This is a genomic window from Agrobacterium sp. D14, assembly GCF_001526505.1.
Taxonomy (GTDB): Bacteria; Pseudomonadota; Alphaproteobacteria; order Rhizobiales; family Rhizobiaceae; genus Agrobacterium; species Agrobacterium leguminum.
On sequence record NZ_ASXX01000007.1, the window covers coordinates 115,344 to 173,014 of the forward strand.

The 57,671-nt window shown below is 57.8% G+C and carries 52 protein-coding genes and 2 pseudogenes (1 of these 54 only partly in view); 28 read left to right on the forward strand and 26 right to left on the reverse strand.

What is annotated here, in order from left to right; all coding sequences use genetic code 11:
• Positions 1–56: 56 nt before the first annotated feature.
• Positions 57–809, reverse strand: a complete 753-nt coding sequence (locus L901_RS05840; RefSeq protein ID WP_059754367.1) for an SDR family oxidoreductase — start codon at positions 807–809, stop codon at positions 57–59.
• A 107-nt stretch (positions 810–916) separates the two neighbouring features.
• On the opposite strand from L901_RS05840, the gene L901_RS05845 reads away from it, so the two are divergent.
• The gene (locus tag L901_RS05845; RefSeq protein WP_059754369.1) at positions 917–1,846 is read left to right on the forward strand and encodes a LysR family transcriptional regulator; all 930 of its coding nucleotides are present in this window, start codon (positions 917–919) and stop codon (positions 1,844–1,846) included.
• A 145-nt stretch (positions 1,847–1,991) separates the two neighbouring features.
• Here the strand turns inward: L901_RS05845 and L901_RS05850 are convergent, their stop codons facing one another.
• Positions 1,992–3,356, reverse strand: a complete 1,365-nt coding sequence (locus L901_RS05850; RefSeq protein ID WP_059754372.1) for a hypothetical protein — start codon at positions 3,354–3,356, stop codon at positions 1,992–1,994.
• A gap of 100 nt (positions 3,357–3,456) precedes the next feature.
• Between L901_RS05850 and L901_RS05855 the strand changes: the two genes are divergently transcribed.
• Positions 3,457–6,069, forward strand: a complete 2,613-nt coding sequence (locus tag L901_RS05855; protein WP_059754375.1) for a hypothetical protein — start codon at positions 3,457–3,459, stop codon at positions 6,067–6,069.
• Positions 6,070–6,107: 38 nt separating this feature from the next.
• Here the strand turns inward: L901_RS05855 and L901_RS05860 are convergent, their stop codons facing one another.
• The 3 genes from L901_RS05860 to L901_RS05870 form a co-directional block, all read right to left on the reverse strand.
• A complete protein-coding gene (locus tag L901_RS05860; protein ID WP_059754378.1) occupies positions 6,108–6,677 on the reverse strand; it encodes a site-specific integrase in 570 nt (189 codons plus the stop codon).
• 314 nt (positions 6,678–6,991) lie between these two features.
• The gene (locus L901_RS05865; protein ID WP_147401572.1) at positions 6,992–7,501 is read right to left on the reverse strand and encodes a hypothetical protein; all 510 of its coding nucleotides are present in this window, start codon (positions 7,499–7,501) and stop codon (positions 6,992–6,994) included.
• Between the two features lie 40 nt (positions 7,502–7,541).
• Positions 7,542–8,363 (reverse strand): ABC transporter permease, encoded by an 822-nt coding sequence (locus L901_RS05870; protein WP_245289587.1) that lies wholly within the window; start codon positions 8,361–8,363, stop codon positions 7,542–7,544.
• A 238-nt stretch (positions 8,364–8,601) separates the two neighbouring features.
• Here L901_RS05870 and L901_RS26015 point away from each other — a divergent pair, with 238 nt between their 5' ends.
• The 6 genes from L901_RS26015 (at position 8,602) to L901_RS27895 (ending at position 15,905) form a co-directional block, all read left to right on the forward strand.
• Positions 8,602–9,012 (forward strand): very short patch repair endonuclease, encoded by a 411-nt coding sequence (locus tag L901_RS26015; protein WP_256381341.1) that lies wholly within the window; start codon positions 8,602–8,604, stop codon positions 9,010–9,012.
• A 105-nt stretch (positions 9,013–9,117) separates the two neighbouring features.
• Positions 9,118–10,254, forward strand: coding sequence for a DNA cytosine methyltransferase (locus L901_RS05875; protein ID WP_059754387.1), 1,137 nt, complete (start codon positions 9,118–9,120; stop codon positions 10,252–10,254).
• A complete protein-coding gene (locus L901_RS05880; protein ID WP_059754391.1) occupies positions 10,251–13,220 on the forward strand; it encodes an ATP-binding protein in 2,970 nt (989 codons plus the stop codon). Before L901_RS05875 ends, L901_RS05880 begins: the two co-directional genes overlap by 4 nt.
• Positions 13,210–15,003, forward strand: a complete 1,794-nt coding sequence (locus L901_RS05885; RefSeq protein WP_059754393.1) for a response regulator receiver domain — start codon at positions 13,210–13,212, stop codon at positions 15,001–15,003. The genes L901_RS05880 and L901_RS05885 overlap by 11 nt, the downstream gene beginning before the upstream one ends.
• 96 nt (positions 15,004–15,099) lie before the next feature.
• On the forward strand, positions 15,100–15,708 hold the full coding sequence (locus L901_RS05890) for a hypothetical protein (protein ID WP_197419692.1): 609 nt from the start codon (positions 15,100–15,102) through the stop codon (positions 15,706–15,708).
• Positions 15,690–15,905 carry an HNH endonuclease gene (locus L901_RS27895; RefSeq protein ID WP_197419693.1) on the forward strand — a complete coding sequence of 72 codons (216 nt, stop codon included), beginning with the start codon at positions 15,690–15,692 and terminating at the stop codon, positions 15,903–15,905. The genes L901_RS05890 and L901_RS27895 overlap by 19 nt, the downstream gene beginning before the upstream one ends.
• Positions 15,906–15,942: 37 nt before the next feature.
• On the opposite strand, the gene L901_RS05895 is transcribed toward L901_RS27895, so the two are convergent.
• Together L901_RS05895 and uppW are read right to left on the reverse strand one after the other, a co-directional pair.
• Complete coding sequence (locus L901_RS05895) at positions 15,943–16,701, reverse strand: restriction endonuclease (RefSeq protein ID WP_059754396.1); 759 nt, start codon at positions 16,699–16,701, stop codon at positions 15,943–15,945.
• A 642-nt stretch (positions 16,702–17,343) separates the two neighbouring features.
• Positions 17,344–18,666 (reverse strand): Wzy-type polysaccharide biosynthesis protein UppW, encoded by a 1,323-nt coding sequence (gene uppW / locus L901_RS05900; RefSeq protein WP_059754397.1) that lies wholly within the window; start codon positions 18,664–18,666, stop codon positions 17,344–17,346.
• Between the two features lie 564 nt (positions 18,667–19,230).
• On the opposite strand from uppW, the gene L901_RS05905 reads away from it, so the two are divergent.
• Both L901_RS05905 and uppZ read left to right on the forward strand, forming a co-directional pair.
• Entirely contained in the window at positions 19,231–20,781 is a 1,551-nt protein-coding gene (locus L901_RS05905) for a family 16 glycosylhydrolase (RefSeq protein ID WP_183044125.1), read from the forward strand.
• A gap of 223 nt (positions 20,782–21,004) precedes the next feature.
• On the forward strand, positions 21,005–21,988 hold the full coding sequence (gene uppZ, locus L901_RS05910; RefSeq protein WP_059754404.1) for a polysaccharide biosynthesis acyltransferase UppZ: 984 nt from the start codon (positions 21,005–21,007) through the stop codon (positions 21,986–21,988).
• Here the strand turns inward: uppZ and L901_RS26905 are convergent.
• The 3 genes from L901_RS26905 to L901_RS05920 form a co-directional block, all read right to left on the reverse strand.
• Complete coding sequence (locus L901_RS26905) at positions 21,930–22,109, reverse strand: hypothetical protein (RefSeq protein WP_147401573.1); 180 nt, start codon at positions 22,107–22,109, stop codon at positions 21,930–21,932. The genes uppZ and L901_RS26905 overlap by 59 nt on opposite strands.
• Positions 22,106–23,053, reverse strand: a complete 948-nt coding sequence (locus tag L901_RS05915) for an alpha/beta hydrolase (RefSeq protein WP_059754407.1) — start codon at positions 23,051–23,053, stop codon at positions 22,106–22,108. The genes L901_RS26905 and L901_RS05915 overlap by 4 nt, the downstream gene beginning before the upstream one ends.
• A gap of 64 nt (positions 23,054–23,117) precedes the next feature.
• Positions 23,118–24,065 (reverse strand): alpha/beta hydrolase, encoded by a 948-nt coding sequence (locus L901_RS05920; protein ID WP_059754411.1) that lies wholly within the window; start codon positions 24,063–24,065, stop codon positions 23,118–23,120.
• A 138-nt stretch (positions 24,066–24,203) separates the two neighbouring features.
• Between L901_RS05920 and L901_RS05925 the strand changes: the two genes are divergently transcribed.
• Both L901_RS05925 and L901_RS26910 read left to right on the forward strand, forming a co-directional pair.
• The gene (locus L901_RS05925; RefSeq protein ID WP_020808871.1) at positions 24,204–25,097 is read left to right on the forward strand and encodes a LysR family transcriptional regulator; all 894 of its coding nucleotides are present in this window, start codon (positions 24,204–24,206) and stop codon (positions 25,095–25,097) included.
• Positions 25,098–25,244: 147 nt separating this feature from the next.
• A complete protein-coding gene (locus L901_RS26910; RefSeq protein ID WP_020808870.1) occupies positions 25,245–25,385 on the forward strand; it encodes a hypothetical protein in 141 nt (46 codons plus the stop codon).
• A 244-nt stretch (positions 25,386–25,629) separates the two neighbouring features.
• On the opposite strand, the gene L901_RS05930 is transcribed toward L901_RS26910, so the two are convergent.
• The 8 genes from L901_RS05930 to L901_RS05965 all read right to left on the reverse strand — a co-directional run bounded on the left by L901_RS05930 (position 25,630) and on the right by L901_RS05965 (position 33,837).
• Positions 25,630–27,579 (reverse strand): methyl-accepting chemotaxis protein, encoded by a 1,950-nt coding sequence (locus L901_RS05930; RefSeq protein WP_059754614.1) that lies wholly within the window; start codon positions 27,577–27,579, stop codon positions 25,630–25,632.
• Positions 27,580–27,960: 381 nt separating this feature from the next.
• Positions 27,961–29,163, reverse strand: a complete 1,203-nt coding sequence (locus L901_RS05935) for an MFS transporter (protein WP_059754414.1) — start codon at positions 29,161–29,163, stop codon at positions 27,961–27,963.
• Between the two features lies 1 nt (position 29,164).
• The gene (locus L901_RS05940; protein WP_059754417.1) at positions 29,165–29,737 is read right to left on the reverse strand and encodes an NADPH-dependent FMN reductase; all 573 of its coding nucleotides are present in this window, start codon (positions 29,735–29,737) and stop codon (positions 29,165–29,167) included.
• A 131-nt stretch (positions 29,738–29,868) separates the two neighbouring features.
• Entirely contained in the window at positions 29,869–30,780 is a 912-nt protein-coding gene (locus L901_RS05945) for a homocysteine S-methyltransferase family protein (protein WP_059754420.1), read from the reverse strand.
• A gap of 19 nt (positions 30,781–30,799) precedes the next feature.
• On the reverse strand, positions 30,800–31,489 hold the full coding sequence (locus tag L901_RS05950; RefSeq protein ID WP_059754423.1) for an ABC transporter permease: 690 nt from the start codon (positions 31,487–31,489) through the stop codon (positions 30,800–30,802).
• A gap of 12 nt (positions 31,490–31,501) precedes the next feature.
• Positions 31,502–32,224: an ABC transporter permease gene (locus L901_RS05955; RefSeq protein ID WP_059754426.1), complete on the reverse strand. Its 723-nt coding sequence runs from the start codon at positions 32,222–32,224 to the stop codon at positions 31,502–31,504.
• Positions 32,225–32,246: 22 nt separating this feature from the next.
• Positions 32,247–33,017: a transporter substrate-binding domain-containing protein gene (locus tag L901_RS05960; RefSeq protein WP_020808862.1), complete on the reverse strand. Its 771-nt coding sequence runs from the start codon at positions 33,015–33,017 to the stop codon at positions 32,247–32,249.
• Between the two features lie 40 nt (positions 33,018–33,057).
• The gene (locus L901_RS05965; protein WP_003520563.1) at positions 33,058–33,837 is read right to left on the reverse strand and encodes an ABC transporter ATP-binding protein; all 780 of its coding nucleotides are present in this window, start codon (positions 33,835–33,837) and stop codon (positions 33,058–33,060) included.
• 738 nt (positions 33,838–34,575) lie between these two features.
• Between L901_RS05965 and L901_RS05970 the strand changes: the two genes are divergently transcribed.
• The gene (locus tag L901_RS05970; protein ID WP_059754429.1) at positions 34,576–35,646 is read left to right on the forward strand and encodes a hypothetical protein; all 1,071 of its coding nucleotides are present in this window, start codon (positions 34,576–34,578) and stop codon (positions 35,644–35,646) included.
• Between the two features lie 40 nt (positions 35,647–35,686).
• Here L901_RS05970 and uppG read toward each other — a convergent pair whose 3' ends face one another.
• Positions 35,687–36,766 (reverse strand): polysaccharide biosynthesis glycosyltransferase UppG, encoded by a 1,080-nt coding sequence (gene uppG, locus L901_RS05975; protein WP_059754431.1) that lies wholly within the window; start codon positions 36,764–36,766, stop codon positions 35,687–35,689.
• Positions 36,767–36,768: 2 nt separating this feature from the next.
• Positions 36,769–37,839: a polysaccharide biosynthesis UDP-hexose transferase UppI gene (gene uppI / locus L901_RS05980; RefSeq protein ID WP_059754434.1), complete on the reverse strand. Its 1,071-nt coding sequence runs from the start codon at positions 37,837–37,839 to the stop codon at positions 36,769–36,771.
• Positions 37,840–38,016: 177 nt separating this feature from the next.
• On the opposite strand from uppI, the gene uppH reads away from it, so the two are divergent.
• On the forward strand, positions 38,017–38,928 hold the full coding sequence (gene uppH / locus L901_RS05985; RefSeq protein ID WP_233283546.1) for a polysaccharide biosynthesis endo-1,4-beta-xylanase UppH: 912 nt from the start codon (positions 38,017–38,019) through the stop codon (positions 38,926–38,928).
• A gap of 8 nt (positions 38,929–38,936) precedes the next feature.
• Positions 38,937–39,881 (forward strand): polysaccharide biosynthesis UDP-hexose transferase UppJ, encoded by a 945-nt coding sequence (gene uppJ / locus L901_RS05990; RefSeq protein WP_059754436.1) that lies wholly within the window; start codon positions 38,937–38,939, stop codon positions 39,879–39,881.
• A 17-nt stretch (positions 39,882–39,898) separates the two neighbouring features.
• Here the strand turns inward: uppJ and L901_RS05995 are convergent, their stop codons facing one another.
• Together L901_RS05995 and uppL are read right to left on the reverse strand one after the other, a co-directional pair.
• On the reverse strand, positions 39,899–40,147 hold the full coding sequence (locus L901_RS05995) for a hypothetical protein (RefSeq protein ID WP_003520570.1): 249 nt from the start codon (positions 40,145–40,147) through the stop codon (positions 39,899–39,901).
• Between the two features lie 190 nt (positions 40,148–40,337).
• Positions 40,338–41,138 (reverse strand): polysaccharide biosynthesis UDP-hexose transferase UppL, encoded by an 801-nt coding sequence (uppL, locus tag L901_RS06000; protein ID WP_059754439.1) that lies wholly within the window; start codon positions 41,136–41,138, stop codon positions 40,338–40,340.
• A gap of 245 nt (positions 41,139–41,383) precedes the next feature.
• On the opposite strand from uppL, the gene L901_RS27335 reads away from it, so the two are divergent.
• Positions 41,384–41,593, forward strand: a complete 210-nt coding sequence (locus tag L901_RS27335) for a hypothetical protein (RefSeq protein ID WP_003509414.1) — start codon at positions 41,384–41,386, stop codon at positions 41,591–41,593.
• A gap of 22 nt (positions 41,594–41,615) precedes the next feature.
• Here the strand turns inward: L901_RS27335 and uppM are convergent, their stop codons facing one another.
• On the reverse strand, positions 41,616–43,238 hold the full coding sequence (uppM, locus tag L901_RS06010) for a polysaccharide biosynthesis protein UppM (RefSeq protein ID WP_059754617.1): 1,623 nt from the start codon (positions 43,236–43,238) through the stop codon (positions 41,616–41,618).
• Positions 43,239–43,495: 257 nt separating this feature from the next.
• On the opposite strand from uppM, the gene uppO reads away from it, so the two are divergent.
• The 3 genes from uppO to L901_RS06025 all read left to right on the forward strand — a co-directional run bounded on the left by uppO (position 43,496) and on the right by L901_RS06025 (position 45,838).
• Positions 43,496–44,911, forward strand: coding sequence for a polysaccharide biosynthesis phosphomannomutase UppO (uppO, locus tag L901_RS06015; protein WP_059754440.1), 1,416 nt, complete (start codon positions 43,496–43,498; stop codon positions 44,909–44,911).
• A gap of 133 nt (positions 44,912–45,044) precedes the next feature.
• A complete protein-coding gene (locus L901_RS06020) occupies positions 45,045–45,446 on the forward strand; it encodes a group II truncated hemoglobin (RefSeq protein ID WP_059754443.1) in 402 nt (133 codons plus the stop codon).
• Positions 45,443–45,838 (forward strand): DUF423 domain-containing protein, encoded by a 396-nt coding sequence (locus L901_RS06025; RefSeq protein WP_059754444.1) that lies wholly within the window; start codon positions 45,443–45,445, stop codon positions 45,836–45,838. Before L901_RS06020 ends, L901_RS06025 begins: the two co-directional genes overlap by 4 nt.
• Positions 45,839–45,943: 105 nt before the next feature.
• Here the strand turns inward: L901_RS06025 and L901_RS06030 are convergent, their stop codons facing one another.
• The 3 genes and pseudogenes from L901_RS06030 to rutR all read right to left on the reverse strand — a co-directional run bounded on the left by L901_RS06030 (position 45,944) and on the right by rutR (position 47,537).
• Positions 45,944–46,237 carry a hypothetical protein gene (locus L901_RS06030; protein ID WP_059754447.1) on the reverse strand — a complete coding sequence of 98 codons (294 nt, stop codon included), beginning with the start codon at positions 46,235–46,237 and terminating at the stop codon, positions 45,944–45,946.
• Positions 46,218–46,541: pseudogene (locus tag L901_RS06035) on the reverse strand (DUF2325 domain-containing protein); the annotation flags it as partial. The gene L901_RS06030 and the pseudogene L901_RS06035, both read right to left, overlap by 20 nt.
• Before the next feature lie 354 nt (positions 46,542–46,895).
• Positions 46,896–47,537, reverse strand: a complete 642-nt coding sequence (gene rutR, locus L901_RS06040; RefSeq protein WP_003520582.1) for an HTH-type transcriptional regulator RutR — start codon at positions 47,535–47,537, stop codon at positions 46,896–46,898.
• A 260-nt stretch (positions 47,538–47,797) separates the two neighbouring features.
• Between rutR and L901_RS06045 the strand changes: the two are divergent.
• From L901_RS06045 to L901_RS06085, 9 genes and pseudogenes are all read left to right on the forward strand, one after another.
• Positions 47,798–49,044, forward strand: a pseudogene (locus L901_RS06045) (Zn-dependent hydrolase).
• Positions 49,041–50,498, forward strand: coding sequence for a dihydropyrimidinase (gene hydA, locus L901_RS06050; RefSeq protein ID WP_059754448.1), 1,458 nt, complete (start codon positions 49,041–49,043; stop codon positions 50,496–50,498). The pseudogene L901_RS06045 and the gene hydA overlap by 4 nt, the downstream one beginning before the upstream one ends.
• Positions 50,495–50,938 carry an NUDIX domain-containing protein gene (locus L901_RS06055; RefSeq protein ID WP_059754451.1) on the forward strand — a complete coding sequence of 148 codons (444 nt, stop codon included), beginning with the start codon at positions 50,495–50,497 and terminating at the stop codon, positions 50,936–50,938. Before hydA ends, L901_RS06055 begins: the two co-directional genes overlap by 4 nt.
• A complete protein-coding gene (locus L901_RS06060) occupies positions 50,935–51,729 on the forward strand; it encodes an ABC transporter ATP-binding protein (RefSeq protein WP_003520586.1) in 795 nt (264 codons plus the stop codon). Before L901_RS06055 ends, L901_RS06060 begins: the two co-directional genes overlap by 4 nt.
• Positions 51,730–51,954: 225 nt before the next feature.
• Positions 51,955–52,830, forward strand: a complete 876-nt coding sequence (locus L901_RS06065; RefSeq protein ID WP_059754454.1) for an ABC transporter permease — start codon at positions 51,955–51,957, stop codon at positions 52,828–52,830.
• The gene (locus L901_RS06070; RefSeq protein WP_059754457.1) at positions 52,827–53,699 is read left to right on the forward strand and encodes an ABC transporter permease; all 873 of its coding nucleotides are present in this window, start codon (positions 52,827–52,829) and stop codon (positions 53,697–53,699) included. The genes L901_RS06065 and L901_RS06070 overlap by 4 nt, the downstream gene beginning before the upstream one ends.
• Before the next feature lie 20 nt (positions 53,700–53,719).
• Complete coding sequence (locus tag L901_RS06075) at positions 53,720–54,712, forward strand: ABC transporter substrate-binding protein (RefSeq protein WP_059754460.1); 993 nt, start codon at positions 53,720–53,722, stop codon at positions 54,710–54,712.
• A 586-nt stretch (positions 54,713–55,298) separates the two neighbouring features.
• On the forward strand, positions 55,299–56,492 hold the full coding sequence (locus tag L901_RS06080; RefSeq protein WP_003520590.1) for an efflux RND transporter periplasmic adaptor subunit: 1,194 nt from the start codon (positions 55,299–55,301) through the stop codon (positions 56,490–56,492).
• A 13-nt stretch (positions 56,493–56,505) separates the two neighbouring features.
• Positions 56,506–57,671 carry the start of an efflux RND transporter permease subunit gene (locus tag L901_RS06085; protein WP_059754464.1) on the forward strand. 2,155 nt of this gene lie beyond the right edge of the window, so 1,166 of the gene's 3,321 nt are visible here — the first part of the coding sequence; the start codon lies at positions 56,506–56,508; the stop codon falls past the right edge of the window.

Consider the following 57,671-nt stretch of genomic DNA (forward strand, 5'->3'; position numbering starts at 1 on the left):
GTTCTCCTTTGAAGTAGGGGGAAATGGCGCTCCGACATCGGAGCGCCGGAGGCAGATCAGGCGGTGAAGCCACCGTCGGCGAGGATGTCAGCGCCGGTTACGAAGGCGGCTTCGGGGCTGACGAGATAAGCGACGACGCTGGCGATCTCGTAGTCCTTGCCATAGCGGCCGATTGCCATGCCGGGACCGACGATCTTGGAGACCGGACCGCCATCGGGGTTCATGTCGGTATCGGTCGGACCGGGATGGACGGTGTTGACGGTGATGCCCTTCGGCCCGAGGTCACGCACCAAGCTGCGGTTGAAGCCGGCAACAGCGCCCTTGGTCAGCGTATAGAGCGAGGCCGTCGGGAAGGCGGCATAGCGGGTCATGGAAGAGCCGATATGGACGATGCGCCCGCCCGGCTTCATGCGACGTGCTGCTTCCTGCGTGGCAACGAAGACACCGGTGACGTTGACGGCGATCATCCGCTCGTAGTCCTCGAACTTGATCTCGTCGATCGGCCCGCCAAGCGCGATACCGGCATTGTTGACGAGGATGTCAATCGAGCCGAAGGTTTCTTCGGCTTTTGCGACTGCGGCGCGGACGGCGGCCGGATCGCCGGCATCGGCCTGAATGGCAATGGCGCGGCCACCGGCTGCTTCGATTTCGGCGACCACAGCGGCCGCCTTGTCCGGCGAGGCGCTATAGGTGATGGCGACAGCCGCGCCATCGGCGGCGAGACGCTTGGCAATTGCCGCGCCGATGGAGCGCGACCCGCCGGTTACGAGGGCAGTCTTGCCGGTCAGGCGATGGGTAATACTGGTCATTGTCTTCACTCCGTTTGTGGTTTCGATGGAGCAAAGATGGTCGGTTTATTTCGTTTTGATTAGCTGGTAATGTCTTGTTCTTGTTTCAAGCAATCGTTGAAGGACATATGGAGACACTGGCCAATCTCGAAAGCTTCGTCAAAAGCGCCGAGACTTCTAGTTTTTCGGAGGCCGCGCGGCGCATGGCGCTGACGCCGGCTGCCGTTAGCCGCAACGTGGCGATGCTGGAAAGAAACCTCGGCGTGAGATTGTTCCAGCGATCGACCCGCAAACTTGTATTGACCGAAGCCGGCGAACGTTTCTTCCAGTCAATCCGAGGGAATCTCGACGCCCTGCAAACGGCGATCATTGACGCTTCATCCGGTGTGTCCGAGCCGGCCGGCGTGCTGAAAGTTAGCCTTAGCCCTACTTTCGGCGTCACGCATATTCTACCGCTGCTACCGGAGTTGCTACAACGATACCCGCTCATCAGACCGGAATGGCATTTTGAGAACCGCCCGGTTGATCTAGTTGCAGAAGGCTATGACGTGGCAATCGGCGGGGGCTTTGATCTTGCACCCGGCATCGTTGCCCGAACGCTGGCACCCGCCCACATAATTGCCGTAGCGTCCCCAGCCTATATGGCTAAGCGCACACCGCCAGCCGATCCCGCCCAGCTCTCACAATTCGAGGGGATCGTCATGCGTTCGCTCCGGACTGGCCGCATCCGACATTGGGCAATGCGGAACGCCGCGGGTGCCGAAATGATCGCGACGTTACCCGAAACGATCATCGTCAACGACCCGGCCGCAATGCGCGAAGCGGCAAAGCTCGGCCTCGGTGTGGCAATGCTTGCGATGCCCGACGTTTTACCGGAGCTTGAGAGCGGCAATCTCGTTCGCCTTCTGTCGCATTGGTATTCCGATGCTGGGGCGATTTCGCTGTATTATGCCTCGCGTACGCACTTGCCGGCCAAAACGCGGGCATTTGTAGACCTTGTTGCAGATGCGTTCAAACGGGACCGGCTAGCCGAACGATTTGCCGGAAGCCTAGGATAAGCCTCTTTTGCAAACCGGCCTGTCGCAAACATTTCACGTTTTAAACAGGTTGTGCGTGCGATATTCGCGACGATTGCAGAATCGGCATTTTCACGACTATCGCAGCGCACACGGCATAGAAGGCAGGCCAGTTGTGCACCAATGGTTAGTTCCTTGCCTCCGCAAACACGTCTAACAGAGTGGTGCATTCCCGCAGCAAATCCCTTGCGGCAGTCGCACCTTTCAAAACCCGTTCCTCGAAAATCTTCTCGATTGCGACCTTAGCAGCGCGGACATGCACCGGCATATCATCGTCTAGCGGGTTCTCATCGAAGCTGCGATTGAGTGTTTCGAAGGCTTTCTTGAAAACCTCGACGTTGTGGTTCATCAAAATCCAAACACCATCCGTTGTGACACGCAGCTTACCATCCCGAATCTCGCAGATTTCGGCGACGGTCACCTTTGAGCCGATGGCCGTCGCGACAGGGAGTGGCGTGAAACTAAACTCGGGCATACCGGCACGTCTTATTGTGACCTCTCTCGCGAGGTCGCGCGCCATCTCATTGATTGTCCGATTATCATCGGTGCGTGCATGTTCAGCGAACGCCAGCGGCGTTAGAGCGCAGCCATATTTGTCGAAGCGGAACGACACGTACATGTTGAAGTTGGCCGCTGAAAGAAATGGGCTCGATGTGTCGAACGAGATACCGATGTCCGGATTAAACCGACGCAGACAGCGGAGGATCGTTGTGAACAAGTAGGCCGGCTCAAGGGTGGAAATGCCGAGAAAGTGTATCCACCGGGCATTCTGCAACAGACCGTCATCATACATGTCGAGCAAACGGGCCACCGCCATCGAGAACGCGCTCTGATGCGCACCCGCGAATGCCCAGCCTTCCAGCCCGTAGCCCTTAACTGCATCGTACCAGACCTTGCTTTCGCGCTCAGTGCGCCCTTGGATGACATTCAGGATATTCGTCGCTCCGGGCGTGCGATGCTGGACGAAATAATCGAGATTGAGCAGCGACTGCATCAGGCAAGCGTTGAAATCCATTGACAGGCCGCTTGCGGCACTCTGCGCTTGGAGAGGGTGTCCGGCGGCGATGAGCCGAGCCACGTGTGGGGCAACATTTCCGGGCGAGATGCCCCCGGTCGGGAAGTCAAGCGACATGGAAAAGTCGGCGTGCCGCTCAAGCCAGCGCAGCATGCGTTCGCACGTTTCGTCGCCGGCAAATTCGATGGTCCCCTGCTGAATCTGAAAACCGCCGCTGTCCCCAATGATTGTCGTCTTGCTTTTATCACGAACGCTGACCGAGCTTGTGTGCTTCGCTGCGCTGTCATTCTTGGCGGCTTGTCCTGCGCTGTAGAGCGCATAGGGATAGTGGAACAACCTGCTATGCGGGTCGAGAAAGTTCAGGTCTCGCTCGTGGAATGCATAGGTTCGCTTCAGGTGCTGTGAATGCCCGATCTTGGCGAATTCGGCGGTGATGGATGGCGTATAGACGGCATGCGTAGATTTCGTGGAAAGCATTGAATAACCTTAAGAACCTTGTTCTACTGATCCGCTGCAATTTTTTAAGACCTGCACGGCTTCATTGCGGGGAAATTGAAAAAATCATTGCGAGCATCCAATGGGCAAAGCCGTTAAGAAAGAACCAATCGTTTCCCTTCTCGATCAGCACAAGAACCAGTTTCGGATTGTAATCGACGCTGCCGACGCTTTTGAGAATCATGACAGCGAAGGCCAGAAATTGCTGTACGTGGCCCTAGAGAGGCTTTTTGAGTTTGGCGAAGAAATCCGCCGCGACACGTCGGCGTTCGAGGAGTTTCTCGATGAGTGTGGCAAGACGCTGAACAAGGTCACCACCGACAACCCCTATAATGCCCTGACCGACCTGGCCTTCGCAAAACGCAGCAAAAGCTGGCGTAGTGAGATCAGCAATGTGCTGCGACTTGCTTCAAAAATCAAAGGCAAGGTTCCGTTGAGCCAATGGCTGGCAGAAGGCGGCGGCGTATCCGGGCGTTACAGCGAGGCTGTAGATTATTTCGCACGCCCTGCGGCCAAGAAGGCACAAAGCCTTCGGTCTTCCCGGCTCGACATGATCACCAGTGAATTAGAGCAATCGCGTATAGTCACGGAAGCACTTCCGGGCGTGGCTCTTGCCGATGGCTTCCATCGCTCCCTGCTGTTTTCCCAAGGCGGCCAAACCTTCCTTGTGCATGTCCGCGACGAGGACGACCAGAAGATCATCGACAAATATCTGCTCGAAATCGCGGGCAACAGGAAGCCTGACGATCATCCGCTTGCCGGTCGTCCGCTCTATCACCTGTTTCGGGCGCTCGATCTGATTGTCGGCACCTGCAAGTCATCTAACACCGGCAAATTGCAGTTGATCGCGATCTGGAACGAAGCGACGGACGGGGTTTCGCGTACAAAACTCCGTTTCCTGTCGGATGCCTACAGTTTCACGAATGCCACCGTTACTCTTGCTAACGCCCTCCCGGAACTGGAAGGCCGAGGGCAGCTTACCCTTGAACTTTCCGATGCTGAAACCTTCAGGCAGTTGTTCCAACACGATTGCCAATGGCGCTTATTGGTTGATGATGAGCACATTTCAGTCGTTGATGATGCAAAGTCACAAACGCGGTTCACACTTCGCCCCATCGCGGACTATACCGATGCAGGGCTGCGACAAGGCGCTAAGCTGGGGCAGAGAACGCGTCATTTTCAAGCGACATGCGCGGGGATGAAGGCTTCGGCCAGCAACCTCGATATGGCTAAGGCCTTGTTCAAGAGGGCCAACGGAGCGCAGCTTGCCGCCGATCCGACGCCAAAACGCCTCCAGTGGCTGTCGAACGGAACGACGCTGGAAGCCGGCTTCACCAGTGCGCAAGGTTACTCTGGGCTATCCTATCCGTTTTTGGATTTCGCCGCGCCGGCAAATGCGCTTGATGCACAAATGGAGCTCTCGCTCGCCGACATGGCCGCACTCTGGAAAACCACATCTGCCTACGGCGAAGACTTGGCCGGCTATATCGCCGACAGCGACGTGGCCGACGCAGCTTTTTGCATCGACCACACGTTTGAGGGTGGCGACCATTTCGAATACGTTTCCCCGATGGTCCTCGGCGTTTCCATGGCCCGAACTCAAGTATGCGAAGATTTCATCGCTACCCCGGTTCCCCCGCCGCCTTCTCCCATGCGGCCATCCGGCCCGAAAGGGGGAAGCCGATCGAAATCACCTGTATCTGGCAAGACAGCAGCTTCCAGCACATTAGTCGCATCGTCATCCACCCCCCGGCTCAGAAACTTCAAGCTGATCGATAAGAACAGACGCGCGAAGACGTCATTTCCGGCCGCACCGTCCTCCAGCGGACGCGCATTCGGCGCCTTCATAACGAGTTGCTTGCCTGACGATGCCGAACACCGGGCCGACAGGAAGTTCGACTTTGAATGGCAACTCGAATGGTGGCGACGCATGACCGATATTCCGGTTCACGTTATTGCGTCCAACTGGACCGATAAAGAAGTTGCCGCCAGCAAAGAACTGACGTTGCTTTCCGAGCATGGCGGGGACATCACGCGCGTCGGCCCCCGCATTCTGATCGAAAACCGCATCGACTGCCTCAAGCGGCTATATGCCAGCGACTTCGATTGGGGCATCATCATGGATGATGATGCCGTGCTGATGCAGGCCGAAAGCCATAACAGCAGCTACCGTCTGTTTGCGGAAATGGCCGCGAACGGGAAAGATGCCTACGATGGCGTTGATGTTTTTGCCCCGATCTACGGGCGGAAGGTTCCTTTCAGCAAGGAGCTTAATGCCCCCGGAAGTCCGTACGCGAACCATCACGTCTTCAAGAAGAGCACGGACCTGAAAGGCAGCATGATCGTTGTCCGTAACTTTGAGAAAGAGGGTCGGAAACCGCTGCTCCCTGATCCAAGCTTCCGCACACATGGCGAAGACACATATCTCGTGCTGCAAGCCGTCTCACTCGGCTACTCGTCCATGACCTCCTGGAACATGGTTCTGGAAGAACTGTCAGGCGAAAGCACGTTCGCAAACGGTGACGATGACCGGACAGAAAAGATGCGGAAGGGACATGAACTGCTCGTTGAAAAATTTGGCCAGCTTGGTTTGCGCATGAAGGCAGGTTCTCATTCGCTCGATAAGAAGGAATTCGAAACGGCCTGCTGGGGTGCAAAGCCAAAGCGGATAGAAGTCCGCAAGCCGCTCCTGTAAAAAGTTCGTTGAGCGAACTTTTGCCCCATGAGCAGCGGTCAGAGCAAATCGACCGCCGCTTTCATCATGTCGTCGCGCACATCGATGTAACGTTGTGTGGTCGTCAAGTTCCGGTGGCCCGCCAGCGTCATGATGACCTTCGGGCTGACGCCGGAATGTGCAAGCCGGGTGATGAACCAACGGCGACCGCTATGCGAGGTCGCCCCGTCGAGACCGGCGCTCTTATATAATTGTCCGATTAACTGGCAGAGGGTATTCGCGGAAAACGCCGTCCGCTTCTGTGTCGCAAGCAGTGGTGCATCGGCGTCCTTGTGTTCGGGCCATTCGCCGCGATGCCGTTCGATCTCCCGGCGTAGCTTCTCGTTGAGAAACACCACACGCGCATGACCGCCCTTGGTGATCTCGGCCCGCAGCCGCAGTTGCTCGCGAACCTTCCCGTCGTTGTCGAGGACATCGCGCACCGTCAGAGCGGCAATCTCACCCACGCGCAACCCTGCGAGGTGTGACAGCATCAACGCAAGCCTATTTCGCCCCGCATGCTTCGTCTGTGCCACCACGGCCAGCAACCGCTTAAATTCGGCATCCGTCAAAACGCGCGCTTGCTTCATCAGAACCTCACAAAAAACAGCATTTCTATGCCGTTCGTTATGTTGCCGATGAGCAGGAAGGGCGAGCGTCGTTGGCAGGTTGAAATTTGCTCTATGAAATCAAGGCGTCAGCGCCATCGAGAGCGCAAACGTCAGAAAACGTGTGTTTTATGAGGTTCGCGATTTTAGCGGACGAGATGAGCAACTTGCTACCCAACAGGCATCTTGCGCAAAATCTTTGCAGCCGAAGCGCCCGAGAAACGCCGCGCGTCTGTCTGTCTATCTGCCGTCTCCACAGCGAGTTGGCTCTGTGCCCTTGCGCGCGACGCCCCAGTCTAGTGCGGCACCCGTTCGAACAACCATTCGCTCCACTGATTGCTGATCTCGGCATCGACAAAAACACGACAACGCGTGACACGCTGCGCTGGCATAAACAATGAGAGTTGGACGCCAACAACGTATGCGTATTCACCCTGCTGCCAAGTGAGCCCGCGTAGCTTCCATTCGTCATATGGATGCTCAAGGTCCTTGGGTGATAGCTTCGCTTCGACCACGAGCAAATTGTTCTTCTCGTTTATCTTATGGACAATGATGTCCGGACGAATGTTGTCGGTCGCCTTCTGCTTGGGTCGGTCCGGATAAACTAGCGCTTTTTCATCTTCTCCGAGGCGATCATATTCGCCATTTACGTCCCATTCGTTGCCGAACATTTCGCGAATGTGCCAACCCAGATCGAACGTGATCGCAACTTCACTTGGATTCGTTGCCGCCAGCTTATTATTTGCCAGCAACGCTTTAATTGCGACGGCCAGCCGTCCCAACACATCTTCCATCTCGTGAGCCATGGCCATCCCTCCGACGCAGAAATCAGTGTCCTGCAGACGTTCAGCTTGTTGTTGAAATTTCGCTCTCGTGCCAGTGTCGAAGAAAGAGCCATGATAGAAATGATGTCATCATGAAAATCACGGCTCCGAGCGCAGCCAGCAAAACAAGCGCTGCAAACACACGCGGCGTGTTTAATCGGGTTTGTGCCTCCAATAGTCGAAAAGCCAAACCAGCATTCTTGCCCGCTTGCCCCACGGAAAATTCCGCTACGACAGCCCCGATCAACGCAAGCCCCCCACTGATCTTAACGCCCGCGAAAATGCTAGGCAGCGCGGACGGGATTCTCAGGTAACGAAACGTCTGCCATCGGGACGCGCCGTAGGTGCGGAGCAAATCGGCGTGGTAGCGCTCGGCACTTTTCAACCCTTGCAACGTATTCAGCATGATCGGAAAGAAGGCGACGATAAACGCGCAGATCATCTGCGCCATCTGCACCGTGGCCGCGTAGATGGCGATCAGCGGCGCAATCGCGACAATTGGCGTGACTTGAACAGTTACGGTGACCGGCTGGAACAGTCCCTCAATCCAGCGGGCCTGCGCCAGCAGCAAAGCAGTGCCCCATCCGCCGATCAAAGCAAGAAGCAACGCTAGAAACGTCGTTTTCGCTGTAACCCAAAGACCCGCCCCCAATATTGGCCAGTCATTGACGAGCGCCGTAGCCACCGTTTCCGGCCCTGGAAGAATGTAAGGCGCAACACCTGACAGTTTCACGCACAGTGACCATATAGCCACCATTGCGCACGCCCCCAAAATTGGAATGGAGGCGCGGATAGCTTTCACCAAGGCGGTCAGGCCGCCAGTTTTAGCTCTTGCAACTCTCACGTCATATCCCCGCATGTGGCGACTACACGCGAGCATAGGGAGAATGGGTTTCGTGGACCTTGCGGACGCGCGCGGACCATTCAATTTGAGCGAAACGTCACAACTTGCGTAATTTGTTAGTTTAGATCGATCGCGGAGCTGCACATATTAAAAGCCATTTTGTGCTGTTCTTCGTAGACCCACAAGGACATATTCTGTTTTATTAGCAGGTCGTCGGAATCACCGCGGGACTTGAATCGTGGATAAGTTTTCGAAAGAAAAGCGGTCGGAGGTCATGTCTCGGATCGAGGGCAAAAATACTGCACCGGAGTTGTATGTCCGCTCGTCACTCCATCGGTGCGGTTTTCGCTTTCGTCTACATAACCGAGAACTCCCGGGTAAACCCGACATCGTACTCCCAAAATTTCAAACAGTTGTCTTCGTGCATGGGTGTTTCTGGCATGGGCACGACTGTTCACGCGGTAGAAGGCCAACAAGCAATCAACAATTTTGGAATGAAAAATTACAAAAAAATCTTGACCGAGACGCTAGGAACATCGCCTCCCTTGCTGAGGGAGGATGGGCGGTTTTCATCATTTGGCAATGCGAACTCAAGTCCGCGACTGAAAATCTCATCACCTCTTTGCGGTCCAACACGCCTTCAAAATAACTTTCTTTTTTGTAGACAAATCGCTTTTTGTATTCAATCAAGGGTGATTTTACGTATAGTCAACCGGAGAACGATAGAATAGGCTGTCAACAGCGAAAACCATTTATGAACAATAGCATAGCCAAACGTTACCGAGTCGCAGACCTCTTCGCGGGAGCAGGAGGGCTCTCGCTTGCCGCTCAACAGGCAGAAATGTCGGTGGTTGTTGCCGTAGAATTAGATAAGTGGGCAGCTGAAACATATCGCAAGAACTTTTGTCAGGCAGGAGCCATAGATCCGCCCACGCTATACGAAGACGACATCTCCAAGCTCTGCCCCAGCAAACTTCGTGAAAAGCACTTTTCGGGAGGAAATGTTTGCGATGTGTTGCTTGGAGGTCCACCTTGCCAGGGTTTTTCTGCGCATCGCATAAACGACGCGGGCGTTAACGACCCCCGAAATAAGCTAATACACCGTTATTTCGACTACGTTCGAGAATTTCGACCGCGGGCATTTTTGATGGAGAACGTCCCAGGCATTCTGTGGGATAGACACCGGGAATACCTGGAGCAGTTTTACAATGAGGGCCGCAACGCGGGCTATCACCTATTCGATCCGGTCGTGCTGGATGCCAGGGACTACGGTTTGCCCCAGAGACGCAAGCGCGTATTTGTGCTGGGAGTCGAGGAAAACATAGATCGCTCGAATTTCCAATGGCCCCCGGCACCTTCTCACGGGTCAGAGAAAGAACGCCTTCTGAACCCAACACTTAAGCCTTGGGTTGCTTGTGCAACAGTCTTTCTGCCCGCCGAGCCAGGCGATATTAATGATGTGCACATGCAGCATTCGCAGGCGATGATTAGCGTTTTCGCAAATACTCCTCACAATGGTGGTAGCCGCAAGGATTCCGGACGTATCTTGCCATGTCATATGGAGCACAACGGCCACCGCGACGTTTACGGGCGAATTGATCCCGCGTTTCCAGCGCCAACAATGACGACTGCTTGTATAAACCCGTCGAAGGGGCGCTTCGTGCATCCGACCCAGGATCACGGCATAACTGCTCGACAAGCCGCGAGGATCCAAACTTTTCCAGACCACTTCAATTTCGTCGGCGGCTTGATGGCCGCAGGTAAGCAAATCGGCAATGCCGTGCCGGTTAAAATGGGTGAAACGCTCTTAAGGCATATTTCAAAATTGTTCGCTCCGAGTGACAAAGAGCGTATGGCGGATCAGCAAGAAGCTGAACTGATACTTGTATGATCGAATCCGTCGCATTCCGTACCCAAGCCCGTACAGTCGACCATCTTGGAAGAGAGCAGATTGCTGACTGCCCAACGGCAGTATCTGAGCTATGGAAAAATGCTTATGACGCCTATGCTCGGTCGGTAGAATTACATATCTTCGACGATAGTGAACCAGTCGCCGCCATTTACGACGATGGTCATGGCATGAATTATGACGAATTTTTGGATCGTTGGCTGGTAGTCGGAACTGAGTCGAAGTACGATCCACGTCGCGACTTAGAGGCCGACAAAAACGGGCTTCCGGAGCGAACAAAACAAGGGCAGAAAGGTATCGGTAGACTGTCATCTGCCAATCTCGGCCCGCTGCTGCTGCTTGTCTCAAAAAGAAAGAATCAAGATTTTGTTGCCGCGCTAGTCGATTGGCGAATTTTCGAGAATCCTTTCCTGGTCTTAAATGACATCGAAATTCCAGTAACCTCATTTTCGGAGCGAGAAGACCTTGTCGACTTGCTGCCTGCACTCTTCGACCGCCTTGTTGAAAACGTTTGGGGCGGAAACGATGAACGTCGAAGACTGCGCCTGGAGCAAGCTTGGCGCGCTTATGACAGCCTTATCGTCGCGGAAGACGAAACCGCGGTCCCGCCATCAAAGACAATTGCAGAAACGATCATAAACACTCGGTTCAGCATCGATCATTTCGAGCAATGGCAAGTTTGGGCGGGGACGTCTGAGCATGGTACAGCCATGCTCATGTCGAACATTAATTTCGATTTAAAAGCGCAACTTCCGAGTGCTCCTTCAGACGGAGCAATACAGGAAATACGTAGCCAATTTTTTCGCACACTTTCAGCATTTGTCGACCCATTGGCCGATCCTAATGGCCATGAGGTTAACGCTGTAGACCCCCTCTTCACCTATGCGGTCAAAGTTTGGGACGGTCAGGGCGTTAGAAATGTAGTGAGTCCGAACGAGATCTACAGCCGTGCAGATACGGACGTCATGGAGCACGTTATCGAGGGCACGGTCGATGACGAGGGTTTTTTTAGAGGGCAGGTCAAGGCATTCGGAGAATGGCGCAAAGTCGGTCAGGACTATGTCGTTCCACCGCCCAAGGATTTCACGGTTCCGAAGGGGCCGACTACCCGTATCGGGCCTGTCGACATTTACGTAGCTACGTATGAGAGGAACAGAGTAAACAGCACCCATACGGATGATCAGTGGGCGCATTGCGAGAGTCTGGCAGAGCGCTATGGCGGCTTCATGGTATTTCGCAATGGCTTGCGCGTTCTTCCATATGGACGTGTTGACAACGACTTCTTCGAAATTGAGCAAAGACGTAGCATTAGCGCAGGGCGCGAGTTCTGGAATGCTCGACGTATGTTCGGTCGGATCGCGATTAGCCGCGAAAATAATCCGAATTTAAAGGATAAAGCGGGCAGAGAAGGCTTCATCGACAATCGCGCTGCGAAGGCCGTAAAAACCATAATAATCAACGTCTTGCGACGTAGCGCATACGAATTTTTTGGCTCTGAATCTAATATCCGCGCTCCTGAGCTCGAAGAGATAAAAAGCAAAAATCTAAAAGCTCGTGCGGAACAAGAGCGCAAAAACCTTGGCAAGATAAACCGCAAGAAATTTCGCGGGTTGTTGGAGCGTCATCTTAAATCGATCCCAGAATTCGAAGACGAGATCTCAACGCAGTTAGACAAACTGACCATCACGAACGGCGAAGAGCTTGTTTCCGCTCAAAAGACGTTGGAGAGCTTGAGGGAATCGTTAACGCAGTTTCGCCTGCCAGGGGCGCCAAGCCCCTTAGGAGCTCTAGAGGAAGACTATCGTCTCTTCCGTTCATACATGGAGCGGAGTCAAAGCCGGCTATCGGAAATGGGTAATCGAATTTCTGATGCCATAAACACAATAAAGCCTCCTCGTCCGGAGGAAATTCTTACGCAACAGATGCAGCGGAATGCAGGGCAGTTGCAGGCGGCTCTCCGCCGATGGAGGCTGGAAATAGAGAAGTTGCAGGGTGGCGAAAAAGATCGAATTGATGCCATCTTCGCAGAGAGAAACAAACAATTCCACTCTGTGGCAATGCCGCTAATCGATCGCCTGAAGAGCGGCGAGGTCGATTTAAATTATTCCAGCAGTCTTTTGGAAACTTGGCGGCAACAGATTGCCGAAGAAAATGCGGATATATTTGAAGGATACATATCCGCATTGGAGCTTCTACGGGACAACGTCGACCTGCATCTAGTTGCAACCCAGGGGATGAACGATAACAATGACCTCAGAGAGGAATTAAACAGAGTAAACCAGCTAGCACAACTCGGTATTACAGTTGAGATACTCGGACACGAATTGAAGTCTTACGATCAAATGATTCGGCAAGGCTTAACTTTTCTCGAGGCCCGCGAAATCGAGCCTCAAATCACTCGCGGCATGCGTACAGGCCTGGAAGGACTTGCAAAGCACCTCGATTTTCTAGCTCCCTTAAAAGTATCCGGAAAAAAAACGCAACGCTTCATAAACGGCGCAGAAATCGAAGAATACTTGTTGGAGTTTTTCCGTAAGCCTCTCAATCGCGATGCAATCAAGCTGGAAGCAACCGATGCTTTTCGAAAATTCAAGGTGTTCGAGCAGCCGTCTCGGATACTGCCGGTTTTCATCAATCTCGTTAACAACAGTCTTTATTGGGTGGCGTCCGGGAAAAAGCTGGCTGGTCGCATTCAGCTCGGAGTGGAAAATAAACGCGTGGTAGTCTCGGATAATGGCCCTGGTGTCGATTCAGTCGATACTGCACAACTTTTTCGTTTATTCTTTACAAGGCGTTTAGGCGGCGGAAATGGAATCGGCTTATATCTTTGCAGAATGAATTTAGCCGCTGGCGGGCATCAAATCCAATACGCTGAAGAAAAGCAGTATCAGCTTGAAAGCGGAGCAAACTTTGTGATCGACTTTAAAGGTGCGGAATATGACAACTGACGCTGCGTATACCGCGCTTGTTCAGGAAGCATTTATCGATCCAATCAGGTCAGTGCTCATTATTGATGACGACTATCCCACGTGGGAGGAAATTCTTGACCGTACGAGCTTGGCAGGAATTTGCGAACTTGTGGCAAAATCAGACCCTGAATCTAAATCCTGGCTCAGGGAGCCCGGTCCGGTATTGGAGCTAATCAAAAAGTTCAGGCAGAAAAAGCCAGGGCTGATGATCGACATTTATGATGGTGCAAAAGCATCAGATACGAACGAGGACGTACTAGCATCGCATCTTCATCAATCAGATATGTTAATATTGGATTATCAATTAAATGGCGACAAGGGCGACGGTAAAAAATCGCGATCAATAGCGCACGCCTTGCTTGAAAATCGCCATTTCAATCTTGTTGTCATACATACAAAAGCCGACAATCTCGCCGTACCGTTTAATGAGATGGTCCTGTCGTTGCTATCACCCTGCGCCCACATCAAAGATAAGCAAGCGCAAATCAACGAAGCTGCGGCTAAAATAAAAGATTTTGAAGGCGACAATACCGAAGAAAGTATCTTTCAGGCGTTACAGGATGCGTTCGGTACAGATCAGTATTTTCATACCCGTCACCCTAAGACTGGAACGAAATCAGTCGGTTTGTTGATCAAAGGCGAGGCTCCATTTGTTGAATTTAAAAAAGCTCTAGACCGCCTTGGTTGCAAGAATGGCGATATTCCAAAATTTTTATTTTGGGCAATGAACAATTTTGAAACGCGCCATAAGGATCAACTCGCGGAGCAGCAATATCGTGAACTCTCATGGTCGAGTGATCATAATTGCTTGTGGATTCGAACTGATAGCGGGTTTATGTCATTCGCGAAGAAGGACGAGCCGGACCTTATTGGCGTTCTAAAAAAAGCAATCGTAGCATGGCAACCTTCGCCGTCACGCCTCCTCTCTGCCAAGTTCCGAAGCCAGATCGACGAACATGGCGTCATAGTTGAGGACAAGGCGCTCTCGAATCGTCACGTCTATGCGAAGTTTTACGAAAGAATATTCAAAGGAACGCAGGAAGAGAGAATGAGCCTAATTGACGATCACGTTGATAGGCACATCGAACAACTGACAACTGAGATTAAAGACGAAGTACGGAAATTTGGTATTTCAATCGTGGATTCGGATGATGGAACGTTTCTAAAGCATTACGGTATTGACCTTAATAAACAGGCCGAAAACGAGTTGGCGATAAGGCATTACAACGGATACGTCTCAACAAAGAGGATGGGCGGTTGGCATCTCACTTGCGGGCATGTTTTGCAGCTAGACGGCGATTATTGGGTCTGCGCCTCACCTGCCTGCGATATGTACCCCAACAATAACGTAGTCGGAATAGATTCCGATACTGAGCGTGCGGTGAGATCGTTTGTCGCCATGAAATTGTATAAAAGAACAGGGCATCCGTCCGGACCTCAAATCAATTCCAATAATATACTGTTTATCAATATAGATGGGAAGGTCATGCCTTTCAGTATCTATAGTGGAAACGACGATGATGGAGACAAAACGGTCTCCCCCACATGGAGGCTGTTTCTTTCTATGAATAAAGGAAAGATTACCAAGGAGGGCGATGTTTTGAAGGCCCAGATTGCTCGGTTTAAGACGGACAACGGTGGCATAACCCATCAAACTGAGGAAGCAAAAATCGTTGCTCAGCTTAGGTACGAGTATGCCCTGAATCTGATACAGAAGCTCGGCGCAAATCTCACTAGAGTTGGGCTCGACTATGCGGTGTGAGTGAGTATCCGCATCGCAGAGAAGACATACGAGATGCTGGTTGGATGCTGCCTTACTAAATAAAGGGCATCGAGCTGTGGATTGCTCGGAGACGTGATGCTACTGGAAAAGCCGAACGACATTTTCCAAATTTCTATCGGGGATACGGTATCAAAACGTAACCTTTTCGACCTGATCCAGTATTCGAAAGTTGAGGGGTCGCCTTTCTGGGCAGGCGCCGAGTTTGCAATCGGCAACACACCGCAGCAAGGTATCAATTGGATTGGTGCGGCGCCCCAGATCCAAGGTGTTATTATCAAGACACGGCCTGGATCATACAAGCATGACGGCTGGGTTGCTGATGGCCGAGACACCTATCGTTACTCTTTTAAAGCCCGTAATTCTCTTATTTCATATGCCGAACTGGCGAATAGGGTTCTAATATTACAGCCTCAGTATTCATACCCCATTTTGCTCTTCACCGAGGCCAAAGGGGCGTGGCTTTTTCAAGGGCAATTCTCGGTCACGGAAATCGATGAGATGCACGTGACCCTGCAAAGGCGGGGCACCTATTTTAAGCACGAACCTGAAACTGAGGAGAGCGAATTTGTGGAAGGTGGCCGTAGATATGTCACGCACCTCATTGCCGAGAGAAGTAGGGCGGCCGTCAGTTTACTGAAAAGTAGTACGCTGTCTGTTTGTGATATTTGCAGGAAGACTTTTTAGCTCGATATGGGGTCAATTACATCGAAGCTCATCATAAAACTCCGATCTCTACCTTCACTTCGAGACGATCCGTTACTTTAGCAGATTTTGCGCTCCTCTGCCCGAATTGTCACAAGGCGGTTCACATCTATATGAAAAAAACAGAGAGCGACTACGACGATATTAGAACTTCAATTCGCGCTAAGCTGCTCACCTGATTGCGAGCTTGGGGGCTCGTCCTGAAGGTCGTTTACGCTAACGTCGGTATGGCCTTCTGTCGACAGTAGTGACCCCTTTGAGCTGGCACAAATGCAATTCTGCGGACTTTGCGCCGTTTTCCCCCTCCTCTATCGAGGCCAACCAAAACCAAGGCATCCGACAGCTGCATTGATGTCCAATGTCGTCATCATTATCTTCGGGCGTGGATAAGATATCTCCACACGTGTTGCACTGTACGTGGAATCTGCCGCACCGATCGCATTTGCCAACATGATGTACGAAGCGCTTGACAACGCGGGATGGGTTTGCGTTTTTCGTAACAGCCTGGAGAACTAGTGATAACTCGGGGTATCCGTCCCAGAAAACTCGCCCCCGCTCGCAAGCCAAATTCATGCAAGCTGGCCAAGTTGAGGGATCGAAGTCTTCGATATGATCCAAGGGAACCAAGCAGATCGACACCGCCATTTGCGCTCGCTTTTCTGCAGCCGCAGTATACCCGACGGGACATACCAAATAGCCATGTGTCGCACCCACGTCATCCATCATGCCGCGGAATGCCTCGACATCAGTCACATCAATTTTGCGCTTTCGTCTTTTGGCATCCACGATGATCCTGCGGCTATCATCCGTATCGTGCCGGGAATCAATCAACACGTCGATCTGTCGGCTGCGGCCGCTGATTTTACCAACAATACGGGCATTCGGCGTAACGCATAATGAGGTGTCGATCTGATCAGCCATAAGACGAGCGATCATACGTTCGTAGTGTTGCCAGCTCTGGGTCTCGCGCTTCATCCTAAATTCCAGTAAGTCGAATGCCGTTGTCGAAGAGACGATAAGACAAGAATTTACACTTGGAAACGCAGTTGTTGGCGGCGCAAATAAATTTCGGCGCTGCTAAAGTTGATCTTGGCGAGCGGTGTTCAGAATTCAGCACAACACTGGTACAGCCTGCCTTACATCTCATTGGTTACAATGACTTACAACCATAGTCTCCCAATTCCGATGACGCTCCTCGCTCGTGTCAGAAAAATCAGGCTGAGCTAATCGCAGATCCGAAGCTCCGGCAAAAATATAGCGCAGCTCTAACACAGAGTGAAATACACACTATAAAAATCATATAGTTAGAACAAATATCTTCCAATTCCGATTCCAAAGGTCACAGGTTCGAATTCTGTCGGGTGCGCCATTAAAATCAACTATCTATTGATTTTCGAGTAACCAAGCATGAAGCCTTGAGCGGCTTGCTCTTCGATACGCTTGAAAGCCAACGCTTCTGAGGCCATGGTATAAGCAATTTCAGACATCGTCATATGGCTTCAGGCAACATCGCCGATCGCACATTTACTGTACGCACTCGCGCTCGACACAGCCGATGGGTCGCATCTGCTCGAAGCCGAGCCGCGTGATCCAGGCGACATTGAATCAAGCTTTTAATTACGTAACCGCATCGCTGCCGGTCAGGACAGGGTTCGCCTCCACCTCGTCTTCGGCAAGGCTGGCATTCGCCTGCAGATGCAGGCCCATTACCGCCACGAGGAGAAAAAACCAGACGAAGCCCGAGCTGAGCAAGAATAGCGTTTCCAGAAAGCCGTAGAGCAGGACATACAGCCAGACGCCGACATAAAGCCGCGTCAGCGGGCTGTTGCGCGTGGTGTCATCCATTTTGCCGAGATAGTGAAGCGGCAGCAGGCAAATCCACATCAGCACTAGCCCGAGCCCCGGGATGCCGCCTGCAAGCAGCAGGTCGAAATAGCCGCTGTGGGAAGCCGGCGCGGTCGTCGCCCAGGTATTGTTTTCGGTGAAGCTCGACATCAGGGCGTCGCTGCGCCAAAAGGCCTGATAGCCGTATCCGAGGATCGGACTTTTGCGGATGTACTCGATGGCGACGACCCAGATATCGGTTCTGCCCGTAAAGCTGGCATCGACACCCATCCTCGTCAGCATCTGCGAAAACACCGGGTCGACCGTGGTGCCGACGGTCACGACGGTGAAGACCAACAGAAGCAGGGCCAAGACAACATAACGCCACTGGGGCCAGTGCACGATAAACCAGCCCGACGCGACGACGATCGGCATCAGGCCGAGCACCGTCTTGCCGCCTGACTTGATCAGGAAGAACAGCGATAACAGCAGCACCAGCAGGCCGCCGATAAAGGACCAGCGCCGGCAGAGATAAATCGCCACAATGATCAGCACCGCCATGACCGAGGCAGCCTCGTTCTTGTGCTGGAAGACCCCGCGCCAGTTACCCGCCAGAAGCGGCTCCAGCGCGTCGCTTGCCTGATGGATAGATCGCGATGGCAGGACGATGACGCCGAAGTAACACAGAAACAGGATAATCATCACGCACCCGGCAAGCAGCGTGGTGAAATGCCGCTCCGTGCGTGGCAATTGCAGAAAGCCGCCGGCAAGCACACAGATGATGGCGCACATGGCAAGCCGCCGCAGCGAAAACGCCGGCGCCTCGCCTACCAGCGAGGTAAAGACAAACCAGCCGAAAATCGCCGCCATCAGCAGGCGCGGCGTGAAGGCGAGGGAAAGCGAACGTTCCCTCGCCATAAATACCATGAAACTGAAAAGCAGAATGATCGCGGTGAGCTGGTTCAACAGGTTGGACCCAGCCGCCATGGCGGAGCCCTGATAGGTCGAGGAAAGCGAAACATAGGGCGAGAAGCCGACCGTGAAATAAAGGAACGTCACATAGAACAGTGTATTCCGCCAATATCCACGCGCCTGTTCTTCGTGCGCTGCAGCCATAAGGGGGGCTTCTCTGTCTTTTTTCATGCGTGCCACATCGTACCCGATGCTTCATTCCGGTAACATGAATATCCCGCCAAAATCCTATTTTTTAGTTATTCCGAATGCACGGATGAATAGCAATGCCTTCATGAAAGAAAGAAGTGTAAGCGGAGAAGCAGGCGCTTTTTTTGCAATCAAACAGTGTGCAGATCAGGAGTCGAGTTAGCCCTTTTAGGCCTCTAAATAAAAAGTGGCGCCTTTGCGACGAACTCCCAACTCATCACTTGACTGGAAGATATCAGTTCGGGCTTATTGGATTTCAACTAGAGGATGTTTTTATTCGGGGGTATCGTGAAGGGCTCATTATTAGCCTGGCTGCTTGCCATGGTTTTGTACGCTGTGGGCTCTCCAGCTCAGGCTGTAAGTATAGACTGCGGAGAGAACCAGTCATTTTCGGCCGGGCTCGGAGGCTGGGGACCATGGTGGAGCGGGTCAGCTCCGGTCGTGGACACGTCCGTCGGCCACACGGATTCACAATCCTTGCGCTTACAGGGCGGTCCTGGCACGGCAAGCAGATACATATTGCCCACCGAATGCCCGCTCGGCATCGCTTATGTGAATTATTGGGTGCGTACCCAAACGGGTAGTGCTCGTATTTACACAAAGCTCGTTGATCAGGTGACCGACGCCGTCCTGTACGATTCGGTCAACGCCGGACCGACCATTGTGGGGACGACTTGGACAAGGATTTCGATTCCCGCCATGATCACCAATGAGACACTCATTGGCATTACCGCCGAGCCGGTTTCGCCGGCAACCAACACAACAGTTTATATTGATGATGTCGTCGTTGCGAATGATGCCTGCGCAAACCAGTCTTTCACGCAAGACACGGGCGGGTTTGTGGTTTGGTGGAGCGGCAATGCGGTGGCCAGAACCTCCCCCGGACGAACAGATAACTGGTCACTCAAACTGAGCGGTTCTCCATATGGCACCGCCAAGCGAGATATAAGCCCCGGCGAATGCCCTCAGCCATTAACCCGAGTTGCTTATTATGTCCGAGCGGAGACGGGAAGCGCTCTTGTTCACACAAAACTCGTCGATCAGGTAACTGACGAAACACTATGGGATACCAACACCGGCCCGATTGCCGTTTCTTCAACGGCCTGGACGCGCGTCGTTATTGACGTTCCCATGCCGAATACAACATTGATCGGTATTACAGCCGAAAGACAGGATGGCGGTGCGGTCTCGGTGCTGGTCGACGATGTCATGCTGAATCCAGGCATCGCCGCCTCCCCCCCAACGCAGCCAGACAACGTACCTGTTCCCGTTCGCGATGGTTGGGCTCTGACTTTTTCTGATGAATTCTCGAATGGTACACTTGATCCCGCAAAGTGGGTGGCAATCACCACGGGCCCAACATACGGATCTAGCACGGAGGGTTTTGGCGAGACCTGGGGAACGGAGTGCTATAACGCTTCGCAAGTAGCGATCCAAAACGGATCGCTACAGTTGACCGCAAAGCAGCAGTCCGTGAGCTGCCTGGGGATCACCAAATCGTGGCTCAGCGGACTTGTCATCTCGAAGGATCGCTTTTCGCAGGCTTTTGGCCGTCTGGAGGCACGGATCAGAATGCCAGTCGCAAGGGGATCTTGGCCAGCGTTCTGGATGATGCCGCAATTGCAAAAGAACTGGGGAACCTGTGGCATGTACTGGCCCTGCGGAGGCGAAATCGACATTCTTGAATATGTGGGGCAACTCAACTCCACGACCAATGCCACTGAAGACAAAACAGTGCACAGTACTTTGCACTGGGGTACATCGACTGGTGGGCATACACAGGACTCCGGTTCGGCAAATGTTGTTCCCAGCGTCGACCGTTGGACGGTATACGCGGCTGAATGGGATACGACAGGCATCTCTTTCTTCGTCGATGACACCTTTGTCAAAAAGGTCACGTTTCCCCTGCCCAACAGTTCAGGACTTTACACCGGGGCAGAGCCATTCAATGTTCCGTTCTACTTTATATTGAACCAGTCGGTGGGAGGCGCTTGGCCGGGGACACCAGATCCCGCAGATTATCCTAACACTGTCAAAATCGACTATGTCGCGGCATATAAACGTCCATGACCGGTACGTTTATTCAATTGCATGTGCGATGGCTGTAACCAGGAAGAACAACTCTAATCACGTGTTCTTCAGATTTTAGGTATTTTTTGAACGTATACATCATAAATTCTTGTGAGCATCGTAACTACGATAATCCGGTGACTTTTTCGACATGATGCGCCGCGTTGCCTCTGTCTGCATTTGAGGCGAAGGACGTGAACGGTTGAGTACTTCAGGAGTGGCAATGCAAAAGGTTTATTCCATCCAGTCTCTGAGAGCGCTCGCGGCGTTTTCGGTCTTGCTGTTTCATATAATCGGCGAACCGTTTACGATTGGAGCGGCCGGTGTGGATGTCTTTTTTGTCATCTCCGGCCTCATCATGGGATCGTTCGCGGCGACGGCAGGGCCGGGAGCGTTTTTATATCATAGGCTGGTCCGTATTGTGCCCCTATACTGGGCCGTGACCCTGGTAATGTGTGTCGGTGCGATGGCGGGCGTTTTCTCAACCTTCACCTTCACGCTCGAACATCTATGGAAATCGCTGTTTTTTATTCCATATGCAGGCGACAACGGCGAGGTGGTTCCCCTGTTGGTCGTGGGCTGGACCCTAAATCTGGAAATGTTCTTCTATATTGTCTTTGCGCTTGGACTTGCTTTGCGCGCGCCGCTGGCTGTGACGGTCGGCATCCTGTCCGTCATGGCTTTGGCAGGACAGGTTTTCAACTGGCAATCCCCCTTCATGCAGACCTGGACATCACCGCTTTTGCTGGAATTTCTTGGCGGCCTCCTGCTATCGCGCTTCATGTTCCAGGGAATGCAAGCGGGTATCGCTGCGCTTGTCGTGTCATTGACGGGTTTCGTTGCCGCAGCCCTGATAAGCGAGCAATCCGGAATGCTGCGCCTGATGACGTGGGGCGTGCCTGCCTTTTTCCTTGTGGCCGGATGCGTATGGCTTGAGAACGCCGGATCGTGGCCAAAACGCCTGTTTAAACCCATCGAGATTGTCGGGGATTCATCCTACGCCCTTTATCTTCTGCATGGCCTGGTGATTTCAATCGTCCATAAGATACTGGCCCCCGGACTTCTCGCTGGGGTCGTCATCATCATCGTTGCGCTGACGGTGTCGGTCTTTGCGCATTTCCTGTTCGAACGGCCGCTGATCAAGCTTTTCAGACGCAGGTATGGCGGCGGACCGCGCCGGCAAGACCAAGCCGTACCGGTGCGCTGACGCGAGGATTGGCGGCATCGCGCACGAACAGCGTCATGCCGATACCATCATCGCCCGCAATATCCTGAACGACGCGGCGAGCGATCTGGCTGCTCGCCCCCAGAATGAGAGTTTTGGTCATTGCCCTGCCGCCCCGTTCAAATGCGTCTTGAAGAACGGCACCAGCTTTTGCAGCGCAAGGTCGACGGGCTCGGGCTTGTCGTAAAGATCGTAGTGAGACCAGTTCTCCAGCGAGACGAGCTGTCGGTCCCTTGAGGCTGTGGCGCGGCCGTAGATTTCCATCCCGTCACGATAGGCGCCGAAGGCGCCGACTTTCTGGCCGATCACCACCATCATCGGTTGGGTCATCAGCATCTCGGTAAAGGCGAAGGCGTCCCAACCGAGCGTGTTCTGGGCATGGCTGAACAGCATGCGCGTCCAGCCGCCGGGCTGCTGGCCGCGCGGCGTCTTGTAATAGTCGGTCGCCTCGAACACGTCGCGTTCGGTAAGGCCAGCGGCCCGCGCCGCATCGGGGCTGGCGGGGAGAAGTTCGTTGACCTGCAATTCGCCGCCGCGCGCTTCCTTGGTTCGCTGCGCCGCCATCGCTTCAAGCGCTCCGAGCGGATCGTAATTGCTGAAGCCCTCGCGGAACAGTCGGCCGATATTGACCGGGGTGATCGCGACGACGGCCTTGATGCGCTTTTCGGGCAGCGTGGCGTTCAGCACATAACCACCGCCGCCGCAGATGCCGATCACGCCGATCCGGTCGGCGTCGACATAGGGCAGTGTAACCGCATAGTCGATAACGTGGCTGATGTCCTCGACCCGCTGGGTCGGATCCTCGATCCAGCGCGGCTCGCCGCCGGATTCGCCCTGGAAGCTCGCGTCATAGGCAATGACGACAAAGCCCTGCTCCGCCAGCGCCTTGCCGTAGACATTGCCCGAAGTCTGCTCCTTGCAGCTTCCGAATGGATGAACGGCGACGATCGTCGGCCAGCTCCTGGCTGCATCGAAATTCGGCGGGAACTGGATGTTGGCGGTGATGTGCCAGGCCATATCGCGGTTCTGGATTTTCACGGATTCCATGATCGTTTCCTCTCGGTGAGGGCGGCATCGGGGGTAAGCGGCGTCCCGATGCACGCCAGTTTCGTCACTCGGCAGCCTGCGCAGCCGTGGCGTTGGCGGAGAGCTTCGCGGTGAAGAACGGCGCCAGGACCGAAACCGCCTCGTCGACGAAGTTCTGCCCGTCATAGAGATCCATGTGATTGGCCCCTTCGACGATGTGAAACGCCTTGTCCGTGCTCGCAGCACGGTCGAAGAGGTCGTCGCTCATCCACTTGCTGCCCGCCACGCTGCCGGCGACGATCTGGATCGGTTGGGTCAGATAGACGTCGGCCATGTGATAGGCATCGTAGGTGATGATCTGATTGAGGCTGCGCAGCGTTGCGAAACCCGGCGCGGTCGCGCACTCGGCACGCGGCGTGTGGTAATATTCCCAGGCCTGCCGCAGCTCTTCGTTCGGCGCGTCCTTTTCGGTCAGCGGCGCCAGCGGCATGGTGGCGTACCCCTTGCCTGCGGCGTCCGTCGTGCGGGCGTTCGATCCCGCCTCGACATAGGGCAGCGCATCGATAGACCTGACGGTGTTTTCCCAGCCATTGCGGAACATCGAACCGATATTGACCGCGCTCACCGTGCCGACCGCCTTGATGCGGCGATCCTGAATGGCGGCATTGGCGGTGTAGCCCGCACCGGCGCAGATGCCCATCGCGCCGATCCGATCCTTCGCGACGTAAGGCAGCGTGGTCAGATAATCGATGACGGCGCTGACATCCTCGGTGCTGACATAAGGATTTTCGAGCTGGCGCGGTTCGCCGCCGCTCTCGCCCTGATAGGAGCGGTCGAAAGCGATGGTAACGAAACCCTGTTCGGCAAGCTTCCTGGCGTAGGTGCCAGCGGTCTGCTCCTTCACGCCGCCGCCGGGATGTGAAACGACGATAGCCGGCCAGGTTTTCGTTTCATCGAAACCTTCGGGGAAATTGATCACGGCCGACATCACGATGGTCGGGTTGTTGGAATTGTTGAAGCTGATCTTGCCCATTTCCAGTCTCCTTCTGTTGAGCCAGCGGCGGTTTGAAATTCTTTCCGGGTATCCGCTTGCCGATGGAGGTAATCTACGCCAGAAAGATTGTGTCGATTAGACAAGGAATTCATATTGGGCCTATCACTGGAGTGATGAATGAGGCGGGATGAGATTGCCGATCTGGCGGCGTTCGTCGTCGTCGCCGAGGAACGCAGCTTCACCAAGGCGGCGGCGCGTCTCGGCATGGCGCAGTCCGCCCTCAGCCAGATCGTGCGGCGGATCGAGGAACGGCTGGGTGTGCGGCTTTTGTCGCGCACGACACGGAGCGTCGCGCCAACCGAAGCGGGCGAGCGGCTGATCGCGACGCTCGGTCCCATGCTGCACGATCTCGATGTGGCCGTCGCGTCGCTCGGCGATCTGCGGGATCGACCTTCGGGCACGATCCGCATCACCACCGTGGAACACGCGGCCAAGACAATCATCGTTCCGGCAATGAAGCGGCTTCTGCCGGACAATCCGGACATCAAGGTGGAGATCACCATCGACTACGGTCTGGCCGATGTCGTTGCCGACCGCTTCGACGCGGGTGTCAGGCTCGGCGGCGACATTGCGAAGGACATGATCGCTGTGCGCATCGGACCGGACACGCCGATGGCGATTGCCGGTTCACCCGATTACTTTCAGAAACATCCGGCGCCAACGTCGCCGTCGCAACTCGTCGATCATCGTGCGATCAATCTGCGTCTGCCGACATCCGGCACGCTGAACGGCTGGCGTCTCACACCCGGCGGCCGGGAGACACGTGTTCGCATCGACGGGCCTCTGGTCCTCAACACCATCGACCTTATTCTGGACGCGACACTCGACGGGCACGGCCTCGCCTATCTGCCGCTCGATCAGGTTCAGCCGCATCTGGATGCAGGCCGACTGATGCGGGTGCTCGGCAAGTTCACGCCCGACCTGCCGGGCTATCACCTCTATTATCCCCATCGGCGGCATCCATCCGCCGCCTTCAGCCTGTTCGTCGAGACCCTGCGGTTTCGCGGGTAAGATTGAGAGCCACAGACGAAACGATCCGGCTGGGGCTGCGTCAAAAGGCCCCTGCCCGAGTGCATGAATTGGCGTTGTTGAAGCAGCCGTTTTGAGGTAGCCCTATCCTCGATAGATTGTATCAAGTAACAGACTGGAAATACTCAAATGATGGATTGGGATTGGGTAGATTTGTTCCCCTTGGTCTTCTTTCCGTTCAAGATTATCGTGTTGGGCACGGGCATGTTCTTCGCCATCAAGTGGCATCACGATCAGGCGAAGAAGGAAAAGGGCCCCAGCGGCCCGTAAGTGCCCGCCGGTCGGGCAGCGGAAATTTCAGATCTCATCGGATGGATGTTTTCGCGCGTGAACCGGTGCCGGGGAACCCCATGACGATGGTTGCCGATGCGGATGATCCAGCCGTCGCGAAGATGTTGCGTTTCGCACGGGGGACATCGATTTTGCCAGAACGGCTTTCGATTAAGCCACATCGTCGTTGAACGCCGGCGGGGATGTCTCCCCGCCGAAACGCGTGCTGGAAACGGATCGCCGCTCAGAACTCCTGCCAGTCGCCCTTTGCCGTATCCACAGCAGCATTGCCCGAAAACGCCGAGGCGATCTTGCGGCCCAGTGCGCGGACCGGAGAGGCGACATATTTGTCGCTGCCACCGGCGCTGCGGACCGGTGCAGGCTGGCTCTTTGGCTGATAGGCGCCGTCGGCGAGCCGGAACTGGGAGAGCAGCTGGTTGAGCGACGCCACTTCCTTGGCGAGGCTGTGGCTTGCGGCATTGGTTTCTTCCACCATGGCCGCATTTTTCTGCGTGTCCTGATCCATCTGGTTGACCGCCGTATTGATCTGCTGCAGGCCGGAAGACTGTTCCTGCGCAGCCTCCACGATGGAGACGACGTGCCGGTTGATTTCCTGCACTTCCGAAACGATGGTCGCCAGCGCCTTGCCGGTGTCGCCCACCAGCTGAACGCCCTGCTGCACCTGATCGTTCGAGGTGTTGATCAGCGCCTTGATCTCCTTGGCGGCATGGGCGGAGCGCTGGGCAAGCTCACGCACCTCCTGTGCGACGACGGCAAAACCCTTGCCGGCCTCGCCCGCACGCGCGGCTTCCACGCCGGCATTCAGCGCCAGAAGGTTGGTCTGGAAGGCTATTTCGTCGATGACGCCGATGATATTGCTGATCTCATTGGCGGATTTCGCAATCTGCTCCATGGCGACCACGGCGCGGCGCACCACCTCGCCGGATTGTTCGGCGCCCGCCTTGGCACGGCTGACGATCAGGCCCGCCTCCTGCGCACGCTTGGTGGAATCCCTGACCGTCGTGGTGATTTCTTCCAGAGCGGCGGCGGTTTCTTCGACAGCCGCAGCCTGCTGCTCGGTGCGCTTGGCCAGATCGTCGGCGGCAGATTTGATCTCGTCCGCACCCGCGCCGATGCCGCTGGCGTTCTGAGCCACCTTGGTCAGGGCCGCCTGCAGCTTTTCGGCAGACATGTTGAAATCGTTACGAACGGCGTCGAGCGTGGCAGTGAACGGCTGGCCGATGCGATAGGAAACATCGCCTTCCGAAAGCTTCGAAAGACCGGCTGCGAGATTGTCGACGGCGAACTTGACGTCGGCCGCTTCCCTTGCCTTCTGCTGCTCGCGCTCCATCCGGTCTTTCTCCGAGAGGCTGCGATTGGCTTCGGTTTCCTGTTCGAGACGAATGCGCTCGATGGCGTTTTCGCGGAAGACCTGCACGGCCTTCGCCATCTGGCCCACTTCGTCGCGGCGCGCCATGCCGTCGATTTCCGTTGCCGTCTCGCCGCCGGCAAGCGACACCATCCGCTCGCGCAGGCGGGCGATCGGGGTTGTGATGCCGCGGGATGCCACGAACAGCGCCAGAATGATGCCAGCCGCAAAAGCGATGCCGACAACCACCAGCGAGGTGAAGATTGTAGAATTGGTCTGGTCCGTCAGCTCGTCGCTTCCTTCGACGACGCCCTTGGAAAGCTTTTCCAGGAGGGCGGCGATTTCGTTTCCGGTCGAGCGGATCACGATGTCGGCCTTCAGGAGTTCGGCGGCGGATTCCGCGTTACGGTTGGCCGAACCGAATTCCACGGCCTTGTCGGTCAAGGCGATAATGCCCTGAGCCTGGCTCAACAGCTTGTCCAGCGCCGGAGCTTCCTCCGGGAAAATGGTTTTGACCCCTTTCAGGCGCGATATCAACGTCGTCCTGTCCGTCTCATATTCATGTTTGACGACCTTGAAGTCAGGATTGCCGGCGTCATAAGCCATGACCTGATAGGCGCCATAGGCCATGGCCTGCAGGTTACGGTTCGCACGGGAAAGCTCCACCAGAGCGGCGTTGTCATTGGCGATAAAAAACGAGTAGGCCGTGTCCGCTTGCTTGTAATGGGTGGCCATGTAAGCCGTGGCGCCAAGGCCGACGATGCAGAGCGGAAGAATGAGCGACAGGATTTTGGTGCGGATACTGGCGTTTTGAAGAAAAGACACGGAAAGCCTCACGTCATTGAAAAAACCGCTCCTTCCCCGTGCCGGAGGTGTTCGGCAAGACTGACATTGCACGTCGAACGCCCCGATCATCGAGACTTCGCTAGCCGCATCATAGGCTCTGGCCGCATCTGCATCATGCATGCGCCGCAGAAAGCCGCCTGTCCCTTCAAATACAAGGAGGCCGCTCACCACGGTTGGCGCGGCGGCCCGCCAGCAGGCGGAAACGCCAGGCCGAATTCCCTGAAAAAAGCGGAAGCGAGCGAATTTTCAGCCGTCGCTCCCGGTCATTTTCCAGTAAAATGATTATAGTCAAAAACTTTACAATTCCTTCACGCCACGGTTGGCAAAGCACGGGTGTTTTTTGCCCCTGCAGACCGGTCGTCAACCACCCGGCGCAAAGGGCCGCGCCCTTCGCGTGGCCGCCCATCGCTGCAAAATGGCGGCCATGACGGCAAGTCCGGCCATGGCGGCGAATATCATGGCGATGTCGCGATAGGCGGCGGCAAAACCGAAGCGGGCAATCCATGGCTGGCTTGCCAGCGGCGAGATGAAATGCCCGAGAAACATCGAAGCGGTGACGATGCCGGCGATACGCCCGCGCAGTCTGAGCGGCGCCAGCATGATGGTGGTGGACATGATGCCCGGCATCACCACGCCGAGGCCAAACCCCACCACCGCAAGCGATGACAGCATGGCGACCAGCCCCTCGGCCATGGCGAGCAACGCAAAACCCGTCGCCATCGACACCAGCCCGGCGGCAATGATGGCGGTCACGCTGGCCCTTGCCCGCAATCGCCCGAAATTGAGCGCCGCCAGCGCCCCGGCCAGATTGAAAATGCCGATGGCGTATCCCGCAATGCTGCCGGAAAACACTCCAAGCTCCCGCAGGAAAAACGGCAATTGCGAGGGAATGGTGTAAAACAGGGCATTGACGAGAAATACCGCCAGCGCCAGCACACCCACCAGCAGCCAGTTGACCGCAAAGTCCTGTTCGCCGCCGGTTTTTATACGGCTGTCGCTTCTGACCGGTTCCGTCAGAAAGAACAGGGCCGCCGGCAGAATGAACAAGGCGACGGCATAGACCGCGAAGGGCGCACGCCAGTGCAGATCCGCCAGCAAACCGCCGGCCACCACAAAAACCACGCCGCCGATCTGGGTAAAAGCCTGTTGCAGGCCGAGATAACGCTCCCGCGCCGGGCCTTCGAAATAATCGCCCACCAGCGCCGTGCCGATCGTCATGATGGCGCCGATCGCCAGCCCCAGAAAGGCGCGCCCGACGAGCAGGCCGACAAGGCTATCGGCAAAAAGGCCAGACATGCCGGAAAGGCTGTAGAGCAGGATCGCGCCGAGCAGCAGCCGCTTGCGGCCGAAGCGATCCGCCAGCACCCCGGCAATGGGCGCGCAGAAAGCCACGAAGACCGAGGGCAATGTCAGCACCATGCGGCTCATGATATCCACATGCGGCGTCGACAGGAAAGTCTGCTCGATGGCTGGCAGCGAAGGTGCGACCGTGGTTCCGGCCATGATGGTGAGCGTGGCGACGAACAGCAGCGTCACTTTCAAGGCGAGGGATTTTTCGGCCATCTCACGCCCCCTTGTAAGGCGTTGCGGACCGCGCCTGCTTCAGCGCACGCGCCCACCAGCCGAGCTTGTTCATCATCGTCTCCAGCGCGCCCGCCGCCGGCGCGCCGGCGTCGAACTGGCCGGCAGCATCGACACGATCCCAGGGATTGGCGAAGCTGACGACATCGCGGATCGTCACCGCATGCAGTTCCGCAAAGACGGGACGAAGCTGCTCGGCGGCGCGCAGGCCGCCGGAAATCCCGCCATAGGACACGAAGGCCACCGGTTTGGCGCCCCATTCGTCATAGGCGGAATCGATCAGCACCTTCAGCGCGCCGGGGTAACTGCGATTATATTCCGGTGTGACGACGATGAAGGCATCGGCGCCATCGAGGCTTTGCCGAAGCTCCCGCACCGCGGCCCGCTCGGGCGCGTGATCCTGCGGCAGATCGAGTTCGCGCGGGTCGATGACCGCAAGCTCCAGTCCCGGCAGGGCCTCGAGCCGCTCCAGCAGCCATTTGCCGATGACATCGCAGAAGCGCGGATTGCGGGCGCTGCCGAAGATGATGCGGATGGAAAGTGTATTGTCGCTCATGGAACGTCCTTCAACAGTGTGTTCCATGTCCTGATAATTCCTCAACTATAGTTGAGGTCAATAGCCGCGCATAAAAAAAGCGGCAGGTTCAAAACCTGCCGCATCCGTCTCTTGCAGTGGCGTGGGGCGCTTCAGGTCGCCGCGCGTCGCAGCGCTGTCGCAACCGTGTGGATATGCGCCGCACCAATGCCGCAGCAGCCGCCGATCATGGTCGCGCCCGCATCCGCCCAGGAGCAGGCAAAACGGGAATAGACATCGCCGGTCAGATCCGCGCGCGTGCCATGCAGCCCTTCATTGGCGGCGGAATCGCCCTGCTCGCCTTCGAAGGCATTGGCATAGACGCCGATTTCCAGCGACACAGCCTTTTCCGCGAAGACGGAGGCGGCCGTCTCGACGGCGGCCTTCATGACTTCCGGCTTGCTGCAATTGAACAGAAGGGCGGCGGCACCCGATTGCGCCGCCCATTCGGCGGCCGCCCTGACCGTTTCACCGGAGCGAAGCGCGGGCTCGCCGCCGGCCGCAGCCGCATCGTCGTTAAGCGTGAAGGAAATCCAGAACGGTTTACCGGTCGCGGCAACGGCCTCGCGCACCGCTTCGCCCTCGGCGATCAGGCTGAGGGTCTCGCCGAGCCAGACATCGACATGGGGCGCGAGATTGTCGACCAGCACCTTCAGATAAGCCTGCACCCGCGTGGCATCGAAATTCTGCGGCTCATAGGAACCGAAGATCGGCGGCAGCGAACCCGCCACCAGCACCTTGCGACCGGAAGCATCCGCCGCCTCGCGCGCCAGCTTGCCCGAAAGGGCGATCAGCGATGCGCCATCCTTCTGGAAACGCTCTTCGCCGATGTGGAAGGGGACGAGCGCATAAGAATTGGTGGTGACGACATCGGCGCCGGCTTCGATGAACTCCGCATGGACCTGCCGCACGATATCGGGCGCGTCGATAAGCGCCAGCGCCGACCATTCCGGCTGTTTCAGCTCGGCCCCGAGCCGCTGCAATTCGCGGCTCATGCCGCCGTCGAGGATACGGATTGTGCTCATGGTCATACTCCCTGAATGTTTATCGCCTGACCGGCACCTGCTGTTCGACAAGGCCGAAACAGCGGGCGATGATGGCGGTGAGAATGAGATAGAAGACGGTGACGACGATCAGCGGTTCATAGACCAGAAGCGTATCCTGCCGCACCTTGTAGGCGACGGCGTAGAGGTCCATTACCGTCACGGTGAAAGCAAGCGGCGTGGCTTTAAGCTGCATCACCACCTCGCCGGCAATGGTCGGCAGCGCGATGCGGATGGCGCGCGGCAGCCAGATGCGGCGAATGAGGGTGAAACGGCCCATGCCGAAAGCCCTGCCCGCCTCCAGCTCGCCTTTCGGCACCGCCAGCAGCGCGCCGCGCAGAACTTCCGCCTCATAGGCCGCATAATTCAGCGTGAAGCTGACGGCTGCAAAGAAGAACCCTTCGCGCAGCACCGGCCACATGAAACTCTGGCGCAGGCCGGGGATCATCGGCAGAAGCGAGCCGACGCCGTAATAAAGCAGCCAGAGCTGGATGAGCAGCGGCGTGCCCCGGAAGAAGGTGCAATAGGCCCGCGCCAGGATTTTCGTCATCCGCCCGCCGCTCACCTGCGCAAACGCAAGCCCGATGGCCAGAAGAAACCCGATGCTGACGGAGATGGCGAGCAGCGCCACCGTCTGCCATGCACCCGAAAGAAGCAGTGGCCAATATTTTGCGACCCATGAAAAATCCATGCCGTCCCCTCCTCAGGCCAGGGCCGGCTGGCCGCGCCGCACGCGGCGTTCGAGCAGCGAAAAAACGAAGTTGGAAACGAGCGTGATGGCGAGATAAAGCATGGCGGCGGCAAGGAAGAACAGGAAATATTGCTTGGTGCTGGCCCCGGCGAGACGCGTCGCGAGTGCCAGTTCCTGATAACCGACGACCGCCACCAGAGCGCTGTCCTTGGTCACCGCAAGCCAGAGATTGCCGAGACCCGGCAAGGCGTTCGGCAAAAGCGCCGGCAAGACCACCCGGCGGAACCGTAAGGCCGGCGACATGCCGAAGGCGCGCGCCGCCTCGATCTGGCCGCTCGGAATGGCAAGGATCGCCCCGCGCAGCACCTCCGTCATATAGGCCCCCTGCACGAAACCCAGAACCGCAACGGCGGCGACGAAACCGTTCACCTCCAGCGGCGGCATGCCGGCCAGCAGCAGCAGCCGGTTGAGGCCGTCAGTCCCGGCATAATAAAGCCCGACGATGAGGATCAGCTCGGGAACCGCACGGATCGCAGTGGTATAGAGGTTGAGCAGCAGGCCAAGCGGCCTGTTGCCCGAAAGCTTGCCGAGCGCCCCGGCCATGCCGATGGCAAGGCCGATCAGATAGGCGCCGGCGGAAATGGCAAGCGTCGACGCCGCACCCTTCAACAGGGTGCCGCCCCATCCCGGAGGATAGGGAGACAGAAGTTGCAACGTGGTTTCAAGGCTTGTCATATGCGTGACCGATCAGACCGAATTACTGCCCGTAAATATTGAAGCTGAAGTACTTCCTGGTGATCTCGTCATATTTGCCGCTGGCGCGCACGGCGGCGATTGCCGCATTCAGCTTGGCCTTGAGTTCGGTGTCTTCCTTGCGCAGGCCGCCCGAAACGCCGAGACCGAGGATTTCCTTGTCGTCGGCGACATCGCCCATGTCGGCGCAGCAATCCTTGCCCGCATCGCTCTTCACGAAAGCGTCGAGAACGATGGAATCGCCGAAGACGTAGTCGATGCGGCCGGCCGCAAGATCCTGAAACGCCTCGTCCAGCGTCTGGTAGGTCTTCTCATCGGCGACACCGGCGAAATATTTCTTGTAATATTCGGACTGGATGGTGGCCACCTGAATGCCGATGGTCTTGCCCTTGACGTCCTCGGCCGTCGCACCCGCCTTTTCGCCCTTGGCGCCGATCAGCTTACTCGGCGTGTTGTAATATTTGTCGGTGAAATCGATGATCTTCTGACGCTCTTCCGTGTTCGACATGGACGACCAGATAACGTCGAATTTCTTCGTCTGCAGCGCCGGGATGAGGCCGTCCCAGGACAGTTCCACGATCGAGCATTTTTCCTTCATTTCCGCGCAGACGGCGTCCATGAGATCGATTTCCCAGCCCTGCCACTTGCCGCTGGCATCCTTGGCGAAGAAGGGCGGATAGGCCTCGTTCATGATGCCGAAGCGCACCTCGGCGCTGGCGGTGAAGGCGGAAAACGCAAATGCCGTTCCGGCAAGCAGCGTGGCGAAGAATTTCATTCAAGTCTCTCCTGTTAAAACGGACTGTCAGGCAAAAGGGTCAATTGGCGAGCGCGCCGGTAAATTCACGGCAGCGGGCGCTCATGGGGTTTCCGAACACCTGCGCCGGCGGCCCCGCCTCCTCCACCCGGCCCTGATGCAGAAACACGACCTGCGAGGATACATCGCGCGCAAAGCGCATTTCGTGGGTAACGAGCAGCATGGTACGGCCTTCCTCGGCCAGATCGCGAATGACCTTCAGAACCTCGCCCACCAGTTCCGGATCGAGCGCCGAAGTGGGCTCGTCGAACAACATCACCGCCGGTTCCATGCAGAGCGCACGCGCAATGGCGGCGCGCTGCTGCTGCCCGCCGGACAGGAATGCCGGATAGGCGTTTTTCTTGTCATAAAGCCCGACCTTATTCAGCAGGGCTTCGGCCTTCTCAACCGCCTCCTGCCGCCTGACGCCGAGAACATGAACGGGCGCCTCGATGACGTTTTCGAGAACGGTGCGATGGGCCCAGAGATTGAAATTCTGGAACACCATGCCAAGGCCGGTGCGCAGTTTTTCCACCTGCCGCCAGCTTTTCGGCACCGCCTTGCCGTCGCGGCCGGTTTTCGTGGCGATTTCCTCGCCATTGACGATGACGCGGCCGCGATCCGGCGTTTCGAGGAAATTCATGCAGCGCAGAAAGGTGCTTTTGCCGGAACCGGAAGACCCGATGATCGAGATGACATCGCCCTTGTGGGCCTGCAAGGAAACGCCCTTCAAAACTTCATGCGTGCCGAAGCTCTTGTGGATGTCATCCGCCTCGAGCGCGCAGGCGCCTGTATCTGCCATCGATTGACCTAGCCGATCCGTTTTTTCAGTGCCGCCGCGCCAATAGCCGGGGTTTCGCGGTGCGACGTGCACAATAACAAAGACTTGAGCCGCGCATGTTTAGCGAAAATAGCCGCAGACGCGCGCAACAATCGGCTCTTTTACATATTTATGACGAAAAATCATTTCAAAATATCATCTGGAGCGAACGCCCTTGCAAGACGTCGGGACGATGCCCGCTCCGCCGCCGGCTCTCTCCGGTTCCCCCTCCGCCACGTCCTCCATGAGGCTGGCCCGCACTAATCCCATTTTTTTGTTATCCGTGATGCACGGGAAGATAGCACCATGATCGCTCACTTTTTTCCCGGAAAATCAAAAGCGAGAGAAAAAGGCAAGACAGTCATTTCCAAAAATTAAACTTCGAAACCCAAAAAAGCATCCACAAAAAATGATCCATATTTCATCCCTCGGTTGCTTACTTAAGTATATTTTGTTAACCTAAAATAATGCAGCGACTTTCAATTAATACATTGATATAAAACAGTTTTATTCTTTTAAGAACATTTCATAGCCGAGCGGATTACCGGTTTTATATCTATATTAAGATATTAAAATATACGCTGCCTATGGTTGATTTCGTCAATGCACAAAAGGTGGGGGCCGACGGTGGACGTTCCGATACACACCCATATGGACGATGGCGATAGCGGTCACTTGACACAACGCCCGGTTCAAATCGGTGTGTCCGGCATTCGCCCCATGCGCAGGGAAGACGTTCCGTCTGTCGAAGCCGTGCTCAACAGCGCTTTCAGGAAAACCGGGCAGGAGCGGAACTTCGATTTCCGCTCCTATATCGAAAAACTGTTTTTCGGCAGTCCCGCCTTCAGTCCGGAAAACGGCAGCGTTGTCTACGATGCCGGGGAGAACGGGGTCACCAGCGTCATTCTCGCCGTGCCCATGCGCTTCGTTGCGAATGGAAAAACCATTACCGCACGGCTGCTCTGCGCCTTCGCATCGGACGGGAAACGCGGCGCACTCGGCGCGGCGCGTCTGTCCCGCGGCATGCGGGCATCCAAACACGACATGTTGTTCTCGGATACGGCTTCACCCGTCAGCGCCGATCACTGGGTGGCGACCGGCGGCAACATGCTGCCGATTGAAAGCCTGCAATGGCACAAGGCGCTCAAGCCCTTCTGCACCATCGCGCTGCGCATGCCGCGCCGTTCCAAACTGGCAAAGACCACGCTGGCGCTCGCCGCGCTCGGATTTATGGATGGAATCCTGCGACGGTGGAAGAAGGGTCTGAGACCGCAGAAGGCCGCCGGCGCTACGGTGAGAACCGTGGATTACGAAACCTTCCGCCGCAGGGCGCTCGCGATGATCGAGCGTTTTTCCATTCGCCCGGAATGGTCTCACGAGGAATTCCACTGGCTGATAGAGATGAGCAGGACCAATGAAAGCCTCGGCGAACTGAAGGGCGTGGTGATCGAGAATGCCGAAGGCCACGCCATGGGCGCTGCGCTGTTTTTCGGCCAGCGGGGGAGAACGGCCTATGTGCTCAATCTCGTCTGCGATGCCGGTTGCGAAAACGATGTGCTCAACACCCTGTTCCGCCATTTCGATGACGAGAACTATGCCCATGTCACCGGCATGGCGCAGCCCTTTCTCATCAACGCGCTTTACCGCCAGAACCACATGAGCTTCCGCCATGACGGTTATTTCTGCATGGCGACGCGCGATGACGCCCTGCGGGAAAGGGCGCTGGCCGGCGACATCTATATTGGCGGACTGTGCTCGGAGAGCTGGAGCAAGCTCATCACCGACTATTGAGCCCCCGCCCCGCCTCACGACGGAAGACGGATCGAAACCTTCAAGCCTTGCTGAACCGCCCGACATTGGCCGAGATGAGATGGCGCAGCGCTTTCGCATAACGTTTGGAGCGTGTCTTGGCCGCCAGCGCGCTGGTCCAGTCCACCATCGACCCGTTAATATCGAAATCGCCGAGCTGGCCCTCGGGAATATCGCCCTTTTCGATGCGCTCGACGATGGAGGCGAGCGCCGCATAAAATTCCGGCGAGCGATAGGGCGGATGCAGTGAATACATGCCCTTGCCCGTGCCGAGAAAATCGAGGCGATAAACACCCGTGCGCATCATGTTCATGCTCAGCACCTCCTCGGCGGGCATCGAGACAGGCTGCTGGTTATAGGCATAGGAGCGGATGCGCCGTTTGACATCGGGCTTGAGCAGTTCCAGCGAGCCGATGCGTTTCGCAAAGCGTTCCATGTCGATCATGAAAAGCCGGGTGGACGCGGTGGCGAAACGCCAGGTGGGAATGCGCGACGGCAGCTTGCGCGGCGCAGGTATGTTCTTCACGCCGGGCATGCCGACATGGCGGGAAATATCCAGATCGCCGCGCACCGTCGGCGGCCCGGAAAAGGGCGTGATGCACAGCGCATCCGGATTGGCCTTCTGAAGCGCGATGGCCTCGCCGAACCAGCTCTGGCTGCCGCCGCCGAACATCATGTCGCTGTCCATATGCAGCACATAACGGGCATTGGCGCGTTTCAGCCCGTAGAAATAGACATGGAAAGGCCCGCCATCGAAAGCCTTGGCGGGATAGGGAATCGGCGAGCGGGGAAAGAAGGTTTCCGTCACGGCGTTGCGCGCCGCATCGCTGTAATCGACGATATCCACATGCAGATGCGGATAATTGGTCTGCATTTCCTCCAGCATGTCGAAGAGACGCTGGCGCGCCGCATCGAAACCGTTGCCCTTGTAGCGGCCGGCCCCCACCTGGCCCGTATCGACGGTGAGGAGAATGCGGTCCACCTGTCCGCCCCAGACCCTGAGCTGATGCGGCAGGGTCAGGGCCGCATGCGGGGCATCGAAGGGATGCAGGTTGATTTGCAGCGCCTTTTGCACGGGAGGAAGCGGCATTTCAGCATTCATAGTCATGCACCACGGTTCCGGAATTCATTGATGATGGCCATCATGGGTTTTTGGTTGAAACTCCAGTCCAGCGGCAGCGGCCGGTTGGCGGTGCCGTCCCGGCGCGGATAGGCCCAGCGGATCCAGCTATATTGATCCGAGATGCCCCATGTGGTGATGGAGGAAAGCGCGCCGCCCGCGGAAGCCGCCTCCAGAAACTCGCGGACCTGGCCGTTGATCAGCATATCGCGCTCGGCCTCCGGTGCGGGCAGCGTCTGGTCCATCACATCCAGCTCCGTCACCAGAACGGCAAGACCGTAACTGCGCATTTCCGCCGCGAAGGCGGCAAGCTCGTCCTTGGCGATCGGCCAGCCGCCGCGCAAATGCCCCTGCAGCCCGACGGCGTTGATCGGCGCGCCCTTCTCCAGCAGTTCGAGAATGAGATTGCGGAAGGCCGCGCGCTTGGCCGGCGATTTCTCGGCGGCAAATTCCACGTCATATTCGTTGAGCACGAGCTGCGCCTTCGGATCGACCGCATGGGCGATCTCGAAAGCCTTCTTGATGGCGTCCGGCCCGGCGCCGTAATACCATGCATCGCGCCGCGCGCGCACATTGCCCGGCACATCGGGGATCGGCTCATTGACCACATCCCAGCTATGGATCACGTCCTTATAACGCTCCATCACCGTGACGATATGGGTCTCCATCAGCTTCTCGACCTTCACGCCGCCGCCGATGCTCGCAAGCCAGGGCGCGTTGGAGGCATACCAGATCAGCGGATGGCCGTGCATGGAAAGCTTGTGCTGACGGGCGAAATTGGCGATTGCATCGGCGGCGGCGAAATCGAACGCCTCCGCCGAAGGCCGCAGGACCTCCCATTTCATTTCGGTAACGGGGGTGATGCGCGAGCAATATTTCACCACCGCCTCGCCGATGCGGCTATCGGCGGTGAGATCCGGCAGGTAAACAGCCGCGCCATAAGGGGCGGTTTTGCTCGCCGCTTTCTTCTGCGCGGCAAAGGCCGGGCCGGCCACGGCATGCAGCAGGCCAGCGCTTGCCGCACCGCCCATAAAATTCCGCCGCCCGATCCGCATGCACCCGCCTCCACAACCTTTATTCCCAAAACATAACATTCCGATCATAGGAAAAGGATATTAAAGATTTGCAAGGTTAACCGACGTTATACCACGTCATAATTGGCCAGACCCGCTTAATGCGGTAGTAACTTCGCTGTGCGAATTCTTGGCCCACGCCGCATGGAGTTTGAAGTCTTGGTTTCCGTTTCGATTGTCATTCCCGTTCGCAATGGCGAGCGTTACATCGTGGAAGCGATCGAAAGCGTGTTGCTGCAGGGCGAGACCATCGGCGAAGTGCTGGTGGTCGATGACGGCTCCACCGACACCACCGCACAAAAGGTAGAAGGTTTTTCCGACCCTCGCGTCAAATTGCTTGCCCGGCCGCAGGGAAGGCAGGGCGTTTCCGCCGTGCGCAATTTCGGCCTGTCGCAGGCGCGCGGCGAGTGGACGATGTTTCTCGATGCCGACGATCGCCTGAAACCGGGCGCCATCGCGGCCCTTTGCGCCGGCATTTCCGGGCCGGATGTCGTCGCCGTCTATGGCGATTACGAGCGCATCGATGAAAACGGCGTCAAGATCGGCCGGCGCAATCTCATTCGCCGCCGGGAAAAACCCGATGGTTTCATTCTCCAGCCGCTGCTCGGCGGCAACTTCATCGTCAATGGCGGCATCATGCTGGTCAGAACCCGCATCTTTCAGGAATTCGGCGGTTTCGACGAGACTTTGCGTTATGCCGAAGACTGGTATGGCTGGTGCCGGCTCGCCGCCGCCGGCCGTTTCGTTTACCTGCCCGGCTGCCATGTGCTGGATTACCGTGTGCACAGGACGAGCGTGATGATGAACCGGCTTTTGACCTTCCGGGATTGCGAACCGGCGATCGAGGCCGTGTTTTCCGACCCGGCCATCGTCGCTGCCGTTTCGCCGCCGGAGCTGCGGCGGCTTCGCCGCCGATCCGAAAACCACATGAATGCCTATACCGTGGCGCAGGCCTTCCGCGCCCGCCGCTACCGCGAGGCCTTTTCGGCGCTGGCCGATACCTTCCTCAATCGCCCGCGCCAGAGCCTCAGGGCCGTCGTTTTTTCCGCCGCAGCGCTTGCCGGAATTTAGGAGTTTCCATGTCCGAGATCATGCCGGAAGCGGTGGTGTGCATTCCGAGTTTCCGCCGCCCGGAAGGCCTGAAAAAGACGCTTCGGTCACTCGCGGCCCAGAAGGTCGATTTTCCCTTCGCCATCGTCGTGGTCGATAATGACGGCGCGGGTCAGGCGGGTCTTGCGGTCGCGCGCGCCTTTTTCGCCGAAAGCGGCATGGCCGGCGAGGCATTGGTCGAACCGACGCAGGGCAATTGTTACGCCATCAACACCGCCTTCCGCACCGCCCGGCAAAGCTATGCTTCGGCTGAGTGGTTCCTGATGATCGATGACGACGAGGCCGCCTCCCCTGTCTGGCTTGCCGAAATGGTTTCGGCCGCGAAATCCTTCGGCGTCGATATCGTCGGCGGCCCGGTCAACCGGGAATTCGACGCACCGGCTTCGAAGGCGGTTCTCTCGCATCCGCTGTTCGGCTCCATCGAAGCGCCGACCGGCCTCGTCGAGCAAATCCACGGATCGGGCAACTGCCTGATCTCACGGCGGGTTTTCGAGACGCTGGCGAAACCGGAATTCGACGTGCGCTTCAACTTCCTCGGCGGCGGCGACATGGATTTCTTCACCCGCTGCCGCAAGGCCGGTTTCAAATTCGCCTGGAATGCGCAGGCGCTCATCATCGAATATGTGCCGGAAAACCGCATGGCGCCGCGCTGGATCATGGAGCGCTCGCTCCGAACCGGCATCATCAATTACAGCATCGACCGCGCCCGACGCCCCGGCCTGAAAGGCGGGCTGCTGCTTGCCGCCAAAAATGCCGTCAGCCTGTGCCTGTCTCTTGTCCGCGCCGTTTCCGCCTTCGTGAAAACCGGAACCCTGCTGCCAGCCACGCATCCGCCGCTGATGTCCATCGGCCGCGTGATGGCGAGCCTCGGCATTACGCTCACGCCCTACAAGGCGCCGGCGAAGAAGAGCTGAAGCGGGATAGTTTCGGCTCAGCTAAGGGTTTTTTGCCTGCCGAGCGAGATCGTATTCGTGAACCGTTTCTGGAAACCGAACGACGACAAGGCCGTCGCGAGGACGAGGAGCGGCACGAGCACCGGCCAGAAGAAACAAAGGACAATGCCGGTGACGCGATAAAAATCCCAGTCCTTGTCGCGGCGGGCGCCTTCGATATAGGTCATGGCGAGAGAGGTAACGGTGCCAATTCCATATATGAAAAGAGAAATGGACGTAATCACCATTGGTGGCCTCAATAAATCTATGATTCGAATAAATTTGTAATATTGATGCAGTGTAGCGCAGATGTTCGCAGTTGCAACGGATTTCAGCGACGCAGCGCATCCATTCAATAAGTTAGGAAAATCTTATATTGTCGGGCGGGAGGCGCAGGCGCGCTTTATTCTTCGCGCAGCAGCAGCTTGTCGCGATGATCTAGCGACCTTGTCCCGAAGCTCCGAAGCGATACTTCAGCAGCGAATATATGGCGATAGGATTGGTCAGCAGGTAACGTTTTCCGAGCCGCTTCGGCTCGAGCATGGCCCGGTAAAGCCATTCCAGCCCCATATCCTGCATCCATTGCGGCGCCCGGCTGTTCTTGCCGGCGAGGAAATCGAAAAGGCCGCCGCAGGTCTTGATCACGGCGATGCCGGAAAGCCTGTCCAGATTGCGCGAGACGAAACGCTGCTCCAGCGGTATGCCGAAGCCAACCCAGAGAATATCCGTCCCGGATGCCGCGATATCGGCGAGGATCGCCTCCTCCTCGGCCCGGCTGAAATAACCGTTGCGCCGCCCCGCAAATATGAGGCGCGGATAAAGCCTCTGCATTTCCTCGACCGCCGCGCGGTTCACCTCTTCGGAGCCGCCGAGGAAATAGAACCGGCTGCCCGTCTCTTCGGCGCGCTTCGCAACGGCATGAACGAGATCCGTGGTCGCAACCCGTTCTCTCAATGCCTTCCGGCAGAATTTGCGGGAAAAGATCACCAGCGACATGCCGTCCGCATGAATCTGGTCCGCCTGCCGCAGCATGGCGTCGAATTCCCTATCGTGATGGCAAAGCGCGATGACCTGACCGTTTGCCGATGTCGAATAAAACGGTCTTGCACCGGCCGCACGCGCCGTCGTCGCGCGCAGGATGAAATCCCGCGCGGTTTCGTCGATAGTCGCGTCGGTAATGGGCAACGCCGCAAGCGGAATAACCGGCCAGACCTGGCCAGTCCCCTCCGCATCCGGCATCTCTCTCCCTGTCATAATCTGTCCGGTGTCCAAGATAGGCATCGTTTCATTGTTATATTCACGCTTATGCTTAGGGTATAAGGCTTCAAACACTACGAAGAACTATCATTAATATTTTTATAAATCCCCGTATGCGGCAGCCATTTTACACGCCTGAAGGTTGTGCGCCACATTTTCCGCCTATTCCGGTTTCTCAGCCGATGGGTTAAGGGACGCGGAAATCAAACCACGGAAGGGCTCCGGCCATGGAAACAATCTCGATCGACAATCGCGGCGATTTCGGCCTCTGGGCGATAGAACGGGCGAAAGAAATCGTCGCCAACGAGGCGTCCGATCTTGCCATTTCGGTTCGCGACGGCGACGAGGCCGGCATTCGCGATGCCGGCAATGCGCTGGGCGCGGCCATCGCCGCCGCGCTGCTCGAGGTTTATGACGGTCTGATTTCGGAAGAATAAGGCGACGCACAGCCGCCTTGTCTTACCGCGCTGTGACATCCGCGTGATCGTCCCGGCGAAGATAACCCCAGAGGCCGAGCGCCACGGCAATTGCCAGACCGAGGAACAGGCCGCCCATACCGCCGGCAATGAGGAACGTCAGCTTGCCGGGCGGCCAGCTTCTGGAATTGGGCGCAACCGGCTGCGAAATCACCCGCACATTGGTGGAATCGATCGACTGCTGTTCGGCAAGCTGGCGCGAGCGGGTGAGATAAGTCTCATAGATCGCCGCCGCCGAGCGGGCGTCACGATCGAGATCACGCAGCCGCACCTGCGCCTCATTGTCGGTAAAGACATTGGCGCGTTCCGCCACCGCTTTCAGCCGCAGGGCATCGAGTGAGGAGCGCGCCTCCGCGACATTGATCTTTGCCGCTTGAAGGATACGCCGCGCCTCATCCGCCATTCCCTGTTCCAGCATCGCCCGCTCCGCACCCGCGGTCGCAAGACGCGGATGGCGCGCGCCATAGGTCAGCGTCATCGCACCGATCTGCTGTTGCAGCGTGCTGTATTGCGCGCGGATCGTATTCATCGTTTGGCTATCGAATATGGCGTCGCTCTGGGTGCGGTTCTGCGCAATCGCCGCCTCCATCTGCTTGAGGCGCGATTCTTCCTGAATGAGGCGCTGCTGGGTCGCAAGCACCTGAGCGTTCAGCTCACCGGAAGCCAGATTGCTGACGAGCTGGCCGTTATTTTCCTGCAGGCCGTTCTCGCGGCGGAAATCGGCCACGCGCTTTTCGGCGGCGGTCACATTCTCGCGCATTTCCTCGAGCCGCTTCCTGAGATCGTCAACGACGCGTTGACTGCTGTCGGAGTTTGTCTGGAACAGTTCGCTTTCGAAAGCCTTCACGATGGCCTTGGAGACAGTCACCGATTTTTCCGCGTCATTGGTCCAGACCGAAAGCGTCACGACAAAGGAGCGCGGGTCGCGTTCCGCCGCCACCCGGTCGCCGAGCGAACGAAGCGCGCCGACGCGGTTGTCGTCATCCTCCGGTTTCGATGAGAACATCGCCTTCAGCCGGGCGAGCGGCGGCGGGCTGATGAATTCAGGGTCCTGATCGAGCTTCAGCTCGTCCACCACCCGCGCCAGCACGTTGCGCGAGGTGATGGTGCGCAACTTGCTTTCCACCTCGAGGATTTGCGTGTCGCGCTGCTGGTTGGGAGAAAACACCCCGTCATTGACGACATTCAGGTTGGAAGGATTGACGACGATATCCGTATAGGCCTTGTAACGCGGCGGCGTCATGGAGGCATAGGTCAGCGCGCCGGCGACGCAGAGAACGATTGCCAGCACGATCCAGACGATGCCTTTGCGAAGCCAGAGGATGATGTCATCCACACCGATCCTGTCGATATGTTTCAGGCCCGGCAGCGCAGCCGCCAGACTGCCGCTCGGCGAAGCCGCCTTCACCGGCGTCTCGGCCGCGGCCGGCTCGGCGACGGTCTTCGCCGGTTTCGGCTCCAGATGCTCCTTCAGCACCGTGCGCTCGAAAACCTCGTCCTCATCCACCAGATCGTCCAGCAGGGAACCATGGGTTCTCGCGGCAGGCGCCGTTTTTTCATCGAGCGGACGTGCCTGCTTATGTTCCGCCTTTTGAAGCCTGTACATCAGCCAATCCAACTCGAACGAACCACAAAAAGGCCGGCAACAGAGGGTTCCCATCGTCGCCAGAGCCGCTATCGACGGACAAGTTTAAATATGACGGGTGAATTTTAGGTTACCCGCATCAGTCCCGCCATCATCGCCTATTCGCGGCCACGTTGAAAGGGATGATTGACTCGAATGGATCGATACGGTTCTTTCAACCGTTATATTTTTGCATTATCCATTTGACCCTCAAAGATTTTATCGAAACGGAGTTTGGAATGAGCCTGAAATTTGGAACGAGCGGCCTTCGCGGCCTCTCCGTCGATCTGAAAGGAAAAGCCTCGGCCGTCTATGCCACGGCATTTGCGAGGCACCTTCTCACATCGGGCCAGGCAAAGGCGGGCGATCCCATTCTCGTCGGCCGCGATTTCCGCGATTCGAGCCCGGATGTTTCCGCCACCTGCATCGCCGCGCTCAAAAAAGCCGGCCTGACCCCGTTCGATTGCGGCACGGTGCCGACACCGGCGCTGGCGCTTTACGGCCTGTCGCTCAAGGCCGGCGCGCTGATGATCACCGGTTCGCATATCCCGGCCGACCGCAACGGCATCAAGTTCTACCGCCCGGACGGTGAAATCGACAAGCAGGACGAGACGGCGATTGCCGCTCTTGCCGCCGAAATCGAAGCGGAAGGCATCAGTGACGAGGCGGCGACCGCCGAGGACCATTCCGCCACCGCAGCCGAACTTTTCTACGAGCGCAATATCGCGCTGCTGCCGGAAAAGGCGCTCTCCGGCCTCAAGATCGGCGTTTACCAGCACAGCACGGTGGCGCGCGATCTCTTTGTCGACGTGCTTGCCCATTATGGTGCGGATGTCGTTCCGCTCGGCCGCTCCGAAACCTTCATCCCTGTCGATACCGAAGCGGTCTCGCCGGAAACGCTGGCCCTTCTCAAAAAATGGTCGCCGGAGCACGGTCTCGACGCCATCGTTTCTGCCGATGGCGACGGCGACCGTCCCCTGCTGACCGATGAAAACGGCGTGCCGCTGCGCGGAGACCTCATCGGCCTGATCACCGCCAATTTCCTCGGCGCCGGCGTGGTCGTCACCCCCGTCACCTCCAATTCCGGCATCGAGGCGAGCGGCTCGTTCGACGTCATCCGCACCAAAGTCGGCTCCCCCTTCGTGATCGCGGGCATGGCTGAGGCGCTCGCCGCCGGCAAGAGCGGTGTCATGGGCTTCGAGGCCAATGGCGGCCTGCTGACGGCCTCCGCCTTCACACTTAACGGCAGGGCGCTTTCGCCGCTGCCGACGCGTGACAGCTTCCTGCCGGTTCTCGCCGTGCTGCTTCTCTCGGCAGAACAGAAAAAGCCGCTGTCGCAGATCGCCGCCGCCTATAACCTGCCGGTCGCCGCCGCCGACCGCCTGGAAAATTTCGCGCAGGAAAAGAGCGCCGCCCTGATGACGCATCTGCGCGCTTCGCGCAGCAATCTCGAGGCATTCCTCGCGCCGGTCGGCACCGTGAAGGCGCTGAGCGACATCGACGGCCTGCGCGTCGCGCTCACCGATGGCAGCACCATCCATTTCCGCCCTTCCGGCAATGCTCCCGAAATGCGCTGCTACGTCGAAGCGGCCAATCAGGACGAGGCCGAAACGCTTCTGAACAAGGGACTCGATCTCATCCGCAATTTTGGGTGACGCCTTGCGCGATGCCGGGCTTGCCCGGCATCTGTCCTCTTTGACCTGTCGCAAATGTCGCACCCCGCCCGTGCCCTGTTGCTCTTCCGGCTCCATGGAGCGATAAGGACCGGAGGGCCACACGAGGCGGATTATGAGCGGCGAGACCATTACCCTTTACGAAGCGATCGGTGGCGATGCGACCGTCAGGGCGCTGACCCGGCGTTTCTATGAATTGATGGACACCCTGCCCGAAGCGGCGCATTGCCGCGCCATCCATCCGGCCGATCTTTCCGGCAGCGAGGCGAAGTTTTACGATTATCTGACGGGATATCTTGGCGGACCGCCCGTCTATGTCGAGAAACACGGCCACCCGATGCTCCGCCGCCGCCACTTCGTCGCCCCCATCGGCCCCGCCGAGCGGGATGAATGGCTGCTCTGCTTCCGCCGCGCCATGGACGAGACCATCGAGAATCCGAAGTTGCGCGAGATCATCTGGACGCCGGTCGAGCGGCTGGCCTTTCACATGCAGAACCAGGAGGCGGACAGCCAATGACCACGCAGAGCGCGACCATCGCAAGCCTGCCCCGCGACAGATTGCGGGCCTTCATTCTGTTGCTGGGCGGCCTGCTGGGCGCGGCCGGCGTCATGCTCGCAGCCGCGGCCACCCATACCGGCGAAACCTATATGCTCGGCAATGCCTCGGCCATGGCGCTGGCGCATGCGCCGGTGCTGGTAGCGCTCCATATTGGCGCGGATCGCATCAGAACCGCCATTCCCGCGGGCCTGATCCTCGGCCTCGGCACCGCGATCTTTGTCGGCGATCTCGTCACCCGCCATTTTTCCGGCCACAGCCTGTTTCCCTACGCCGCACCCACGGGTGGCCTCGGCATGATTGCCGGATGGCTGGTGCTGTGCGCCGGAGCATTTCTGAAGCCGAAGGGTTAGAGCACGTCCGGTTTAAATCGAACCGTCGGACGTGCCCTACATCTTTGTTTTAAGCATTTTCCGGGCGTGAAACCGCTTCGCACTTTGACCGGAAATGCTTCAGCTTTAGCCCTTACGCCGCGTCCAGCGAAACGACAGGATATTGCGGCCCTCTTCGGCCGCCGCGCCGATTTCGAAGGACGGCGTTTCACCGGGCTGGCGGGTGCGCAGATAGGGAAAGGTCACGACATTGCCGCCGCTTCCGGCAAGGCGGTTGCGCCTTTCGCGTTCACCGATGAGTTCATAGATGTCCGGCAACGCCGGATCGGCGGCCTGTTCGGCCATCTTGTGCAGTTCCACACGGCAGGCTTCCGCCGCCGCTGGCACTCCATCCTTAAAATTATTGCGCTCGTCGCTCATCGTTCGAGGTCCGTTCATTCATGGTCTGCAGCGCCCGCTCCAGACTGGATTTGCTGCCGTTGCGCAGCGGAATGAACGTCTTGCCGAATTTTTTGCAACCGGACTTCACCCGCAGACACGCATCGTGGCTGATACAGTCGATGGGGCAGAAAACGCAGTCGACGGAGGGAAGCACGGTATCGATGCGCGAGACGGCCTCACGCAGGCCGCCATCGTGATGAATGAGCTCCGCGCCGAAATTGCTGGCGATCTGGCGAAGATGCGCAACCTGACAGTCACGGCCGCCGACATAAAGAAAGCTTTTCGGACCGGAAAGCTGCTGTTCGGCCACATCCCGCTCAGTCTGGGGAGCGCCCTTGCCCTGCTTGCCGCCGCGTTCGGCCTTCTTCTTTTCCTTGCGTGCCATTCCCTCACCTGCCGGTTGATTTTTCAATGCCCCGGACGTTCGGGATGCCGGCACCATAATAAAGATGAGTTTTGGAGTAAAGTATAAAGGTGATAATTTTCCTCATGTTTCGACATGAAGAATCGATTGCTTAGAGCATTTCCAGGAAAAGTGGACCCGGTTTTCCGTCCGGAAATGCGCCAAAACAAAGAGTTAGAGTGTTTTCGCGATTCGAAGAACGCGAAAACACTCTAGGCGCGAGAATGGTTCCGTTCAGCCGTTTATCCGCAATCCGCCCATGAAAAGCTGCTCCAGATGCCGGGCCGCATCCTCGAAACGGCCCTCGCCGCCATTCTTCTCGCCCAGCACCGCCCGCACCTGCACATCGAAATCCGCATAATGCTGGGTGGTCGACCAGATGGAAAAAATAAGATGATAGGGATCGCATTTGGCCATCCGTCCGGCCTTCACCCAGGCGCGGATGACCTCGGCCTTTTCATCCACCAGTTGTTTCAGCGGCCCCTTCAGCTCATCTTCGATATGCGGCGCGCCCTGCAGGATCTCATTGGCGAACAGGCGGCTTTCACGCGGGAAATCGCGCGACATTTCCAGCTTGCGACGAATATAGGAGCGAATCTCGCTTTCAGGATTTCCCTCGGCATCGAAAGCGCGCAGCGGGTCGAGCCATGTGTCCAGCACCCGCTCGATCAGCGCGCGATGCATCGCCTCCTTGGTGCGGAAATAATAAAGCACGTTCGGTTTCGACATGCCGGCCGCCTCGGCAATCTGGTCTATGGTGGAGCCGCGAAACCCGTTTGTGGAAAAAACACTGAGCGCGGCTTCAAGAATCGCTTCCTGCTTTTCTTCCTGAATGCGGGTCCGCTTCTGTGTTTTCGCTGCGCGCGGTATGGCCATTCTCAGCTCTCTGTTTCTTTTCCATGCAATTGCCGTTACAGTATGCTTAAAAAATAATCTACGCGTACAGTTTAGGCAAAATTACTGCGATTCGTCACGAAAATCCCTTGCTGACGCCACCGCGAATTTGCAATGTTTACCAGCCGGTCAATTTATCCCCCATCGCCATCACAAGGCAATGGCTGTTATCTTAACCGGCAAAAAAGGGAACGGCACAAGCTTTGCTTCGATAAAAACAAAACAGGTGAGGACGACACTTCATGGCGGCGGGTAAGAACTTGACGGTCAATGGCGACCGTCTGTGGGACAGTCTGATGGATATGGCGAAGATTGGCCCCGGCATTGCCGGCGGCAATAATCGCCGCACGCTGACGGATGAGGATGCGGAAGGCCGCCGCCTCTTCCAGCGCTGGTGTGAAGCGGCCGGGCTGACGATGGGCGTCGACCGCATGGGCACCATGTTCGCCACCCGCCCCGGCGAGGACCCGGACGCGCTTCCCGTTTATATCGGCAGCCACCTCGACACCCAGCCGACCGGCGGCAAATTTGATGGCGTGCTCGGCGTATTGGCCGGGCTGGAAGTGGTGCGCAGCCTGAACGACCTCAATATCAAGACCAAACATCCGATCACGGTCACCAACTGGTCAAACGAGGAAGGCGCGCGCTTTGCCCCGGCCATGCTGGCCTCCGGCGTCTTCGCCGGCATTCACGATCTCGATTATGCCTATGGCCGCACCGATACCGACGGCAAGACCTATGGCGAAGAGCTGAAGCGCATCGGCTGGCTGGGCGAGGAAGAGGTGGGCGCGCGCAAAATGCACGCCTATTTCGAATATCACATCGAACAGGGGCCGATCCTGGAAGCGGAAAGCAAACGGATCGGCGTCGTCACCCATTGCCAGGGCTTGTGGTGGCGGAAGTGACGCTGACCGGCAAGGAAGCCCATACCGGCTCCACCCCGATGACCATGCGCGTCAATGCCGGCCTTGCCGCCGCCTGCATTCTCGAAAAGGTGCAGGAAGTGGCCATGGCCCACCAGCCGGGTGCGGTGGCCGGCGTCGGCCAGATGATCTTCACACCCAATTCCCGCAATGTGCTGCCCGGCAAGGTGGTCTTCACCATCGACCTCAGAACCCCCTCACAGGCGAAACTCGACAGCATGCGCGCCATCTTCGAACGCGAGGTGCCGCAGATCGCCGAAGAACTCGGCGTCGGCTGCTCGATCGAAGCCATCGGCCATTTCGATCCCGTCACCTTCGATCCGGTTCTGGTCGGGCGCGTGCGCTCTGCCGCCGAAAAACTCGGCTACAGCCACATGGACATCATCTCCGGCGCCGGCCACGATGCCTGCTGGACGGCACGGGTCGCCCCCTCCACCATGATCTTCTGCCCCTGCGTGGACGGGCTTTCCCACAATGAGGCCGAGGAGATTTCGCCGGAATGGGCCGCCGCCGGCTGCGATGTGCTGCTGCATGCGGTGCTCGAGACTGCGGAGATCGTGGAATGACCGCCACCATCATCAAGAACGGCACCATCGTCACCGCCGACCTCACCTATAAGGCCGATGTGAAGATAGAAGGCGGCAGGATCACCGAGATCGGGCCCGATCTGAGCGGCGGCACGGTACTCGATGCCACCGGATGTTATGTCATGCCCGGCGGCATCGATCCGCATGTGCATCTGGAAATGCCCTTCATGGGCACCTATTCCGCCGATGACTTCGAGAGCGGCACGCGCGCGGCGCTTGCCGGCGGCACGACCATGGTGGTGGATTTCTGCCTGCCGGAGCCCGGCCAGTCGCTTCTTGATGCCCTGCAGCGATGGGACAACAAGGCGACGCGGGCCAATTGCGATTATTCCTTCCACATGGCCGTCACCTGGTGGGGCGAGCAGGTCTTCAACGAGATGAAGACGGTGGTTCGGGAAAAGGGCATCAACTCCTTCAAGCACTTCATGGCCTATAAGGGCGCTTTGATGGTGAATGACGACGAGATGTTCGCCTCCTTCTCGCGCTGCGCCGAACTGGGCGCCATCCCCTTCGTGCATGCGGAAAACGGCGATATCGTCGCGCAGATGCAGGAAAAGCTGATGGCGGAAGGCAATGTCGGGCCGGAGGCGCATGCCTATTCCCGCCCGCCCTCGGTGGAGGGCGAGGCCACCAACCGCGCCATCATCATCGCCGATATGGCGGGTGCGCCGCTTTATGTCGTCCACACCTCCTGCGAACAGGCGCATGAAGCGATCCGCCGCGCCCGGCAAAACGGCATGCGGGTCTATGGCGAACCGCTGATCCAGCACCTGATCCTCGATGAAAGCGAATATGCCAATGCCGACTGGGATCACGCCGCCCGCCGGGTGATGTCGCCGCCCTTCCGCAACCGGCAGCATCAGGACAGCCTCTGGGCGGGTCTCGCCTCCGGCTCGCTGCAATGCGTGGCGACCGACCATTGCGCCTTCACCACCGAGCAGAAACGTTTCGGCCTTGGAGATTTCCGCAGGATTCCGAACGGCACCGGCGGGCTGGAAGATCGCATGCCGCTGCTCTGGACCCATGGCGTGGCGACCGGCCGGCTGACGATGAACGAATTCGTCGCCGTCACCTCCACCAACATCGCCAAGATCCTCAACATCTATCCCAGAAAGGGCGCGATCCTCGTCGGCAGCGATGCCGATATCGTCGTCTGGGATCCGGCGCTGGAAAAAACCATCAGCGCGGCGAGCCAGCAATCGGCCATCGATTACAACGTGTTCGAAGGCCAGAAGGTCAAAGGCCTGCCGCGCTACACCCTGTCGCGCGGTCTCGTCAGCATCGAGGAGGCCACCATCGAAACGCAGCCGGGCCACGGCCAGTTCATCGCCCGCGATCCCTATCCCGCCGTCAGCCGGGCGCTTTCCACCTGGAAGGAACTCGTCGCGCCGCGCAAGGTGGAGCGCAGCGGCATTCCGGCATCGGGTGTATGACCGTGAGCGCCGGGCCGAAACGCGAAATCGTCATCGCCGCAGCCGTTCTCCTCAATGAGCGGCGACAAATGCTTGTCGTGCGCAAGCGCGGCACCACGCAATTCATGCAGCCGGGCGGCAAGATCGATCCGGGCGAAACGCCGGAACAGGCGCTTCACCGCGAACTTGCCGAGGAAATCGGCCTGACGCTGCCCGAAAATGCCGCCCGTTATGAAGGCGTCTTTCGCGAGGAGGCCGCCAATGAGACGGGGGCCGACGTCGTCGCCCATACATTCATCGCGAGGCTTCATGCCGATGTCGCCCCGCAGGCGGAAATAGAGGAAGTGCGCTGGCTCGATCTCGACCGCCACCCCGGCATAACGATCGCAAGGCTTACGGAAACCCAAATGCTGCCGCTGGCGCGCGCGGCCCTGACGGAAAGCGAAACCAAGCCCAGATGAACCAGGCCTCCCCCTATTCCGTCGTTTCCGCCAGAAATCTCGGCCTCACCTTTGAAACGGGCGATGGCCCGGTGCACGCGCTCTCCAATGTCGACCTGGAGGTCGGCAAGGGCGATTTCGTCTCCTTCATCGGCCCTTCCGGCTGCGGCAAGACCACCTTCCTGCGGGTCATCGCCGATCTGGAAAAACACACATCCGGCGACATCACCGTCAACGGCACGACGCCGGAAAACGCCCGCCGGGACCGCTCTTACGGTTACGTTTTTCAGGCCGCCGCCCTTTATCCATGGCGCAGCATCGAAAAGAACATCGCCCTGCCGCTCGAAATCATGGGCTATACCAAGGCCGAGCAGCGCGAGCGCATCGAGCGCACGCTCGATCTCGTCAATCTCAACGGTTTCGGCAAGAAATATCCCTGGCAGCTTTCCGGCGGCATGCAGCAGCGCGCCTCCATCGCCCGCGCGCTCGCCTTCGATGCCGACCTGCTGTTGATGGACGAGCCCTTCGGCGCGCTGGACGAGATCGTTCGCGATCACCTCAACGAACAGCTTCTGAAACTCTGGGATACGACCGGCAAGACCATCTGCTTCGTCACCCATTCCATTCCCGAAGCGGTCTATCTCTCGACCAAGATCGTCGTCATGTCGCCCCGGCCGGGCCGGGTGACGGATGTGATCACATCGACGCTACCACGGGAAAGGCCGCTGGAGATTCGCGAGACACCGGAATTCCTGGCGATTGCGCATCGGGTGCGTGAGGGGCTGAAGGCGGGGCATAGCTATGAGGGGTGATTTTCGATGCACGCTCATTGCGAGAGGCTTTACCCCCCTCTGCCCTGCCGGGCATCTCCTCCTCAAGGGGGGAGATCGGCAAGACGCGATTTCGCCACTCCATTCTCAAGCTTTCAGATGGACGAGAACTCACCACGAGTCGATCTCCCCCCTTGAGGGGGAGATGTCCGGCAGGACAGAGGGGGGTAAGCCGCACCCTCGGATTGAGCGGCGGAGCGAAAACCCATGACCCTCCTCCGCCACCGCATCCTCCCCATCCTCACCGTCCTCCTCGCCATCCTCATCCTCTGGCACCTCGCGGTCGTTTACCTCAACATGCCCTTCGCCCGCGACCAGGCCACCCGCGCCGGTCAAACGCCGGGCTTCTTCGAACTCCTGCCGCAAACCTTCGCCCAGGAGCGCCCGGTTCTCCCCGCCCCGCACCAGATTGCCGCCGAACTGTGGGACACCACGGTCAACAAGGCCATCACCTCCAAGCGCAGCCTCATCTATCACGCCGGCGTCACGCTCTCGGCCACCCTGCTCGGTTTCGCCATCGGCGCGGTACTCGGCATCCTGCTTGCCGTCGCCATCGTGCATAACCGCGCCATGGACCGCTCCGTCATGCCGTGGATCATCGCCAGCCAGACCATCCCGATCCTCGCCGTCGCGCCGATGATCATCGTCGTCCTGAACTCCATCGGTATTTCCGGGCTGCTGCCGAAGGCGCTGATCTCCACCTATCTTTCCTTCTTCCCCATCGTCGTCGGCATGGTGAAGGGTCTCAGAAGCCCGGAAACCATCCAGCTCGACCTGATGCACACCTATAATGCCTCGCCCGGCCAGATATTCTGGAAGCTGCGCTGGCCCGCAGCGCTGCCCTATCTCTTCACCTCGCTGAAGATCGCCGTCGCCATCGCATTGGTCGGCGCCATCGTCGGTGAATTGCCGACGGGCGCCGTTGCCGGGCTCGGCGCGCGCCTGCTTTCCGGCTCCTATTACGGCCAGACGGTGCAGATATGGGCGGCGCTGTTCATGGCCGCCGGTGTGGCTGCCCTTCTCGTATCCATCATCGGCATCGCCCATGCCGCCGTCCTCAAGAGAATGGGAGCCCGGCCATGACCCATCCCGGCTGGTTTTTCGGCGCGATCCTGTTCTGGCTTGCCGCCTGGGCCTTCAACGAATGGCTGGTGCGCCGCCGTTTCTCCACACCAGCGGCAAAACGCATCGGCCGCATCGCCGTGCCGCTCCTCTTCGGGCTGGCCATCCTCGCGCTCTGGGAAGGCGTGGTGAGAGGTTTTTCCGTGCCGCCCATCCTGCTGCCGGCCCCAAGCGCCATCGTCGCACGGCTCGCCGGCTCCCTGCCGATCCTCTGGGCCGATTTCCGCCAGACCTTCATCAAATCGGTACTGACGGGCTATGTGCTGGGCTGCGGCCTCGGTTTCCTCGTCGCCATTCTCATCGACCGGTCGCCTTTCCTCCAGCGCGGGCTGCTGCCCATCGGCAATTTCGTCTCGGCTCTGCCGGTCGTCGGCATCGCGCCGATCATGGTCATGTGGTTCGGCTTCGACTGGCAGTCGAAAGTCGCCGTCGTCGTCATCATGACCTTCTTCCCCATGCTGGTGAACACGGTTCAGGGGCTTGCCGCTTCCAGCCACATGGAACGCGACCTGATGCGTACCTATGCCGCCGGCTGGTGGCAGACATTGCTGAAACTGCGCCTGCCCGCCGCCTGGCCCTTCATCTTCAACGCGCTGAAGATCAATTCCACGCTGGCGCTGATCGGCGCCATCGTCGCGGAATTCTTCGGCACGCCCATCGTCGGCATGGGTTTCCGCATCTCGGCGGAAATGGGCCGCAGCAATGTCGATATGGTCTGGGCCGAAATCGCGGTCGCCGCGCTCGCCGGCTCCGGCTTTTATGGTCTCGTGGCGCTCGCGGAGCGGGCCGTCACCTTCTGGCATCCGTCCGTCCGTGGGGGACGAACGTAATAACGAAAAAGGGAACAGCGATGAAAATGAAACTTGCATCCATGCTTCTTGCCGGCGCGTCACTCCTGACCGCATTCGGAGCGCAGGCCGCCGACAAGATCACCCTTCAACTCAAATGGGTCACCCAGGCGCAGTTCGCCGGATATTACGTCGCCAAGGACAAGGGTTTTTACGAAGCCGAAGGCCTCGATGTCGACATCAAGCCCGGCGGACCGGACATTGCGCCCGCGCAGGTTCTGGCCGGCGGCGGTGCAGACGTCATCGTCGACTGGATGCCATCCGCACTCGCCACCCGCGAAAAGGGCGTGCCGCTGGTCAATATCGCCCAACCGTTCAAATCGTCAGGCATGATGCTGACCTGCCTGAAAGAAACCGGCATCACCAAGCCGGAAGATTTCAAGGGCAAGACGCTGGGCGTCTGGTTCTTCGGCAATGAATATCCGTTCCTGTCCTGGATGGCGCACCTGAAAATCCCGACCACCGGCGGTGCGGACGGCGTGACTGTTCTCAAACAGGGCTTCAATGTCGATCCGCTGCTACAGAAACAGGCCGCCTGCATTTCCACCATGACCTATAATGAATATTGGCAGGTCATCGATGCCGGCATCAAGCCGGAGGAACTCGTCACCTTCAAATACGAGGCGGAGGGCGTGGCGACGCTGGAAGACGGGCTTTACGTTCTGGAAGACAAGCTGAAAGACGCCAAGTTCAAGGAAGACATGGTGAAATTCGTCCGCGCTTCCATGAAGGGCTGGAAATGGGCGGAAGAAAACCCTGACGACGCCGCCGATATCGTTCTCGAAAACGACGCCTCCGGCGCCCAGACCGAAAAACACCAGAAGCGCATGATGGGCGAAGTGGCAAAACTGACCGCCGGCTCGAAGGGCGCACTCGACAAGGCGGACTATGACCGTACCGTCAAGACGCTGCTGGGCGGCGGCTCCGATCCGGTCATCACCAAGGAACCGACAGGCGCCTTCACCACCGAAATCACCGATGCGGCGCTGAAATAGTTCGAAGTGACGCCTAGATAATGGAGCGCGCGGGAGGTCCGCGCGTTCTGATTTATGATTGGTACCAAGGCGCCAATTCTCTCGACGTCATCCTTGGGCTTGTCCCAAGGATCTAACCACGTCAACAAAATCACAACATTGTAGATCCTCGGCACAAGGCCGAGGATGACGTCGGTGAGAATCGCTCAACTCGATTTCCCATCTGGCGTCGATCTTCTTTTGAAGGCTTTGCCAGAATGCGCCGATAGTTCGAAGGTATAAGCACCTCGCCTATTTCACTGGTAACCCATTTGACGAATTACAATATCCCGACCTATACAAAAATGTATATCAACCATCGCGGCTATGCGGATTGATTTGTACGACAACAAGAATTACAGTCCCGCCCACAAGACTGCCAAATTTGATCTTGTAAAATAAGCACAGGGCAAAGGTGCTTAAGATTCGCGTTGAGGGGCGTTTGAATCGGGAGGATCGAAAAGGAAGTATTGTGATCCCTTGTTTCACATTCGCTATCGCATGACCTTTTAAAAAAGAGCCTTGGGGCTGCAGGACATGCGATCGGATATTGCGCGAGCCAAGACACATGCAGCATAAAGTCACGTTTAACCGCTTTGTATTCCTTCTTCTTTCCGCAACGGCGCTTCCCCTCTCCGCAGCCGCCGAGGGAGAGGCGCAGGCACCGGTCAAACAGCAGAACCTGCCTTCCATCATCGTCGCCCATGCGGCAAAACGCGATCTCGTGGACCGCATCATCGCCACCGGCACGATCCGCCCCGTGGACGAGATTTACGTCCAGCCGCTGGTCGACGGCCTGTCGATCGACACGCTGAACGCGGATATCGGCGACCGGGTGGAAGCGAATGCGGTTCTGGCCGTGCTGTCCTCCGACAGCCTCGTGCTGCAAAAGAGCCAGCTTGAGGCCAACAAGGCCAAGGCCGAAGCCTCAGTCACCCAGTCGAAGGCGCAGGTGCTGGAAGCGCAGGCCAATCTCAATGACGCCCTTCGCCAGCGCGACCGCGCCGCCAAGCTCGGCCAGAGCGGCTCCGGCTCCGTCTCCGAGACGGAAAAGACCGAAGCGGCCGCTCAGGTGGCGCAGGCCCGCCTTGATGCGGCCAAACAGGCCGTTTCCGCCGGCGAAGCCGACATCAAGGTCGTCGACGCGCAGATCGACGACATCGATCTGAAGCTGACGCGCACCGGCGTGAAAACCCCGGTCGCCGGCATCGTATCCGCCAAGAACGCCAAGGTTGGCGCAATCGCCAGCGGTGCGGGCAATCCGCTGTTCACCGTCATCAAGGACGGCGCGATAGAACTCGTCGCCGATCTCTCCGAGACCGATATCCAGAAGGTCAAGGCAGGCCAGAAAGCCTATTTGACGGTTGCCGGCGGAGCTGAGAAAATAGAGGGCAAGGTACGCCTCGTTTCACCCACCGTCGACCCGACGACGCGCCTCGGCTCCGTGCATGTGGTTCTGCCGACCGACAGCCCGGCGCGTTCCGGCATGTATGCCAGCGCGGCGATCATCGTCGAGGAGACGAATGCGCTCGCTTTGCCGCTGTCGGCCGTCACCTCCGGGCGTGAAGGCTCCACCACCCGCAAGGTGGAAGGCGACGTCGTCAAGCAGGTGAAGATCGAGACCGGCATCGAAGACGGCGGTTTTATCGAGATTGTCAGCGGTCTTGCCGCTGGAGACAAGGTTGTCGAGAAAGCTGGAGCATTCGTGCGTGATGGTGACCGGATAAGACCGGTGGAAGCCCAGACGGCTGCGTCCAACTGACTGAGGGAATGAGATGAACTTTTCCGCATGGTCAATCCGTAACCCGATTGCGCCGCTGCTCGGCTTCGCGCTTTTGATGATCCTCGGCATGCAGGCGTTCAACACCCTGCCCATCACCCGTTTTCCGAATATCGACGTTCCCGTCGTGGCCGTCACGGTCACCCAGAGCGGCGCTTCGCCGTCCGAGCTGGAAATGCAGGTGACGAAGGAGATCGAGGACGCCGTCGCCGCCATCAGCGGCGTCGACGAAATCCAGTCCACCGTGGTCGACGGACAGTCAACGACAACGGTTGTCTTCCGCATCGAAAAGCCGACGGAAGAGGCGGTTCAGGACACCAAGGACGCCATCGACAAGATCCGCAGCGATCTGCCCGCCGATATCGAAGTGCCCGTCGTCAGCAAGATCGACGTCGAGGGGCAGGCGATCCAGACCTTTGCCGTCTCTTCGCCCAACATGACGCTGGAAGAACTGTCCTGGTTCGTGGATGACACGATCAAGCGTTCGCTCCAGGGCCAGTCCGGTATCGGCAAGGTCGACCGCTACGGCGGTGCGGACCGCGAAGTACGCGTGTCGCTGAGCCCGGAAAAGCTCGACGCCTATGGCATCACCGCAACCGAGGTGAACAGCCAGCTGCGCGGCACCAATATCGATCTCGGCTCCGGCCGCGGCCAGGTCGGCGGCAACGAGCAGACCATCCGCACGCTCGGCGACACGCGCGATGTGAGCCAGCTCGCCAACACCACGATTGCGCTTTCCAACGGCCGCTTCGTCAAGCTTTCCGAGCTCGGCACGGTCACCGACACCTATCAGGAACAGAAATCCTTCTCGCGCTTCAACGGCAACCCCGCCGTCACCTTCGCGGTGTTCCGTTCCAAGGGCGCGAGCGAAGTCTCGGTCGCCGAAACCGTGGCGGCAAGCCTCGATGAAGTGCGCAAGCATCATCCGGATGTGTCGATCGAAATGGTCGATGACGCCGTCTATTTCACCTATGGCAACTACAAGGCAGCGCTCGATACGCTGATCGAAGGCGCGATCCTCGCCGTCATCGTCGTCCTGCTCTTCCTGCGCAACTGGCGCGCAACCCTGATTGCCGCCGTAGCCTTGCCGCTTTCCGCGATCCCGACCTTCTGGATCATGGATATCATGGGCTTCTCGCTCAACCTCGTCAGCTTCCTCGC

Bases quoted from the DNA above. Each gene is read 5' to 3' on its own strand.
- L901_RS05840 (WP_059754367.1), bottom strand. From the start codon at position 809: ATGACCAGTATTACCCATCGCCTGACCGGCAAGACTGCCCTCGTAACC.
- L901_RS05845 (WP_059754369.1), top strand. From the start codon at position 917: ATGGAGACACTGGCCAATCTCGAAAGCTTCGTCAAAAGCGCCGAGACT.
- L901_RS05850 (WP_059754372.1), bottom strand. From the start codon at position 3,356: ATGCTTTCCACGAAATCTACGCATGCCGTCTATACGCCATCCATCACC.
- L901_RS05855 (WP_059754375.1), top strand. From the start codon at position 3,457: ATGGGCAAAGCCGTTAAGAAAGAACCAATCGTTTCCCTTCTCGATCAG.
- L901_RS05860 (WP_059754378.1), bottom strand. From the start codon at position 6,677: ATGAAGCAAGCGCGCGTTTTGACGGATGCCGAATTTAAGCGGTTGCTG.
- L901_RS05865 (WP_147401572.1), bottom strand. From the start codon at position 7,501: ATGGCTCACGAGATGGAAGATGTGTTGGGACGGCTGGCCGTCGCAATT.
- L901_RS05875 (WP_059754387.1), top strand. From the start codon at position 9,118: ATGAACAATAGCATAGCCAAACGTTACCGAGTCGCAGACCTCTTCGCG.
- L901_RS05880 (WP_059754391.1), top strand. From the start codon at position 10,251: ATGATCGAATCCGTCGCATTCCGTACCCAAGCCCGTACAGTCGACCAT.
- L901_RS05885 (WP_059754393.1), top strand. From the start codon at position 13,210: ATGACAACTGACGCTGCGTATACCGCGCTTGTTCAGGAAGCATTTATC.
- L901_RS05890 (WP_197419692.1), top strand. From the start codon at position 15,100: ATGCTACTGGAAAAGCCGAACGACATTTTCCAAATTTCTATCGGGGAT.
- L901_RS05895 (WP_059754396.1), bottom strand. From the start codon at position 16,701: ATGAAGCGCGAGACCCAGAGCTGGCAACACTACGAACGTATGATCGCT.
- uppW (WP_059754397.1), bottom strand. From the start codon at position 18,666: ATGGCTGCAGCGCACGAAGAACAGGCGCGTGGATATTGGCGGAATACA.
- uppZ (WP_059754404.1), top strand. From the start codon at position 21,005: ATGCAAAAGGTTTATTCCATCCAGTCTCTGAGAGCGCTCGCGGCGTTT.
- L901_RS26905 (WP_147401573.1), bottom strand. From the start codon at position 22,109: ATGACCAAAACTCTCATTCTGGGGGCGAGCAGCCAGATCGCTCGCCGC.
- L901_RS05915 (WP_059754407.1), bottom strand. From the start codon at position 23,053: ATGGAATCCGTGAAAATCCAGAACCGCGATATGGCCTGGCACATCACC.
- L901_RS05920 (WP_059754411.1), bottom strand. From the start codon at position 24,065: ATGGGCAAGATCAGCTTCAACAATTCCAACAACCCGACCATCGTGATG.
- L901_RS05925 (WP_020808871.1), top strand. From the start codon at position 24,204: ATGAGGCGGGATGAGATTGCCGATCTGGCGGCGTTCGTCGTCGTCGCC.
- L901_RS26910 (WP_020808870.1), top strand. From the start codon at position 25,245: ATGATGGATTGGGATTGGGTAGATTTGTTCCCCTTGGTCTTCTTTCCG.
- L901_RS05935 (WP_059754414.1), bottom strand. From the start codon at position 29,163: ATGGCCGAAAAATCCCTCGCCTTGAAAGTGACGCTGCTGTTCGTCGCC.
- L901_RS05940 (WP_059754417.1), bottom strand. From the start codon at position 29,737: ATGAGCGACAATACACTTTCCATCCGCATCATCTTCGGCAGCGCCCGC.
- L901_RS05945 (WP_059754420.1), bottom strand. From the start codon at position 30,780: ATGAGCACAATCCGTATCCTCGACGGCGGCATGAGCCGCGAATTGCAG.
- L901_RS05950 (WP_059754423.1), bottom strand. From the start codon at position 31,489: ATGGATTTTTCATGGGTCGCAAAATATTGGCCACTGCTTCTTTCGGGT.
- L901_RS05955 (WP_059754426.1), bottom strand. From the start codon at position 32,224: ATGACAAGCCTTGAAACCACGTTGCAACTTCTGTCTCCCTATCCTCCG.
- L901_RS05960 (WP_020808862.1), bottom strand. From the start codon at position 33,017: ATGAAATTCTTCGCCACGCTGCTTGCCGGAACGGCATTTGCGTTTTCC.
- L901_RS05965 (WP_003520563.1), bottom strand. From the start codon at position 33,837: ATGGCAGATACAGGCGCCTGCGCGCTCGAGGCGGATGACATCCACAAG.
- L901_RS05970 (WP_059754429.1), top strand. From the start codon at position 34,576: ATGCGCAGGGAAGACGTTCCGTCTGTCGAAGCCGTGCTCAACAGCGCT.
- uppG (WP_059754431.1), bottom strand. From the start codon at position 36,766: ATGAATGCTGAAATGCCGCTTCCTCCCGTGCAAAAGGCGCTGCAAATC.
- uppI (WP_059754434.1), bottom strand. From the start codon at position 37,839: ATGCGGATCGGGCGGCGGAATTTTATGGGCGGTGCGGCAAGCGCTGGC.
- uppJ (WP_059754436.1), top strand. From the start codon at position 38,937: ATGTCCGAGATCATGCCGGAAGCGGTGGTGTGCATTCCGAGTTTCCGC.
- L901_RS05995 (WP_003520570.1), bottom strand. From the start codon at position 40,147: ATGGTGATTACGTCCATTTCTCTTTTCATATATGGAATTGGCACCGTT.
- uppL (WP_059754439.1), bottom strand. From the start codon at position 41,138: ATGCCGGATGCGGAGGGGACTGGCCAGGTCTGGCCGGTTATTCCGCTT.
- L901_RS27335 (WP_003509414.1), top strand. From the start codon at position 41,384: ATGGAAACAATCTCGATCGACAATCGCGGCGATTTCGGCCTCTGGGCG.
- uppM (WP_059754617.1), bottom strand. From the start codon at position 43,238: ATGTACAGGCTTCAAAAGGCGGAACATAAGCAGGCACGTCCGCTCGAT.
- uppO (WP_059754440.1), top strand. From the start codon at position 43,496: ATGAGCCTGAAATTTGGAACGAGCGGCCTTCGCGGCCTCTCCGTCGAT.
- L901_RS06020 (WP_059754443.1), top strand. From the start codon at position 45,045: ATGAGCGGCGAGACCATTACCCTTTACGAAGCGATCGGTGGCGATGCG.
- L901_RS06025 (WP_059754444.1), top strand. From the start codon at position 45,443: ATGACCACGCAGAGCGCGACCATCGCAAGCCTGCCCCGCGACAGATTG.
- L901_RS06030 (WP_059754447.1), bottom strand. From the start codon at position 46,237: ATGAGCGACGAGCGCAATAATTTTAAGGATGGAGTGCCAGCGGCGGCG.
- rutR (WP_003520582.1), bottom strand. From the start codon at position 47,537: ATGGCCATACCGCGCGCAGCGAAAACACAGAAGCGGACCCGCATTCAG.
- hydA (WP_059754448.1), top strand. From the start codon at position 49,041: ATGACCGCCACCATCATCAAGAACGGCACCATCGTCACCGCCGACCTC.
- L901_RS06055 (WP_059754451.1), top strand. From the start codon at position 50,495: ATGACCGTGAGCGCCGGGCCGAAACGCGAAATCGTCATCGCCGCAGCC.
- L901_RS06060 (WP_003520586.1), top strand. From the start codon at position 50,935: ATGAACCAGGCCTCCCCCTATTCCGTCGTTTCCGCCAGAAATCTCGGC.
- L901_RS06065 (WP_059754454.1), top strand. From the start codon at position 51,955: ATGACCCTCCTCCGCCACCGCATCCTCCCCATCCTCACCGTCCTCCTC.
- L901_RS06070 (WP_059754457.1), top strand. From the start codon at position 52,827: ATGACCCATCCCGGCTGGTTTTTCGGCGCGATCCTGTTCTGGCTTGCC.
- L901_RS06075 (WP_059754460.1), top strand. From the start codon at position 53,720: ATGAAAATGAAACTTGCATCCATGCTTCTTGCCGGCGCGTCACTCCTG.
- L901_RS06080 (WP_003520590.1), top strand. From the start codon at position 55,299: ATGCAGCATAAAGTCACGTTTAACCGCTTTGTATTCCTTCTTCTTTCC.